This is a genomic window from Paenibacillus xylaniclasticus (assembly GCF_004001065.1).
GTDB lineage: Bacteria > Bacillota > Bacilli > Paenibacillales > Paenibacillaceae > Paenibacillus_T > Paenibacillus_T xylaniclasticus.
The window spans coordinates 1-57,671 of the sequence record NZ_BIML01000011.1 but is presented as its reverse complement, the minus strand read 5'-3'; the positions used below and the strand labels follow the sequence as shown (position 1 = coordinate 57,671).

Genomic DNA, 57,671 nt, shown 5'->3' with positions numbered 1-57,671 from the left:
GTATGGTGCTTGACGACCTGTTCCGGGACGTTCACCTGCCAGAGGAGCTTGCCGGTCTGACTCGGCCCGCGCAGCTTGGCGAATGGCTGAAAAATAAAATCGCCGTCATCTGCACAAGTCGGGAATGGCGCGGCAACAGCAAGCACCGCCAAGCGGTTGATTTTATGATCCAATACATTCACGAGCATTACGCAGAGGATATGACGCTTGCCGATCTCGCGGACAAGGTATTTATATCGCGCAACTACTTATCGATTATATTCAAGAATATGACGGGGGAGACGTTCAATAACTACCTAACGCGCGTTCGGATCGAGAAAGCGAAGGAGCTGCTGATGGAGCGAAAGATGCTTGTATATGAAGTTGCAGAGCAGGTGGGCTACAAGAATGTTCCGTATTTCAGCACCCTGTTCAAGAAGTTTACGGGGATGAATCCTACGGAGCTTGTGAAGTAAACGCGCCTAGCGCGGGTTACTGTAAGATGATGAACAAATAGATACGGGAGGGATAATGATGAAGGATCGGCTGTCGCTTAGCACTTGGAGTGTACATCGGCTGCTTGGACGGAGCATCTGGACGGTATGGGATGAGGCGACCTCTAGACAAGTCATACATGTCGAGGATAAGAAACCGTCACTTACGTTGCTGGAGCTTCCGAGTGCGGCAGCAGATCGAGGATTTCATATCATGGAGTTGTGCCACTTTCATTTACCTGCGGTAGACGAGCCGTACATTACGCAGCTTAGAGAGGCATTCGAGGCAGCCGGTGTCACGCTGCATACTCTGTTGATCGATTACGGGGATCTCTCATCTCCCGATCCGGTCCGTCGTTCGTCCGACGAGGCGTTCATTCAAGGCTGGATTGACGTTGCCGCTCGGCTGGGAGCATCGGCCGTCAGAGTTGTCGCCGGCGAGCAGCCAGCGGGAGATACTGGAGCGATTGCTCGAAGCGCGGCATCTCTTCAGCGACTCTATCGATACGGACAGGACAACGGGGGCGTGAAGCTCGTGACCGAAAATTTTCGCGAGCTGACTTCGACGCTGTCAAGCTGGCAATCCGTAATGGCAGCAGCGGGAGGTAACGTGAAGACGATTGTTGATTTCGGGAACCTGCTGCCTGGGGAGAAGGCGGCGGCTATCGCCTACGGTGCCCCGATTGCTCATACGATTCATGCGAAGCCGGTCTACTTTGAGGACGGCTCGTTCGATGAACAGGAGCTGCGGCGCAGCTTGTCAATCGCAGCGGATAATGGCTGCACTGCACCGATATCCGTTATTTTTGACTCTGAGGGCGATGTGTGGGAAGGGATCGAGCGGATTGCCACCGTTATTCGTTCATAGAGAACGGCGCTGTCACTTCTCTGTTGGACGAATAGGCCGCCTCGGTTGAAGGTGCATCGCCGTCCACTACATTCAACGTACAGGCGTTTCACGCGAGTGATTCCCAACGCGCCCACAGCTCCGGCGGATTCAGCTCATACAGCTCCTTCTCTCGGAACATGAACTGGTGCATAATGAATTCCCGCCGAATCGTCGCATAGTCGTCGTGATACTGCCCGATATATTCGTTGATCTCTTTCTCCGTATACGATCGTCCCTTCTCCAGTCCGGAGACAAGATGCTCCAGCACGATCAGCTTCTTCTTCAACTGCGCTGGAATTTGTTTCAGCCTGCCTTCCTTCGTCATGAAGTTCCGGATAACCGAGTCCCGGAGCTTAGTCTGTTCTGCGTCCATCGCGTTTAATTCTCCTCTCGCATTCGCGCCTCTATAGATGAAGTCGACTGCAGCGACTGCGCTGCTCTTCAAGAAATAATGGTTAAGCGAGAAATATATCGTATTCTTCTCCCGGCGTTCATGAATTAAGCTTGCTTCCCTCAGCTTCGCAGCATGATGCGTGACGGTGGCCGGCGTAACGCCGAGCTTCTCCGAAAGCTCCAGTCCGTTACGTTCCCCGTCCGCCAACAGGACGAGCATCCGAAGTCTCGTTGCATCAGCTAACGCTTTATGATAACGAACGACTTTATCGAGCTGCATTTCAAGCTTCCCTCCTCACCTAATATTTAATTTAATGTATATCTAATTAGATGTTCGTTAAAATTAATATATACGAACCCCCAAGTATTGTCAATACCTGGGGATTAGAGGAGTATCATTCACGATCATCCGCCTACTTCAACTGACTCGATACACTGTCGAGGATCGCAGTAATGCGAGTCTCGTATCCTACTATTTTCTTCTGTCTATCCGCCAGTTCACGCAGCAAATTACCGAGCGTTGTTAACGACTTCTTCGCGCTTGCGGCATCATTGGTTCGCAGGGCATACAGTAGATCGCTCCATTCTGCCGATTTCTGCTTATTAAGCTGGCTGACCGCCGAGCGCTCGGGCGTAATCCGCTGCTCTTCCTTCTTAATTGCATCCAGCTGGCTCCTCAGCCGCTTCATAGCGGCGCTCGCCGACGATTTGGCCGTCTTCAGCTCTGCCTCTGCGCTGGCGATGTCCGCCTTGGCTGCTTTGACGGAAATTTCAAGCAAATCTTTCTGAAGCTGGGCAGCTGCCGTGAGCTCTTTGACGCCAAGCTTCTTGGCCGCCTTCAGCTCGGCTGTTGCAGCGGCATAACGGTTGAATAATGGCTGGTAACGGTCTTTCGTCTGCTGTACCTTGATGGCAAGCTGTTCGATCTTCACCTTGTCGATCGATGAGATGCGCTTGCGCAGCGCCGACTCATACTCATCGTTCTGCTTGCTGGTCGCTTTCAGCTTGGCATCGCGAGCTGCGTTCTCGCTCTGTAACTGAAGGAAATCGTCGTACAGCGACTGCAGCTTCGATGCATTGGTTTGTGTAGAAGCCGCCTTGATGCGGTCGAACTGCTTCATTGATGTCGACGACAGCTGATAAATGGCGGCATGGACGGATGGCATCGGCAGAAGGGCGGATACAATACCGATTGCCGCAAGCGCCGTGCATAGCAACCGAAGCTTGCTTAACATGCGGTGGCTGGACATCATTCTACCTCCTATGCTCGTATTCATAGCAATTTCCGATCGTATAGACGCAAAGAAGCACCCTTCAAACCGGCCGAAATCGACCTGCTTGAAGGGTGCTTCCCTATCGCAACAACGCGTAAATTGCATATGTGCTTTTAACTATAACGCGTTTTTTTGAATTTTGTCAAGATTTTGCACATCTGATCGTTGGTTACTTCAGTTTTAAACTTTAATAGATTTTTATACGGTCGTTTCATCAAAATTTGGTATAATCCCATAATAGGATCGTATTTAACGGTTCATTCCTAGCATTTCGTACCTGTAAATGATAGGATAGACTAGCTAGGTTAATTAGGAGAAATATGGAGGAATAATCAGCGTGAAATTACATGCAGCGAAATGGATTATGACCCCAATGCTGGCAGCGGCGCTGCTGCTTGCTCCTGCAGCTGGCACAGTGTCAACCGTACATGCCGCAGCGCAGACTAAGACGGGTTCTGCTGCTGCGGAGCAGACGCCAATTTCAGTTGTGCTCGACGGTAAGACGCTGAAGCTGAGTCAGCCGCCTTATGTGGTGGGGGGTACGACGCTTGTGCCGATGAAACCGATTTTCGACGCACTTGGCGCCAGTGTGACATGGATTCAAAGCACGAAGACCATCATTGCGCGCAAAGGCTCGACCACGATTTCATTGCAGGTCGGAGCGAAGACGGCGGTCGTGAACGGATCAAGTGTGAAGCTGGACGTTCCGGTTCAAGTGAAGAACGGTACAACCTTCGTGCCGCTTCGAGTCGTGGGCGAGACGTTCTCCGCAGAAGTGAAATGGAATGCTGAGAAGCGGCAAATCGTCATTCGATCCTCAGAAGCGATTCGCAAGGCCGAGCAGGAAAAGCGGGAACAGGATCGCAAGAACAGCATTCTGACGACGAGCCAGAATGTGGAGCTCAACGATCAGAAGGTCGTCATGATTACGACTGACATCGGTCAGGGCAGCGGCGTTGTAATTGGTGAGCGGGAGATACTGACCAACTATCATGTCATGAATGAAGCCCAATCGGCTGATGTAATTACGTTATATGGCAGGACGTTCGAGGTGGAAGGCGTCGTTGTCGCTAACGAGAAGACGGACCTTGCGGTTATTCGGACCAAATCCCCGCTTCGTATCGATCCGGTCGAAATATCTTGGTCGTTCGATCTGAACAAAGGCGATCCGGTCCTTGCAATCGGCAGTCCGCTTGGTATGCAGAACACGGCAACTGAAGGGATTGTCAGCAACATTTTCTTTGAGGGCGGCGTTCAATATATTCAAGTTAGCGCACCGATTGATCACGGCAGCTCCGGCGGAGGCTTGTTCGATCAATATGGCAAGCTGATCGGCATTACGACCTCCGGACTGGATGACACGAATATGGATGCCAACTTTGCTGTAGCGGCATATAACATCTGGGATATCGTCGGGGAACTGGAAGATAATCCTGATGCTGTGCCTGCGTTCATTAAGTCGAAGCTTCCAGATACGCTGGATAACTTGTCTGATGAACAGCTTGCGAAGTTTATGAACGATAACTACAGCAGCATTGCGACATCGTATGAGGTGGCGAATCTTGGCAAGTGGAACGTGACGTCTGGCTTTGACGGCTGGATTACGATGGAGACGTCCATCGATTATTCGTTCTACACGGTCTACGGCGAGAAGTCGAAGTCTCAGCTTGGCGAGTGGGCGCTGCTGACCGGCTATGACATTCGTACGCGGTTGACCGATAAGACGGTTCGGATCATTATTAACTTCGATCGTGTTGTCGATTTCGAGCCTCGCGGCTATAAGCAGGGAGAAGTGACGAGAACGGAAGACGGCAAATGGCGCATTAAGTATCCGATATTGAACTACCAAGGCAATGCGAATTCAGCGTTGCTGGACGTTCGTTAGCAATTATATGGATTTTTCGGGAGGGGCTGCTAGAGCAGCTCCTTTTTTTGCAGGAATTGAGCCTTGTTGCAGATCGAAATGTGCTGCTTATCTGCATAACTGCATGAAGTGCAGTTCAAAGCGCGAAGAAGGCTGGACAGAGAACAAGCCATTGTTTTCTGTCCAACCTGTTGAGACTACAGCCGCTTCATTATAGGTAAGCTATGAGATGCGCGTCCGGAAGCCGAATAGATTCAAAAATTTTTTCTTTCCTTGGTGACGCTGGGAGCGGGGAGTGAAGAAAGGCGAAGATAGATCGGAGCCGAGGGAGCTTGTATTCGCAAACCGCTCGGGTCTTGCATCGGCTGCTGCATTTGCTAATGAACTGGATACATAGCGGTCTGGATTAAACGGATTAACCCCCTCGCCAGGATCTAACCCATCTTCGTCGTCATCTTCGTCATCCATTAGTCCCATCACTTCCATTGCGAGCGTCATCAAGTCGGCGGAGCCTGTCTCATGACTGATCGGCTTTATACTTCCGCTCGGCTGGACTTCAGTACCTGGCGCCGCTTCGATCACAGCGGGGATGATAGGAACAGGTGAAGCGACCTCTTGCCGCTCAACCGGCTCATCGGCGGCGAACGAAGCAGTAGGTTCGACTGACGATGAATCCGGCTGAGGATAAGCGCGTTCAACAGCAACAGCGTCAACAGCGTCAACAGCGTCGACAGACTCAGCCGTCACTTGTGATGAAGAATTACCTTCAGAGGCTGCTGCCAGCTGCTCTTGATCTGATGCAGCGTTAGGGGCAGCAGCTGCTTTCGCGTCCTGGCTCGATTGTACGATCGTTTCGCTCAGCTTCGTCTTGGCGATTGTCGACGCGGCATTTGCCTCCAGCTGTGCGCGGGCAGCCTGTACTTGGATTAAGTAAACCTCGAATTCATCGAGCCTGGCGGACAGTCGTTCGCTATATTGCTTCAGCTCTTGTATCATTCCATACAGCAGCTTCATAGAAAGCTTAGGAGGCTGATCGGCGTTCAACGGTTCCTTCTTCGTCTCGTTCTGATGCGTCCACTCCGACATTACCGGCTCCTTCTCCGTCCATTCACGTTCCAACACGGCAAGGCCTCCTTCAGCGATATTCGAGGCAGCTCTCGAATGAGTGCCTCTTGGGCTTGTCCATATCGTATCGCAATCGACAAGGAAAGGCTGTCGAAGCTTGTTGTCGGCTCTTTAGAACATTTGCGGCACCAATTGGGAATAGACGTCCTCTCTTCTATTTCACGCACGAAAAATGGTACAATAGCGCTTGACACGTATTTTTGAACGATGAGAGAGGATTTTGTACGTTATGAATATCGTATTGGCGACGCTTAATGCCAAGTATATACACACCTCATTGGCGCTTCGCTGCTTGAAGGCGTTCGCGGTGAAAGATTTTCCGAATATCGAGATTGCAGAATACACGATCAAGGACCCGGCGATGAACATCGTATCGGATCTATTCGCCCGGCGTCCGGACGTCGTCGGCTTCTCCTGCTATATTTGGAATATTGAAGAGACGATCATCGTGATCGATATGCTGCGTAAAGTATTGCCTGAGGTGAAGATTGTGCTCGGAGGCCCGGAGGTCAGCTACGATACCGAGTTCTGGATGGAGCGCATCCCGCAGGTCGATTTTATCGTTGTGGGCGAAGGGGAGGAGACGTTCCATCATTTGCTGCAAGAGCTTGCGGGCACGCGCAAATATCATCTTGTCTTCGGCCTAGCTTACCGCAAAGAACGGGACGGGATGAGCGAGATTATCGTGAACCCTGGTCGGCCGAAGCTTGATCTGGCGACGCTGCCGTCGCCGCATCGGTTCGCCGAGGACATCCCGTCACTCGGCAACCGCGTCGTCTATTTTGAGACGAGCCGCGGCTGTCCGTTTAGCTGTCAGTTCTGCTTGTCGAGCATCGAAGTTGGTGTCCGCTATTTCGATATTGAGCGGACGAAGGCGGATATTATTTATTTGATCGATCAAGGTGCGAAGCTGATCAAGTTCGTTGACCGGACGTTCAATATTAAACGCGATTACGCGCTGGAGATGTTCCGGTTTCTGATCGAGAACCATCGCGGCTGCGTGTTCCAATTCGAGATAACGGCCGATATTATGCGTCCCGAGGTGCTTGATTATTTAGCGGAGCATGCGCCTCCAGGCATTTTCCGGTTCGAGATCGGTGTGCAATCGACGAATGACATTACGAACGAGGCGGTCAAGCGCCGTCAGAACTTTACGAAGCTGACGCGCACCGTTATGAAGGTGAAGGAATCGGGCAAGATTGACCAGCATCTTGATCTGATCGCCGGATTGCCGCATGAAGACTATGATACGTTCCGCAAGACGTTTAATGACGTGTTCGCACTTCGTCCGGAGGAGCTGCAGCTCGGTTTTCTGAAGATGCTTCGCGGCACGGGCATGCGCATCGACGCAGAGAAGTACGGCTACACCTATATGGAGCGTGCGCCTTACGAAATTCTCGGCAACGATCTGCTGCCATTCTCGGATATTGTGCGGATTAAGCGGGTCGAGGATGTGCTGGAGAAATATTGGAATGCCCACCGGATGGACCATACGCTGCTGTATCTCGTCGAGCGTGTATTTCCGTCGCCGTTCGACTTCTTCCAATCGTTCGGCGATTATTGGGAGGAGCGCGGCTGGCAGCGGATTGGCCACCAGCTGGAGGATCTGTTCTCCCGGCTGTGGTCGTTCCTGAGCGAATGCGGGGCGGAAGCGTCCGAAGGGCGTCTCGATCTTGAGGTCACGCTTGGGCTCATGAAGCTCGATTATTTCCTTCAACACAAATATAAGCCGCGCAAAATATGGTGGGATTTCGCTATGGACAAGGCGGAGTGGAGCGGCTGGATGAGAAGGCTGTCCGAGCGACCGCAGGACGTCTCGGGTGGATTCGCTGCTCTCGGTCTTGCGGATAAGGAGCTGCACAAGCACGCTGTTATCGACCGCGTTCCGTTCGATCTGGAGCGGTATTGGTCAGTGCGGGAGATCGATAAGACGTCAGATTCGCTCATCGTCATGATTTATCAAGGCGAGACGGCGGCTGGCAAGCCTTATGCGCTTCGCATCGGCCGGGGCGAGTCGTCGCTTGCGCCGCACTCGGTAACGGAGTAAAAAACAGGAGCTGTCCTATTGGAACAGCTCCTAATCTTATTCGGTTATGGGGCGCAAATACAGACCTTCCGTCGTGCATATATTTTGTACTAGAGGTTTACTCTTTGCAGCTTCTCCGAAGTACACCCCGCATACAAGGTCATTACACCAAACTATAATTGATAAGTCATTCATAATGAAGCATACCCAAATTTTACCTCGTAAAGCTAATTTCAAAACACTTGCCAGTTTCTTTGCGTCAGTCACACAAACTAAATCCTCGGTTTTAAATTCATTGAAGTAAGATGGATCTTGAGAATCTTCTAATTGTAATGACGCATCTTCTTCTGAATGGATGGAGCTTTCAACTATCGTTTCACCATAGACCCATAATTTTGATATTACCGCAAGGAATTTATTTTCTTCCGATTTGTAAGAATCGTTATTTCCACTATTGCTGTAATAGAGCTCCATTTGCGAATACTTGTCGAAGTCATGAACTAAATGCGGAAAACGATCAATGAAATAGAAGTTCTCCGGATAATTGTTCTGAAAGTCTTCCATACTTTCGATAAGTGTGTTCTCACTGTTGATGCCTGGATCTTTGTAGAACCAATTATCATTTAGCACAATGTTCTTGTATCTCATATTCGCGCACCCTTCAACATTTACTTACTTAATACTTTACCGTTCTCATCCAAAGATGCAACTCGATCTCCAGATTTATTTTTAAGTTTCCATTTTCGCCCACCATGTCCAGCAGTATCTTTTTCGATTGTCCATCCAGTTTTGGGTTCCTTATAGGCTACTTTGCCATTTACCTTATCCGTAAATTTGTCGAGGATGACATTATCATTCTCGTCCTTGAGTGATTTGGGAATAGCTTTTATTGCTTCAGCTCTTTCTTTTTCTAGTTCCATTACGATAATTAGAACGGTAGCAGAAGCTTTTGGAGTCACAGCAGATACTCCGCTAAATGAGATTCCAGACAACAATACAAAACTAGCACATACCGCAAGAATAAACCTTTTCACTAAATTCCGGGAAATTAGTAATGATTCTGTTCGGTCTTCTCACGGTATTTGGCGACTTTAGGATCAGACCCTAGGTTTTCTTCTCGTATAATTGCCGATGTCGAGCATGACTTCTCGCCGCCAGGAGCCTTTGGCCAGCTCAGCCGCGCCGAAGCATATAACGGCATACAGGCATAGAATCAATATATCGTGAAGCACCGTTTCGACAATCATGCCGCCGATTGTTTCGCGCATCATGCTAATGGCATGCGTGAATGGCATGTACGGACTGATCGCCTGGAAGAACGGGGACGTCGTGCTGACGGGAAACGTTGCGCCGGAGCTTGACATTTGCAACACGAGCAGAATCATCGCGATGCCGTTGCCGACTTGTCCGAACATAGAGCGCAGCGTGAAGATGATGATGACGAACACGAAGCTAATGAATATGCTGCTGAGCACGAAGCTGGCCGGATTGGCAGCTTGAACGTGAAGCAGGAGCAGAATGCCTGCCGCAGCGATTAGCGCTTGAAACTGGCCGATCGTGATAAAAGTCAGCAGCCTGCCGAAGTAGAGCTGATATTTGCGATATTCCTGCCTCGGATTCGTTACCTCAACGGGCAGAGCGGTGGTCAGAATAGTGCCCCCTACCCAGAGAGCCAGCATCAGATAGAGCGGCGTCATGGCTGTGCCGTAGTTCGGAATCGGATAGATTCGTTTCGTCTCCAGCTTGATCGGATCAGCCAAGAATCGGCTGCCCGCCTCCGGGTCGTGCTGCAGGAAGGCGATTAAATCCTCTAAACTTACGTCTCCGCTCTCGAACCTGCGTATCCGGTCAGCTGCCGTTTTGATGCTGCGCTCGAAGGAGGGGAGCTCGTTACGCGCCAAGTTCGCTGTCTTCTGTACGAACGATTCGACGACGGGAAGCTTGTCCTCAATGAGCGTTGAAGCCTGATTAATGTCCGCTTCCAGCACCGGCAGACCGTTCTGGACGAAATCGGCCGCTTGAGCGATTCGCTGCTCCAGCGCGGGCAGCTCATCTTGGACGAAGGATGCGGCGTTATCCATTCCTTGAACGAGGCTTGTTACTTTGTTGTGAAGATCGGTATGAATCGACTGGATTTGGTCCTGTAGAGGCGCGAGCTCATCTTCCAGCGCAGCGAGCTGCTTCACGCTGTCTGGCAGTTCCTCTTGTGCCCCGGCTTCCGCAGTGGCATCGTCGATTGTTTGCTTTATTTGGGTCTTAATGGCGCTTAGCTGTGTTCCGATTCGGGCAATAAGCTCGACGGCTTGCCGAATGTTCGTCATATGATCGCGAAGAGACATTATGCCCTCGCCAGCCTCCTTGACTAGAGCAAAGCTTGCTTGCACCTTCAGCATACTGTCGGCTGCCTGGTGAAGCTCCGATACGCGCTGCTGTAGTGCAATTACTTTGTTCGCCTTCTGCCGCAGCTCCGGGAGCTTCTTCTCCAAGGCAATCGCGGCATGGCCCATCTGCTCGATTTGCGGGAGCGCTTGCTCTAGCGCCAAGATGCCTGCTGCTGCTTTCTGGATGGAGGGCAACTGCTGCCCCAGCTCAATTCCTGCCGCTTGAAAGGTTGAGAGCAGGGCGCCGGCAACCGTCTCTGTGAACGATTCGCTAATCTGGGACGTAACGGCGGTGACACCTGATGTTGCGATTTTGGGCGTTACTGCATTCAGCTTCTCATTCACAGCGAATTCGATTACCGGCTGCTGAGGCTGCTCCTCCAATATGCTGGCCAGCTTCTGGGAGAAATCGGCCGGTATGAGCATATAAGCGTAATAGTCTCCGTGCTCGACTCCTCGTTTGGCCTCCTGGCGGTCGACGAACGTCCAGCCAAGCTTCCGGTTTTCGCTTAAGCTCTGCACCGTTTGTTGGCCGATGTTGACATCCTTGCCTTGTAGGGAGGTACCGGTATCCTCATTCGCGACAGCGACTTGAATGCCGGACGTATTGTTGTACGGGTCCCAGACTGCCTTAATGTTGACCCAAGCGTAAGCGGAAGGCAGCAGCATTAATCCGGCGACAAGAACGGCGAGGGAGCGGGATTTGAACATGCTGCGAACATCAGCCCAATAAATCCGTATGAGATTGTGCATCATCGGCCCCCTTATGATTGGATGGAGTTGTCCGCGGTTCTATTGTTTTCCCGATGATGTCTGCTTAACCGTCTAATTTGAGCGCCTGCAAAAAAAAAACAGCGGATGCCGCGCTTTAGGCGGTATCCGCTGTGTAGTATCGATCGATTCAATAACGATGGATGTGTTAAATTAGGGGGACAGCTTATCGTGCGCCGGGCTGAAACATCTCCATCAGTTCACCGTTAGGACCGAAGAAGAAGAAGTAGCGTCCGCCATCAGGCAGCGTCGTAATTTCCGTATCTTGCAGAGGTATCTGCAGCTCCTTGATTCGAGCGAATTCTGCTTCGACATCGTCGACCGTGAACGCGAGATGATGCACTTTGCCTTCCGCTGGCAGCTCGCTGTTAAAGCCCTCGATCAGTTCGATCTCAGTATCTTCTTGACCTGCGAAGGCCAGGAAGGCGAGGCGGATAACGCCGTTCGAATGCGTCATCGTCTTACGATGCTCCATACCAAGCACCTTCGTATAAAATTCAACGGATTGCTCAATGTTGCTTACCATGACTCCGACATGCTCAAATTTACGAATAGCCATAATAACATCTCCAAATCATATAAAGTTGTAAAAACTCATTAAGCGACCGGCGTTCCGTTCGGAACCGGCTCGTCTGGCAGGAGCAGCGTGACGTCGCCTTCACTAGGAACGCCGCCGAGGATGAGCACCTCGGATACGTAGCCTGCAATACGGCGGGATGGGAAATTAACGATCGCCGCTGCCTGACGTCCGACGAGAGATTCCGGCGAATATCGGCGTGTAATTTGGGCGCTGGAACGTTTGATGCCAAGCTCCCCGAAATCGATCACAAGCTTAATGGCGGGCTTGCGAGCTTCGGGAAATGGGGAAGCCTCTACGATGGTGCCGATTCGAATGTCCAGCTAATGTAGATCATCTATTGCGGCCATTGCCGTTATGATTTAGCAATCCTCCAAGCTTTATTTGCGGCTTCGCTCTATCGAGATCAGATAAGGAGCGGCAGGCTTTTGCAGCATTCGGTATATAACCGCTTGTCCTGCTGACTGCGGCAGCGCCGCCGCCCATCGGACGACGGTGTCGGCTTCTTCTTCTCCTCCGGGATGACCGGGGTAGAGGACGCATGTTATTACGCCGCCCGGCCTCAGCAGGGAGAGCGCCGATTCCAGCGCGGCGATTGAGCTGTCTGGCTGCGTAATGACGGAAGGATCGGCACCGGGCAGATAACCTAAGTTGAACATAACAGCTGCGACTTTGCCCGAATGGGCGGGGAGGACATGCTCGCCCATTCGCTCATGGCTGTCCAGCACAAGCCGAATATCCGGCAGCTGCTCAGTCTCCAATGCAGCCAGGCGGCTGCGGGTGGCATCGAGCGCAGATTGCTGTATGTCGAACGCATAGACCGTTCCGCGCCGGCCAACCAGCTCTGCAAGGAAGCGAGTATCGACGCCGTTACCGGCTGTTGCATCAATTACCGTATCGCCGGACGATACCCGCTCGCGCACCCATTGATGAGCGGTGCTTAATACCGATAGAAACCCCATCTTACGATCTCCCTTCCCAGAGGCGGCCCTGCCACGTATTGCGGCGGGACAGCTCCGCATCGATCCCATTGAGCACAGCCCATTTGTTCATGCTCCACATCGGTCCGATCAGCAGCTCGCGCGGCGCGTCGCCGGTTAGACGGTGAATAATCATCTCCGGCGGGAGCAGCTCCAAGGAGTCGACGATCAGCTTAATATATTCATCCTGTTCCAAGAACTGCAGCAGCCCATCTTCATACTGCTTCACCATAGGCGTCTTGCGCATGAGATGAAGTAGATGGATTTTGATGCCTTGAACGTCCATTCGAGCAACCGCGCGCAAAGTATCCATCATCATCTCATGCGTTTCTTGCGGCAGGCCGTATATGATATGCGTACATACGCGAATGCCGCGCGCACGGAGCCGGCGAACGGCATCCTCATAACAGGCTGTATCATGCGCTCGGTTAATAAGCGTCGATGTTGATTCGTGAATCGTCTGCAGCCCCATCTCCAGCCATAGATAGGTCCGTTCGTTCAGCTCGGCTAAATAGTCGATGACGTCGTCCGGCAGGCAGTCTGGCCGCGTCGCGATCGATAGACCGACGACTCCAGGCTGCTCCAGAATGACCTCATAATATTCCCGCAGCTCGTCGACAGGAGCGTAAGTGTTCGTATAGGCTTGGAAGTAGCCGATATACTTCGCATTCGGCCATTTCAGATGCTGGCGGTCGCGAATGGTGTTGAATTGCGTGACCAGATCGTCCCGTCTCCGGCCGGCGAAGTCGCCTGAGCCTCTTGCGCTGCAGAATGTACAGCCGCCCTTCGCGATCGAGCCGTCACGGTTCGGACAGGTGAAGCCGGCATCGAGCATGACTTTAAATATTTTCTCGCCGAATTGCTCCCGCATCTCGTAATTCCACGTATGAAACCGTTTGTCACCCCATAGTATAGGAGGCCCGGGCACTGCGGCGCTGCTTGCTAACGTCATAAGAGCTCCTTCTCATTGATCTCGATCGTTCCTTAAAGTAAACGCTAATGTTCATTGTAACGAATATCGGGTGGAATTGCCATGCGCGTTCACGGGAAAATAGAGGTCAAGGTTTGGAAAAAATAGTAGCCCGATCGGCGCGAGCCTCTTGCTATACCTTACATGATGTGTTATATTAAAAGTGCGACAAATCAACGAAAAAATCCTACATTAATCTGACACAACGCATGAAATAGATTGTCGATTTTCTGGAAATATTATTGAAAAAATCGATGAGGTGATGCGTAATGAATCAAGAGCTGAAGATTCCGCACGGCGAAGACAAAGTAAAGGTTGAATTGACGCTGAAAGAATTGATGGTGCTGGCAGGCACACGTTTTCCTAATAACCATGTGATTGAAGTAAGCGCTCGCAAGAAGCTGAACGAAGCGCTGGAGCAGGCGTACGAGATCGAAACAGGCGCCCGGGATTCTTCTTCAATCGGATTTATGAACTAAGCGCAATTATGAAGACCATACGAGGACAGTTACGTGCCAATCGGCCGGACTGTCCTTCTTTTTGGTTCCAAACTCTTTACTTTCAGGTTGTTCTTCGTCACAATAGGGACTAGTTTTGATGTGTGGAGGACGAATAGAATATGCGGTTACGCGGAAGAAAAGGAATACTTGAAAGCTTGGAAAGCCAGCCTGAGCTTGTCGTGCTGGACGGTGCGAAATATAAAGGGCGTTGGCGCGAGTTCTTCGGCAATGACAACCCGATTTATGTCGAGCTCGGTATGGGCAAAGGCCAATTTATTAGTACGATGAGCTTCCGGAATCCGGAAATCAATTACATCGGCGTGGACATGTATGACGAGCTTGTTCGACGCGCCAGTGAGAAAGCCCGTCGGATCTGGTCGGAGAGAGGAGTCGACTCCCCTCCGAACCTGGCGCTGCTGCGCGCAAATATTGAGGGTATCGAGGATATTTTTGCTGAGGGAGAATTGGAACGCATCTATTTGAATTTCAGCGATCCATGGCCGAAGGCCAAGCATGCGCGCCGTCGACTGACGCATCCTCGCTTCGTTGGTAAATATATCGAGGCGTTGAATGACCGCGGCGAAATTCATTTTAAGACCGATTCGCAGTCGTTGTTCGAATTCTCGCTCAACAGCTTTGCCGATATGGAGCTCTTGACGCGCAACATTTCGCTTAATCTGCACAAGGACGGATTGCGCGACGATCTGGTGCCGACGGAATACGAGATGAAATTTTATGAGCGCGGTCAGAACATTCACCGAATTGAAGTGCTCGTCGGTGAGCAAGCGATAGCATCGTGGCGCAGCGCGAAACGCGAAGCTGCGGCTGCGGAAGCGGCCAAAGAGGCAAAACGTTTGAAAGACGGGCTAATCGGCGAAGATGGCGAAGACAAGGATGAGGATGACGGCCAGTAGAACAAGCTGCAGGTAGCTGCTTGTTGTATTTCTTCAAATATGATAATCGACGGACCGCTGCGCTTGATGCGAGCGGTCTTTTATTATATCGAATTCCGCGTTCGTTCGGTGCTGGTCGTTTTACATTTCGCGGTGAATGGTAAAGATGTTATGGAGGTACATGGAATCCGTCGCGGGATGTGTTATCCGGGCGGCTGCTGTCGCAATTTCTGGATGTGTAAAGCCTTCCGCACGGGAATGAGGTTTCACCGTTTTGTCACAAGAGGGGGCATAAGGAACGGAACTTAACGGTTCGTTCATTCGTTATTCAGTACGTAAGCATTAAAAACGACGCAAATGGATGAAAATAAGGGGGAAGCAAGCGTAATATGGGGGAATGCTCATATTCCGACGTGGTGAAAGCGTTTTTCCAATCGAGAACGAGCGATTTGACGTTTATTCGGTTTTTGACAAAGCGGTCTATAAAGCGCAAAATTCACTAAGGCCGAATATGAGCTGTCACAGAGTTACCGCATAACCGTGTTGCAGGTCACAATGCCAAATAAATAACAGAGAGAAAAAAGAAAAAGAGAAAAAGAGATTGTATTAAAATTGGGGTCTCAAGGGGGCAAAACAATTCATGATTAATGTGTTGGTGATGGCGTTTCAGGTGTTCCTGGCGTTCGTCGGCGTCTATCAGTTTGTGCTGGCACTGTTCGGGATTTACCACAAAAAAACGAAGCGCCGTCATGAGCCGAAGAAGTCGTTCGCTGTACTCGTCGCCGCTCATAACGAGGAGCAGGTTGTAGGCGCGCTGATCGAGAATTTGCTGAAGCTGGACTATCCCAAGGAGCTATATGACATCTTTGTCATTTGCGACAACTGTACGGATGGAACGGCGGATATCGCCCGCAGCTACGGCGTACATGCCTGCGTAAGGAATAATACGACGCTGCGCGGTAAAGGCTATGCTATTGAGTGGATGCTGAAAGAGCTGTGGAGCATGCCGCGCCAATATGACGCTGTCGTCATGTTCGATGCGGACAATTTGTGCAACAGTGACTTCCTGCATCTGATGAATGACGATCTGTGTGATGGTCATCAAGTTATTCAAGGCTATCTGGATACGAAAAATCCTAACGATTCATGGGTGACAGCCGCATACGGCATTACGTACTGGTATTGCAACCGTCTGTGGCAGCTATCCCGTCGTAATTTGAAGATGGCCAACTTTCTCGGCGGTACGGGCATGTGCTTTGATTCTAAGCTGCTGAGGGAGATGGGCTGGGGCGCGACAAGCCTTGTAGAAGACTTGGAGTTCACTATGCGCTGCATTAAGCGCGGTGTTCATCCGGTATTGAACTATGATGCCAAAGTGTATGACGAGAAGCCGGTTTCGTTCCGAGCATCTGCACGTCAGCGGCTTCGCTGGATGCAGGGCCATTTCAACGTAGCACGCAACTACTTCTTCCCGCTGCTATGGGCAAGCATTAAAGAACGCGACTTCGTCAAGTTCGATGCAGCGCTGTATTCCATCTCGGTATACAACACGTTCATCGGATTCTTGATGACGTTCATGCTGTGGGGAGACAATCTTATTCCGGCGGATAACATATTCGCCTCGATATACGAGTATATGCCTTGGTGGGCGGCAGCAGTTGCGATAACCGCATCGGTCGTGATGTTCCCGCTGGCGCTAATTCTTGAGAACGTCCGTAACTGGCGGATGTATGCTCATCTGCTAACGCTGCCGTTCTTCCTTCTGTCGTGGTGGCCGATTACGTTCTACGCGTTCTTCACGCAGAACAATAAGCAGTGGAGCCACACCCAGCATACGCGCGTTATCCGGCTGGAAGAAGTACAGAGCAAACAGGGCTAGTGCTTCTAGGAAGAAAATTGTTGACGGTCGGCTCGTAGTTATGCTATAGTAATCCGGTAGCAGTAAAACTTATCGCTTTAAGAAGAGGCACCCGCTTCTCACCTGAACGGCAACGAGCCGACTGGTTATGCGACCAATTCAACATGAAGCACGCTCATCGGATGATGGCGTTGCATGAACGAATGGTTATGGCATGCGGGTCCTGATGGACCCGCATTTTTAATTTGTATGGAAACTAACTTTTGGAGGTGGCACGTTATTAGCAGAGAACATCAGATCAATGACGAAATCCGCGCACGCGAAGTTCGTGTAGTTGGACCAGAAGGTGAGCAGATCGGGATTAAGCCGATTCGCGAAGCGCTTCAGATGGCAATCGACGCAAGTATGGATCTCGTCAATGTCGCACCGCAAGCGAAACCGCCAGTATGCCGGATTATGGACTATGGTAAGTTCCGCTACGAGCAGCAGAAGAAAGAGAAGGAAGCACGCAAGAACCAGAAGATCGTCGATCTGAAGGAAGTGTGGTTCCGCTCCAACATCGAGGAGAACGATTATCAGACGAAGCTTCGCAACGTCGTGAAGTTTCTGAAGGATGGCGACAAAGTCAAATGCTCCGTTCGCTTCCGCGGACGCGAGATCGCGCATGCCGCGATCGGACAACGGATTCTTGATCGTCTATCTAAAGAAGTCGCCGAAATATGCAGCGTTGAGCGTGTCCCGAAATTAGAAGGCCGCAGTATGATCATGATTTTGGCGCCAAAAAATAACAGCTAACACATATTTCAAGGAGGAACATTCGAATGCCTAAGATGAAAACGCACAGCAGTCTGAAGGACCGCTTCAAAATTACCGGTACGGGCAAAGTAAAACGTTACAAAGCGTTCAGAAACCACCTGCTCTCCCACAAATCCGGCCGTCAAAAACGCGTTCTGGCAGGTCAACCGCTTATGGCTGCGGGCGACGTTCGCCGTATTCAACAAGGTCTGGCTAACCTCAAATAGTCTATTATCGCGAGAGAGTCGCGATGCACTTTATAAATTAAACCAACCTACAGGAGGTCTTCACTCATGGCAAGAGTTAAAGGCGGATTCGTCCGCGCTCGTCGTCGTAAACGGATTTTGAAGCTGGCGAAAGGTTACTTCGGTTCGAAACATCGCCTGTTTAAAACAGCAAAAGAGCAAGTAATGAAATCGCTGTTGTACGCATACCGCGACCGTCGTCAAGTTAAACGCGACTTCCGCAAACTGTGGATCGTTCGTATTAACGCGGCAGCTCGCCAAAACGGTCTTACGTACAACAAATTCATGTACGGCCTGAAGCTCGCTGGCATCGAAGTGAACCGTAAAATCCTCGCTGACCTCGCAGTCAACGACATCAACGCGTTCAACTCGCTCGCAGGCGTTGCAAAACAAAAAATTAACGCGTAGTTCACGCGTTCCCAGAGCCTTGTCCTTTCGTGGGACAAGGCTTTATTTTATTTTCACCCACCCAAACCCTCTTGGATCACCCACCCAAACCCTCCCTTGCAGGGAGGGTTTGGGAGGGTGGATGAACGTCCAAGCAGAAGCCGATGTGCGTGCATAATCTGCAAGATGACGGGGAGGAGGGAGTATGCATGCGTAATGTTTCCGAGCAAGAGGTGAGGAAACTGATCGGCCAAACGATCTATGCGACCAGACGTGACGGGTCGGTCGTGGTCGGAAGGCTGATGCGTGTTGAAGATAATAAGATTTATGTAGAGACAGTCGGCAATAGCGGCGGGGTGCAGACGCGGGCGATATTGCCGCTTATCTTATTTGATTTGCTTGCGATTGGCTTGTTCACCGGAGGCGGCTGGGGCTGGGGCGGAGGCGGCAAATGCTGCCCGCCGTACGGCGGCGGCTATGGCGGCGGACCAGGCTACGGACCGTACGGGGGCGGTGGATATGGGCCATATGGTGCGGGATACAACAATTATGGTCCGTATGGACCGAAAGCAGGACCGTATTATGGGCCGAAAAGCGGCGGCTTCGATTATTAAGCGCGGCGTCCGAACCGTCGTCTTCTAGGTGCAAGCCTGACGAACGGCTTGCGCATTTCATGGCAGCGCACTTTGTCTGCGAATCCAGTGATGCGGTAGCCAAGCTTCTCGTAGAAGCGGACTGCCGCGTCGTTGCTTTCATCGACATAAAGCATCGCTTCCCGGCACCCGGAAGCGATGCCGTATTGCTCGGCTCGTTCCATGAGGCTTGCACCGACGCCGCGATGACGACAAGACGGATGAACGGCTAATAGATCAACATACAAAGTATCGCCCTGCGCTATAGCATGGACGAACCCGTAAGGGTAGTTGGTAGTAGAATAAGAAGCAACATAAGTTGCTCCCAGATCCAGCCTTGCCTTGAGTTCTTTAGGAGATGGGGCATCAAGGATAGAGTATAGATAAGAGAATGGAATGATCTCGTCCTGAATGAGCTGAAGAATCGGCGCATCGTCCGTATGCGGAGATCTTGTGCGGATCGTCAATCCGATCGCCTCCCTTGCAGTGCTACAGTAGTTTATGCGGCGCTTGCGCTGACGGCGAAAACGTCGCATAAGTTTTCCGACATAGGCACAACCTAGGCTTGACGAACCGAAAACACGGGCATATAATAGGTTCTAAGCTAATACGTTATCGGCAATGATGAGGACGAAGTGTTAAGGGCTCTTTTGCTCAGAGAGCGGATGGAATTTGCTGCAACCATCGCCAAAATCCCTTTTCAACGAGCTCACCTCGGAGCCATTCCCTTGAAAAGCGTAATCGCGTATTAGGGGGAATCGACTGGCACACGTTACTGTGCTGATAGGTAAGAACGTTTGTGCACACCGTTTTTACCTGCCGAGGTTGCGCATTGCGAGATGCGTAACGAATTTGGGTGGTACCACGGAAGATCATGCCTTTCGTCCCGTTGCTCACAGTAGCAGACGGTGACGGGAGGCTTTTTTGTTTGGTTTTTATGAAAGGAGAGATGAAGATGGCGACGCAAGGTGCAACGCTGCGTTCGAAACAAGAACTGATCGAGAAAATGAGCAAACCGGAGGTCATTACCGGTTCCGAAATATTGCTTCGCAGTCTGGTGCTTGAGGGAGTCGAATGCGTATTCGGCTATCCGGGCGGCGCCGTCTTGTACATTTATGACGCGATGCATGGGTTTGATGATTTTCATCATATCCTGACCCGTCACGAGCAAGGCGCGATTCATGCAGCTGACGGCTATGCACGCGCATCTGGCAAGGTCGGCGTATGTATCGCAACGTCCGGACCAGGGGCAACGAACCTTGTAACGGGTATCGCGACGGCGTACATGGATTCCGTACCACTCGTTGTCATTACAGGTAATGTCGTACAGGCCGCAATCGGGACGGATGCCTTCCAAGAGGCTGACATTGTCGGCATTACGATGCCAATTACGAAGCACAGCTACATGGTACGTAACGTTGAAGATCTGCCGCGTATTATTCACGAGGCGTTCCATATCGCTAACACGGGTCGCAAAGGTCCGGTTCTGATCGACATTCCGAAGGACGTGTCGGCTGCGAAGACGCTGTTCAAGCCAGTTACGGAAGAAGTATCGATGCGTGGATATAATCCGACTGTTTCGCCGAAGAAGCTGCAAGTGGACAAAATGCTCAAAGCAATCGAGGAAGCAGAGCGTCCGCTCATTCTCGCAGGCGGCGGTGTTGTATACTCCGGTGCGCACGAGGAGCTTCTCGAGTTCGCGACGAAGACCGGTATCCCGGTCGTTACGACGCTGCTCGGTCTCGGCGGCTTCCCAAGCGGGAACGAGCTGTGGGTCGGCATGCCGGGCATGCATGGCGCATATGCCTCGAACATGGCGATTCAAGAATCGGATCTGCTCATTAATATCGGTGCACGTTTCGACGACCGCGTAACGATGAAGCTGGACGGCTTCGCGCCGAAAGCGAAAATCGTCCACATCGATATCGATCCGGCTGAGATCGGCAAGAACGTTCCGACGGACATTCCGATCGTTGGCGATGTTAAGACCGTACTTCAAACGGCGAATCAAGAAGCTCGTCCGGCTGCGAAAGCCGGAGCATGGCGTGAGAAGCTCGCAGCATTGAAGACGGAGTTCCCGTTGTCATACGTCGATTCCGATGTCGAGCTGAAGCCGCAATGGGTAATCGAGATGCTGCATGAGACGACGAAGGGCGAAGCGGTCGTCACGACGGACGTCGGCCAGCATCAGATGTGGGCGGCTCAATATTACAAATTTAATCAGCCTCGTTCCTTTATTACCTCGGGCGGCCTTGGCACGATGGGCTTCGGATTACCGTCGGCGATCGGCGCTCAGATGGCGAACAAGGACCGTGTCGTTGTATCGATCAACGGCGACGGCGGCATGCAAATGTGCGCGCAAGAGCTTGCAATCTGTGCAATTAACAATATTCCGGTTAAAGTAGCGATTATCAATAACCAAGTGCTCGGCATGGTTCGTCAATGGCAAGAGCTTATCTATGACAACCGTTACAGTCACATTGACCTCGCAGGCAGCCCGGACTTTGTTAAGCTTGCAGAGGCTTACGGTGTCAAAGGGTTCCGCGCGACGAACAAAGAAGAAGCTCGCGAGGCTTGGGAAGCAGCGCTTCGCCATCCAGGTCCAGCAGTTGTAGAATTCGTCGTCCGCAAAGGTGAGAATGTGTATCCGATGGTTACACAAGGTAACACGATCGACGAAATGATCTTGGGGGATGCGGAATGAAAAAACATACCTTAGCAATTCTCGTTAACGATCAGCCGGGCGTTCTGCAGCGGGTATCGGGTCTGTTCGGACGCCGCGGCTTCAATATTGAAAGTATTACGGTCGGTTCCAGCGAAGAGCCGGGCTTGTCCCGGATGGTTATCGTAACGTCGGGCGACGACAATATGCTGGAGCAAATTACGAAACAGCTTTACAAGCTGATCGACGTCATTAAAGTCGTCGACGTCAGCAGCAGCCCGATGGTAGCTCGCGAGCTCGCACTCATCAAGGTGGGTGCGGAGCCTGCGGCTCGACCAGAAGTGCTTGGCGTTGTTGAGACATTCCGTGCAGCGGTCGTCGATATCGGCCCGTCGTCGCTGATCGTACAAGTCGTTGGCGATACGGAGAAAATCGATGCGATGATTGAGCTCCTCAAGCCATATGGCATTCGCGAGCTGTCGCGCACGGGCGTTACGGCCATGGTTCGCGGTTCGGTTAAATAAGCCAGCGGAATCTGTGGAAAGTTGGATCAAGCCGCTTTAAGCGGGGACGGTATTTATAGTATAATGGTAATTCCTGCGGCTATCTTCATGAGCAGCTGCAAGGTATGATTAACGTATCAAGCAAGTAGCAATTATGGCTCTACTAGGAGCGGCTGCGGACAAGCCCGCAGCCGCTCGATATGAACAACAGCCCGTATTGGGCGGGTGTTTAAGCTGGGAATTCGCTCGGGAGACCGCACACGGCCTTTACGATCGCTTCTCTGTTTAAACACCCGCTCAATGAGGGTTCAATTTAAAGGAGGCATTTTCTAATGGCAGTTACGTTGTACTATGAAAAAGATGCAGATCAAAGCGTACTCGCAGGCAAAACGATCGCAGTAATCGGTTACGGCTCCCAAGGTCACGCACAAGCTCAAAACCTTCGCGACAGCGGCCTGAAGGTCATCATCGGCCTGCGCCCTGGTAAATCGGCTGAGAAAGCGAAAAACGACGGCTTCGAGGTTCTGGAAGTTGCAGAAGCAGTTAAAGTAGCTGACGTTGTACAAATCCTCATGCCTGACGAAACGCAAGCGAAAGTATATAAAGAAGAAATCGAGCCTAACCTCAAAAAAGGTGCAGCGCTCATGTTCTCCCACGGCTTCAACGTACACTACGGTCAAATCGTGCCACGCCAAGATTTGGATGTACTGCTCGTTGCTCCTAAATCGCCGGGCCACATGGTTCGCCGTACGTATGTAGAAGGCTTCGGCGTTCCTGGTCTGATCGCAATCGAGCAAGACGCTACAGGCAACGCTAAAGCAATCGGTCTCGCTTATGCGAAAGGCATCGGTTGTACGCGTGCCGGCGTCATCGAAACGTCGTTCCGTGAAGAGACGGAAACGGATCTGTTCGGTGAGCAAGCGGTACTGTGCGGCGGTGCTACGGCACTCGTTAAAGCAGGCTTCGAAACGCTCGTAGAAGCAGGCTACGCTCCAGAGATGGCTTACTTCGAGTGCTTGCATGAGCTGAAGCTGATCGTCGACATGATGTATGAAGGCGGCCTGGCTTCGATGCGTGACTCCATCTCGAACACGGCTGAATACGGCGACTACGTTACGGGCCCACGCGTTGTAACGGAAGAGACGAAGAAAGCAATGAAAGCGGTACTGGACGATATCCAATCCGGCCGTTTCGCACGCGACTTCATCCTCGAGAACCAATCGAACAAAGCAATGCTGACGGCTACTCGCCGCCGCGAAGCAGAGCATCCGATCGAGAAAGTCGGCGGCCAGTTGCGTGAATTGATGCACTGGATTAAGAAGTAATTGATTTTCCCGGCATCATAAGCTTTACTATAAATCCCGGTTCATGGGCGGATGTCCGCCAAGATCTTACTAAGATCTTGGCGGCTCCACTCATGCTCCGGGATTTTTTATTTTAGTCTCCGAGGACTGGCGAGAAATCCGTCTTTTTGCTTATATGCTTCATGGAAGAGAGATGACGGCAGGGTATTTGCACGCATGAACAATAGGCTTTGATCATAACTATAACTATGTCGAATTTCGCTTTGAACTAGGCAGAAAGGAGGCGGTATGAAGCTATGACAGTCAGAGCGCAGTCCTAATAGCGGAGCAGCGCGACGCAATTGCGGAAGAAAATGTAAGCGCTTTATGTTAGGCCTAGAGTCAATTATTGTATTTCCATACTACGTCGTATGAGGTAGGTATTTAGATCAATACCGCAATAATTTTGCGGTATAACGCAATGCATATTGCGATGCAGTGGGACTACTCGAATGCTATACTGGGGACAAGAGTTTAAAATTACATTATATTTCAAAGGTGGTAATGAAAATGCTTAGAGAAGTAATTGCACAACTGAAGCAAAACCACGGAACAATGACTCGGTTTGTACAAGGTAATGTGGCTCTAGCAGGTGTTAATAATAATCAGCAGCAGGCTATACTGGACATCTTTAAAGGTAAGGTGACTGCAGAAGAGCAAGTTCGTGCATTTAACCCTTTCTGGGGATGGTAGTTAATATGTAAGAGCAAACCGGTAACGATAACTCGAGCCGGTTTTTTTTTAAGGGGATTATTAACTAATGATTAAAATAAAATATTCAAACTGGATATTTTTATTTATTTCGGTTATTATTGCAGGTTGGTGTACTGTATTGTATTTTAGTATACCCTATATAGGGATTAATTTAGACGAGTCGGAAGGAGAATGGATTGTATCTGAGTTAGATAAAAAAGCATGGGCCGCACAGGAGGGGATGTTGCAAGGGGATGTAATTACACAAGTTGATTATGAGCCGGTTGAAGGTAAGGAGTTAGAGAAGCATTACGGAATTAATACTGCGACAAGCATTACCATCATGAGAGATGGAAACCTACTCGAGATTGATTTTTCAGATAGGTCCAAGAGACCTATTCAGTGGAATGTATCTATTATCCCAATGGCTTTATTCGTAGTGATGCTAACCTTTTCTTCGTTTTTAGCCTATAAGAAGCCGATGGATCTATCGGCTACACTGCTGATATTATTTTTGATGACAGTAGCGGTTGGATTTTTGTCGGGGTATGGAAATGTAGTTGGTGATATTTTCTCGGCTATAGTCCTCCAAATAGCACTAACCTTTGCACCTCTATTATTTCTTCATTTTATAAAGACTTACTTTAATAAAATGGGGATTGCTCCTGTTCATAAACGTGTTGTCACGATTGGATATGCGACGGTTTCTGCGTGGAATTTTTTTTATATACTCTTTATTCTCATTAATGCCAACGGTAATACAACCGCACATTTATTGAAAATTACGGGTCTTATAATATTTATAGCAGGGACGCTTGTCACGTTGTTTGTTCAAGTCCGGATGTACATTAAGTTCCGTAATTCATCCCAACAGGTCTTAATGATCTATATGATGATTGGCAATATCACTTCATTCTCTCCTATTATCATTTTGAACTTTTTGCCGATGTTATTATTAGGAAAGTATTTTGTAGATGGCGGTATAGCCTTAGTATCTTTTATATTTTTACCATTGACGTATCTGTATCTTATAATCTCGAATCAACTGTTCGACATCGAGTTTATTATCGGTAGACTCCGGTATTATTTGATTGTAGCCTTCTTACCGACGCTGTTATTCATGGGTGGATTCGGACTAATCTTTATGGATACATCGATTCGTCCTGCAGTATGGGGTCGAATGTTTGTTGTCACTTACGGCTTAAGTATACTTTTCTTATATTTAAGAGAAAGATTAGATCGCAAGCTCCGGAACAAGGTCATTAAAGGAGCACATGAATTCGAGCAGAGCTTGGAATCCTTCTCTAACAAAATTTCCGAAGTGATGAAGGTTAGCGAGCTGGAGCAATGCTTATCGAAGGAGCTGCTTCAGTTACTGCCGATTGATGCGGTCGGATTTATAGAATATAGAATGAAGCAAGATCAGACGATCAAATGGAATCGAACGCATGGCAATGTTCCAATCGAAGAATTGTATTCGCATCTGAATCAGGATTGGTCTGGGTTAAAGGTTGGACAAGGCTTGAAGCTACCGAAAGGGATCTGCTTTAAAATCGGTCAAGACAGAGGCATACAGCATTTGGTATGGATTGGCGACAAGGTGAATCATACGGAGTTTAATCTTGATGAGAAGCAGTGGATGCGCACCATGATGACCTATGCTGGATTTGTGTACCAGAACCTTCAGCTCATCGAGGGGCTAGTTCAGGATCTTGATTTGAAGCGAGAAGAGGCTCCGCCGTGGGTGCTTCGGCTGCTGTTCCGGTTATCGGAGCAAGAAAGACGGAAGCTGGCCAACGATCTGCATGATTCAGCTCTTCAGGATCAGCTGGTATGGTATCGGAAGCTGGAGGCTATCGTGAACGATGAAGCAGAGATGACAGCGAATATCCGTTCAAAATTGCATGAGATCAGTGAAGGGCTGCTCGATGTTATTCACCAAATCCGCGAAACCTGTAACGAGCTTCGACCGCCGTTCTTGAAGGAGAAGGGGATCATTGAAGCGATTAACAATCTGTGCGACTATGCCCAGCTGAATGCGAACTTTACGATTGAGTTCAATCACCAAAATTTCCGTGTCGAGCTGGACGATGAATATGTGCTCGCGGTGTACCGAATTACACAAGAGCTGCTGCGCAATGCGATGAAGCATTCGAAAGCAACCCATGTACAATTGCAGCTCTACTACGAAGAGCAGCAGCTACGTTTCCACTACAAAGATAATGGAGTCGGAATCGAAGCGGATCGGCTGCAATCGTCTTTTGACCATATGGGGCTGACGGGTATTCGAGAGAGGGTGTCTGGACTAGAAGGGATGACAGATTTGCGTACGGCACCAGGCGAAGGCATGGAGGTTGATGTTGTGCTGCCGCTGCCGACCGAAGACGAGGAGCGGAATGTTAACGAGGTAAGGAGGACGAATGATAATCGCACGAGGCCGATAGCGGCAATCTCCCATTCCGCTGACCTATAGTTCATTTCAAGGTAACGGAGACATGATGGGATTAACTTTGTCTATAATATTACGTTCATGAAGGCAAGAAGTTCGTTCGAACAAGACGATTCTTCCTGCCTTATTTGTTATGGAATAACTTTCTCCTTCATATATTGTTACGTATTTCAATCTATGAATGGGAGGTTGTCCGTTCTGAGACGGTACAGGATGAGATTCGGCATCCTTGCAGCAGTACTTGTGCTGTTGTGCAATATGTTGGTTGGCTATAGTGCGAATGCGGCGGGAGAGCAGCAGCAGTTAATTATCGTGAATAAGAAAACGAACAAACTAGCATTTTACGTCGACGGTGAACTGATTAAAACCTTTTCTGTTGCAACGGGAAGAACGAGTAAGCTGACTCCTGAAGGCAGCTTCCCGATTGTGAACAAAATTAAAAACCGACCATACTACAAAGAGAATATTCCTGGAGGAGACGCTCGCAATCCGCTTGGCGACCGGTGGTTAGGACTTGATGTGAACGGCACCTACGGAACGACTTATGCGATTCACGGCAATAATAATTCCAAATCAATCGGGAAGTACGTCAGCTCCGGCTGCATTCGGATGTATAATGACGACATTCACTGGCTGTATCCGCAGATCGAGCTCGGAACGATCGCCGTCATTACAACTTCGGATCAGTCGTTCGACGAAATTGCCGAAGAGCAAGGTTACCCGGTGCTGAAATATTACGAAGGAAAATTGCGTTTGAACGGCAAAACGATTAAGCTCGATCGGAAGCTGATTATAATCGATTCGCGCGTCTATATTCCGATGCGTGAACTATTCGACCTCCTTGGCGGGACAATACAATGGAACAACAAGACGAAAACCGTATCGGTCGTCATTAACGGCCGAACGATTACGCATAAACCGCCGTCGGCCACCGTCCATGTGGATGGAACAGCGACAGCTATTACCGCTTCAAGAGTAGTTGACAGCATGATTATGCTGCCTCTTCGCAACGTAACCGAGCTTACCGGCTATAAGGTGACGTGGAACGCCGAAGCGAAAGAAATCCGGATTACGGACAATAAGAAATAACGCTCCAAACATCAGCCAGTGAACAAGCAACGGCCAGAGGAGACAGTAGCCAGTGAAGACTTATCTTCGCTGGCCTTTTTTTTATGCGGAGCCCGGGGGACTCGGGGCGGAGCAGCAGGGTGGGGAGCGTTAGAAGGGGAGCGGGTCCCGGTAGGGACGGCAAGCGGTGGTGAAGCAGAGATGATGGGAGGGGGGGAATAGAGGGGAGATGGTAAGGCGTAGAAAGGGACGGAATAATGTAGAGCGGGTCCCGGAAGGGACGGAAAGCGGTGGGGCGGTTGAAAGGAACTAAGGAGCGATTGGGGAGTCCAGAGGGCGGGAGCCCTTTGGGGCCCTCCCTGGCAGGGAGGGGTTGGGAGGGTGGATAGCACTCCAATAGGCTTAAACTATAAACTCGATAGCTTTTATATCTTTGCGGAGAGTCCGTATTTATGGTACAACTGATATAGTTTAAGAATCTACTGCGTAAGAGAAGAGGAGTGCAATTATTATTATGGCAGACGTGAAGAAAATTGCGGTACTCGCCGGCGATGGCATCGGTCCAGAGGTTGTCGGCGAAGCGATTAAAGTGCTTAAGAAAACAGAAGAGCTGTTCGGCTATCAATTCGAATTCGAGCATGGCCTGTTCGGCGGTATTGCAATCGATGAGAAAGGTACGCCGCTTCCGCAGGAAACGCTTGAAATTTGCCAAAAGGCGGACGCTGTACTGCTCGGCGCAGTAGGCGGACCGAAATGGGATAACAATCCGAAGGAGCTTCGTCCAGAGACGGGTCTGCTCGGCATTCGCAAAGCGCTCGGCCTGTTCTCGAACATTCGTCCGGCTAACGTGTTCGAATGCTTGATGGACGCTTCGACGCTGAAGCCTGAAGTGCTTGAGGGCACTGACCTGATCGTCGTTCGTGAGCTGACGGGCGGCATCTACTTCGGCGAGAAATTCCGCCGCGACGGTGCTAATGGTCAAGAAGCGGTCGATACTTGCGTATATAATGTACAAGAGGTTGAGCGCATCGTGCGCCAAGCATTCGAAATTGCACAAACGCGCCGTAAGAAGCTCGCTTCGGTCGATAAAGCGAACGTTCTTGAGACGTCGCGCCTGTGGCGTGAGGTTGTAAACCGCATTGCTCCTGAATATCCAGACGTTGAGCTGGAGCACGTGCTCGTCGACAACTGCGCGATGCAGTTGCTTCGCCGTCCGGCAAGCTTCGACGTTATCGTAACAGAGAACATGTTCGGCGATATTCTGAGCGACGAAGCGGCAATGCTGACGGGCTCGATCGGCATGCTGTCGTCCGCATCGCTTGGCGAAGGCAGCTTCGGTCTATACGAGCCGGTACACGGCTCGGCACCTGACATCGCAGGTCAAGGCATCTCTAACCCAATCGCGACGATCCTGTCGGTAGCGCTCATGTTCCGTCTAACGTTTGGCTACCATGAAGCGGCTCAAGTCATCGAAAATGCGGTCAAATGGGTGCTTGACGCAGGTCATCGTACGGGCGATATCGCAGTCGATAAGAGCAAAGCAATCGGTACGACGGCGATGGGCGATCTGATCGTCGCTGCAATGAGCAAGTAATCGAGTGCTGGGAGGGAGGTTCACACCGATGGCCGAACGTTTGGTAGGACGCCCCGCTCCGAACTTTATGATGGAGATGGTATCCGGCGACGGAGAACATTTCGGTAAAGTGTCCTTGTCCGACTATAAAGGCAAATGGCTCGTATTCTTTTTCTATCCGCTTGATTTCACGATCGTATGCCCGACGGAAATTACGGCGCTTAGCGAAGTATATGCCAAGTTCAAAGAGCTGAACACGGAAGTGCTCGGCGTCAGCACGGACAGCATCCACAGCCATCGGGCATGGATTCGTACTGACAAGAACGATAACGGTGTGGGCAAGCTGAACTTCCCGCTCGCTTCGGACATTACGAAGAGCGTTGCGCGCGATTATGGTGTACTGATTGAAGAAGAGGGCGTCGCTCTGCGAGGCCTGTTCATCATCAATCCGGACAGTGAGATCGTGTACCAGGTTGTTAATCATAACAACGTAGGACGCAGCGTTGAAGAGACGCTCCGCGTGCTGCAAGCTCTTCAATCTGGCGGACTATGCCCGATTAACTGGAAGCCGGGCGAGCAAACGCTCAAAGCAAATTAACGAACCAATAAGCAGCATCGTTCCGATGGGACGGTGCTGTTTTTTTGTTGTGTCAAGACTGCTTAAAATTGGATGTAGGCGATTGGCAGGAATTTCGCATAGTGGCAGCGAATACTTTATTTAAAGAGATTTAAAATCTGTGCATATCGGGTAAGCGGTTTACAAGCCGCTATTCAGGTAAAGAGGTGTATGTCGATGAGTTTCTGCTGTGGAGCAAGCATGATCGGCGCGAAAGGGACGCTTAAGCATTTTCGAACGCACATTCATAATGTCCCCATCTTATTCTGTCCGGTATGCCAGAAGATCGAGGTTCATCATCTTATTGAGAACGAATACGATATTTTGGCTGAATTCGCGTATGGCGACGGTGCGACCGAAATCGATTTTCAAGATTACGTGGAGAAGGACCCGAAAGTGTTGTTCGAGAACTGCGTGAATCATGAGAACGAGGACCCGCTGGAGATCGTCGTAAGTCAAATCGATATGGCGCTTGATTTACTCGTTCTAGCGAAGCAGCTCGGCGACACGGAGTGGGAGCAAGACTTAAAGAAAAGGCTAAGCGTGTTAAGCACGAGGCGCACGAAGCTGCGTCAACGGCTGACGTCTTAGGGATGAATGCTGATGAGTGAGCCTCCGATAGCGGAGGCTTTTTTATTGCAGGAGGGCTAGAAGCCCCCTTAATTGAGTATGTGGGAACGAATGATATAAATGAGGTGACACGGTTGCTTCTCGTACTATTTAAACGATTCTTAAGCAAGTTTAGCAGCACGAGTCATCCGAATCATACGCCGGAGCAGACCGTATTACGGATCAGAGCAGGTGACGAGCAAGCAAGGAGCGAGTTCATTGCCCGTTATGAGCCGTATCTCCTCAAAGTGACAAGCGGTTTTTGCAAAAGATATATTAATCCGGAGCAGGATGACGAATACAGTATTGCTCTGCTTGCTTTTAATGAGGCGATCGACAGCTTCTCGTCAGATGCTGGGAGATCGTTTCTCGGCTTTGCCGAAACGGTCATTCGCCGACGGCTCATTGATTATGTCCGGTAGGAGCAGCGGCACAGCCAGTCCGTTCCGTACAGCTCGTTCGATCGGGAGGAAGAGGATGAGACGATTACGAACCCGATCGAGACGAGTCAAGCGCTGAAACAGCATGAACGCGAACGGGAGAAGGAAGACCGAAAGCATGAAATTATGGAGTTCTCGGCAAGATTAAGGGAGCTTGGCATCTCATTCTCGGATTTGGCAGATCAAGCGCCTAAGCATTCGGATACGCGCCGGATGCTGTTTCAGATCGGACGAATAGCTGCAGAGCAGGCAAGATTCTATGATTCAATTGTCGACAAAGGGAGGCTGCCCGTTACGGAATTAGCGGAAGAGGCGGGTGTATCGCGCAAGACGATCGAACGAAATCGCAAGTATATTATTGCACTTGCATTATTGTATAGAGGCGATTATCCATACATACTAGCATACATATCGCAGTCGCCGGATAAGGCTTATTATTCGAATGCAGCGAGGGAGGTGAAACTGTGAGCGGCAAAGGAATTGTGATGGAGGTTAATGCAAGGCATTATATCGTGCTTACACCTAGCGGAGAATTCCGTAAAGTGCCGCGCACAGGTCAGCCTAATGCTGATATCGGCGACGAGATTCCATTATTGCCGAGACGGCGTGCAAGTCGGCGTACAGCTTGGACGATAGTGTCAGCCGCACTTGTGATGCTGATTATTTTCCCTCTCGTGCTTGTGCCGAATACGAAAGCAGACCCGATTGTTGCCTATGTTACGTTGGACGTGAATCCTAGCGTGGAGATGGGGATCGGTGCCAAGGAGCAAGTGAAGGAGCTGCGCGGGTTGAACGCCGAAGGCGAGCAGATTGTAAGCGGGCTTGATTATAAAGGAGAGAAGGCAGCGGATGTAGCGGTCGAGATCGTTGCCAGAGCGTCTGCGATTACGGCGTATTCTTCCGGGGAGGAGCAAGACATTCTTATTGCGAGCGTCGTCCTAGAGGGCGGGACGAAGGACCCGGATCAATTCGAAGCAGAGCTAGAAGAAGACATTCGCGGAGCTGTCACGAAGCAGGTGGCGGATGAAGAGCATGTGACGATGCTGTCTGCGCCGCAGGAGGTGCGGGAAGAGGCTGCGCGGCAAGGCGTGTCGACAGGGAAGATGGCGGTTTATTTGCTCGCGAAGAGTAAAAATCCTGAGGTGCAGCTGGACACGCTGAAGACCCAGACGATCCATGAATGGACGGAGCCCGTCGGCGGTTTGAAATCGGTAGTGCCCGCGAAGTCGTCTAAGTCTGAGAAGAGCGGGGAAGCTGCTGCACCTGTCGACCCGGTTAAGCCGAAGGCAGATGTGCCGAATATTAATGCCCAAGCAGACGATAACAACAATAAGAAAAATGCAGATAAGCGGAATAAGCAGGTGAAGGAGCATCTGAAGAAGCTGCTCGAGCTTGAGAAGAATGGCAAAGCAGCGAACAATAATCAAAAAGACGGCAAAAAGCCGAGCGGTGCGGCTAAAGTGCAGAAGCCGAACAATGACGGCAGTTCTACTAATATGGCTCCACAGAATCCGAAGAAGCAAGACCGTTTGAAGGACAGCTTGAGCAATAAGGCTCGCGATGAGCGTAAGGACGACAACGCACAGCCTGTTCTATCTGGTCGCAGCGAAATAGACCGTAACGGCACGAATGGGAACGGCCGGGACGGAAGCATAGGCAATCAAAGACATGGAGACAGCGCAGGCAGCCGGATGAACGACAACAGCGGTAAACCAAACGATAGCAATACGAAAGACAGCAGCACTGGCAATAACAACGATAACGATAGAGCTAATAGCAGTAAATCTGGTCCTGGCAAATCCGGTCCTGGCCCAAGCAAATCCGGTCCTGCCCAATCGAGCGATGGTAAGCATGGCAATTCTAACAGCAGCAAGAGCGGCGACCGCGATAACGTTAAAGGAAATGACAGACCGGGTGCAAAGGACGATGATCTCGACAATAAGCGGAAGGAAGGCAATACCGTCGACAGCAAAGAGCACAACAGAGGCAAAGAGAAAGAGAAAGACTAACACCGTTGTTAATCAATAGGCGGACTATCGTGCAAGGCGGCGATAGCCGCCTGTTGTTGCTGTTCATAAAACGTTTTCGGTTATTGGGTGTAGATGTGATATTTTCCACTATTTTTCGACAGGATCTCCGATTGACAACGGTTACAGTATCATCTATCATATTGATTACGAGTTACTGGAGCTGTCCCTTACGTCTGCCTTGGCGCAGGATGGCGGGGAAGATCGGAGGCGGTGCAGGGATGGACATGTTCCTCATGAACAAGCCGACGGATGCCATACACGCGAGACAAAGAGGACGGGAGCTTGCAAGAAGCGTAGGGTTCTCAGCAGTAGAACAGACGCGGATTGCGTTCACGATTTCGGAAATGGCCGCCCAGTTATTAGAATCGAAGTCGCAAGGCCATATGATCATCAAGACCATTCACCGAAATAATAACGAGATGGGAATAGAAGTTCGACTGTACGATCATTCGTCAGGGAGTAGTCATCTGGATTCGGATTGGATGCTAAGCTTGGTAGATGACATTGACATCTGCCAAGATATGATTAGAGGTACGACCATTTCGTATCGCAAGTGGCTGTCGCCTTCCCGATCCTATGATAGACTACCCGTTCTGTCTGTTCTTGCTGCTGGGGAGGAATAAGTTATGCAAGAAATTCGTAGGCGCTATTTGTCTGCGCTTGCTGAATACATTCGCAGCGAGAGCGAGGCTTCTTTGTATCAGGCCACCATGCTTGGTAAGATGCTCGGAGATGTGCATCCAGAAGAGATTGTCGGTCTTCACGCCGAATGCACGCAGACGCTTGCCTTGAATGTAGAGAACGAAGACTTGCGGGGATTGCACAGCCGGGCCTATAACTTCCTAACCGAGCTAATGGTCGCATACCGGTTCCGAAGCGAGCTCGAGAAAGCGACAGACAAACAAATGACAGAAATGAGGGAAATGCTGTATCATTCCCGCAATTCGTCCAAACGGGTGAAGGAGCATTTCGAGAAAATCCTTCAGCATTTGGACTCGGGAATTGCTTTATTCGACGAGAACGGAATATTAACATTCGTGAACATTATGCTGGCGAGAATGATGGATGTTCAGCGCTCCTCATTGGTCGGCTGCTCTCTTATTGAGCTGCTGCGGCATCCGAAGCTGAAGCGAAGCACACGCAAAATGGTCCTTCGCGTATACAAGGGGACGATTGCAAGACGCAGCATTTATTTTGAATTCGAGGACACGAATGGCAGACATTTTCTGACGACCGTAACGTATGGTGATAAGCTGGAGGGTCATTTTCTCGTCAGTGTGAAGGATGTTTCGGATTTCAAAGCGATCGAGCAGACCGCTTACCAGAATGATAAGCTGGCTATGCTGGGCAAGATCGCGGCAGCTATTGCGCACGAGATCCGTAATCCACTGACATCGATTCGTGGGTTCATTCAGCTGTTGCGTCCTCATCTTGTGCAGCTTGGTAAGGATGAATATGCAAGAATTATCGTTGCAGAGATTGACCGGGCGAACGATATTATTTATGAGTTTTTGAACTCTTCGAAGCCGACGGCGCCCATGAAGCAGCAGATATCGATCACCTCTCTGCTTAAAGAGGTTATTCTGCTGACTGAGAGCGAAGCGCTAATGCGTGGGTCTCTCATTCAATTGGAGTCTTATGAGGAATCGATGCTCGTGTCCATCGATGTGAAGCAGGTTAAGCAGGTGATGCTTAATATTATGAAGAACTCGTTGGATGCTATCGCGGATATAAGCAGCGAGCGCAATGGCCGAATCGATATCATTGTTCGGCGGATCGATAACAATGCAGAAATTACAATTCGGGATAATGGCAAGGGGATGGACCGATCGACGCTCAGTCGGCTGTTCGACCCTTTCTTCACGACCAAGGAGGCCGGTACAGGACTGGGGCTGTCCGTCAGCTACCGAATTATTCGTAATCATGGCGGCTCTATTGCAGTGGACAGCGTTCCGGGTGAAGGAACAGTGTTTAAGATCCATTTGCCATTAATCGGCTAAAGCTTTAGAATCGGGGTAGGCATTCGGCATACCCCGGTTCTTTTTTGTTCGGAACAGGAGAAAGAAAGGATGATGAGACGATGAAATTTCAGTTTACATATGGAGCGGCTGCCAGCGGCGAGCTGTCAGCCTTTGATGCGACAGTGAAGCTCATTACGGGCGAGGAGCTTCAAGCGCAGGGGGGAGCCCCGTGGATTCATCCACAGGTAGACGACGAGTTAAGAAGATTAAGTGCGAAAGGGCTGTTTAAAGGAGAGAAGGGTCAGAAGGTGACGATCGCAACGCTCGGGCTGCATGCCGGGGCGCAAGCGCTGTTCGTCGGCTATGGCGGTGTGACAGCCGACGAGCTGCGGGAAGCAGGGGCAGCTAGCGCCAAGGCGTTAAGAAAGCTGAAGGCGCGGCGGGTACAGGTGCTGGTTCCGTCAAGTGTGCTTAGCGGTAATGCGGATTGCTCCGCTGAGCGGGCAGCGCAATCTTTCACAGAAGGCTTGATACTCGGCTGGTATGAGCGCCCGAAACGGAAGCGCGAGCATGGCAAGGAGCTGGAGCCGGTAGACGTTCAATTCATTCCGGAGGCGCAGGAGGCAGGCGGTGAAACGGCCAAAGCGCGCTGGTCTGCTGGCGTTAAGCGCGGCGAGCTGTTTGCGGAAGGCACGCTGTTCGCGCGCGATCTAACGAATATGCCGGGTAATGAGCTTATTCCGGAAGGCTTGGCGGAATATGCCGAGGAGATCGGACATCGTTACAGCTTCGACGTCGAAATTATCGATGAGTTTACCGCTATCGATATGGGCATGGGCGGACTAATCGGAGTAGGCAAAGGCAGCGCCCATCCGCCGCGGATGATTGTGCTTCATTATGAAGGGGCGCCGGACAGTAAGGATGTATGGGGCATTATCGGCAAAGGGATTACATTCGATACGGGTGGTATTTCGCTTAAGCGCGCCGAAGGCATGGAGGAAATGATCGGCGATATGGGCGGCGCTGCAGCGGTGCTCGGAACGATGCGGATCATCGGGGAGTTGAAGCCGAAGATCAATGTCATTGCAGTCATCGCTGCGGCTGAGAATATGCCGTCCGACCGTGCATTGAAGCCAGGCGATGTCATTGTGACGATGAGCGGCCGTACAGTTGAAGTCGTGAATACGGATGCAGAGGGCCGTCTTGTTCTCGCTGATGCGCTGACGACGGCGATTCGCCGCGGCGCTACTCGGCTGATTGATATCGCGACATTGACTGGCGCTGTCGAGGTCGCGCTCGGCAATGTGGCAACAGGAGCGGTCACGAACGATGAGCTGCTGCTGCAGGACATCATCCGTGCAGGCCGCACGGCAGGCGAACGGATATGGCCGTTCCCTTCGTATCCGGAATATCGGAGACAGCTGGACAGCGATGCAGCCGACTTGAAGAACAGCGGCGGCCGATTCGCCGGTACGATTACAGGCGGTTTATTCATTGGTGCATTCGCCGAAGACCTCCCATGGGTTCATCTCGATATTGCGGGAACGTCTTGGCTGAAGTCATCGCGCGGCTGGGAGTCCAAAGGGGCGACGGGCGTCATGGTACGGACGCTGGCTGAGCTGCTATCTAGCCGCTCTTAATCAGGCAGCAGGCCGCGGAAGCGGCCTGTTTGCATGATGCACATCATGAATGGGGGAAACCGGGGGATGAGAGGCAGATTAAGTGTTCTGGTCAGTATCGTTGTGGCGATGCTTGTCGCTTCCATGGACAGCACGATCGTCAATACGACGATGCCGGTCATTGCGAAGGAGCTGGGCGGAGCAGAGCTGTATGCTTGGACGTTCGCCAGCTATATGATTTTTTCTACTGTGCTTGCTCCGGTAGCAGGGAGGTTGTCCGATTTATTCGGCCGGAAGAAAGTGTTCGCTGCTGGCATTGTACTGTTCTTGCTCGGTTCAATCTTGTGCGGAAGCGCCGATACGATGCTGCAGCTCGTTCTGTACCGCGCCGTTCAAGGCATCGGAGCGGGTGTGATGAACCCGTTCCCAATTATTATTGCAGGAGATTTGTTCTCCGTTGAGAAGCGCGGCAAAATTCAAGCGTTATTCACGGCCATGTGGGGCATATCGGCTATTCTCGCGCCGCTGCTCGGCTCCGTCTTTACGGAAGCTTGGAGCTGGCGGTATGTCTTCTACGTGAACATTCCAATCTGTATATTATCGCTCTTGCTGCTTATACCATATCGGGAGCAGTATGAGCCGAAGCGGGCTAAGGTGGACTATGTTGGGGCGGTCATTTTTACGGCTGCAATCAGTCTGATGCTGCTGCCGACGATCGTCGAGCACGGAGGCTTGCTTTACTTGGCCGGAGGCATCGTGCTGCTGGTAATGTTCTTCTTGTATGAGAAACGGCATTCTTCGCCGATTGTTCCGCTGTCGTTGTTCAGCAATAAGCAGGTGGCATGGATGAACGGTAACTCGCTGCTCGCTTACGGTGCATTGTACGGTGCTTCAAGTTATTTACCGTTATTTCTGCAGAAGCAGGGCTACTCGATTTTTCTAAGCGGGGTCGCTATGCTTAGCATGTCGGCCGGCTGGATGGCTTGCAGCGTACCGGCTGGCCGCTGGATTGGCCGATTCGGATATTGGAAACTGATCGTAACGGGCAATGTGCTGCTCGTTCTATCTGCCGCTTGGTTTCTGCTGTTGTCACAATCGTCAGGCTTCTGGTTCGTGTTCGCCGGCTCGACGATATTCGGACTGGCTTTCGGTCTGCTGTCAACCGTTGCGATCATCGGCTCCCAGCAGCTGGTCGGACCGACGGAGAAAGGGATATCTGCCTCCCTGCAAATGTTCTCCCGCAATATAGGAACTGCTATCGGCGTCACTATTATGGGGTCGTTCTTGAATCATTCGACGAAGCTGCTGACCAGCTTTAGAGAGATGTTTCTGTACGGCATCATTCTAAGTGCAGTCGCCCTGCTGTGCTCTCTGTTGTTCCACGAGCGTACTGGCAGGAAGGTGCAGGTGGAGGCTTAAAGCCTTCGCATAACGGCGGGAATATGATTTGGTACAAGTCTAATGGTTATGCTACCATGTTAATAGATTTCAAAACTGCTAACGGGACGAGTGACGATGCGGGAAAAAGCGACCATTCAGCAGATCGCGGACTTCGCAGGACTGTCTAAATTCGCAGTATCGCGTGCGCTGGCGGGTAAGTCGGGTGTAAGTGAGGCGACGAAGGAGCGGATACTGAAGGCAGCCGGACAATTAGGCTATTTCCGTACGAAGGCAGCAGGTAGACCGGAGCAGTTGAACGATCCGGAAGCGGTCAAAGGGTACGGTCGTTGTGCTGTTCCCAAATATCCGGTATCAGAACCGGGAATCCAGCTACTGGGGACCGGTGTTCGCCGGCATTTGCATGAGGCTGAACTAGAAGAGTATGGATATCGTGACGCTGACGAAGCTTGTCAGTCGGGGATACAGAAGGTTTCAGTTCGTCGGCGATATCGGGTATGCCCACAGCTTCTATGAGCGCTGGATCGCTTACAAGTCTGTACTGGAGCACGTCGATTCCGGAGCAATGCGGCGTTACCGGCTTCGATAATACTTCTCCTGACTTGACGACGGTGAATGTGAACAAGGAACTGCTCGGCATGCGGGCGGTCGACAAGCTGCTGTGGCGGTGTGTACCGATCCTCGAATGCTGAGCGTCTGCTTATTACAGGCGATGTGCTTATGCGTGCAAACGACATTGAACTAATAGAATGATAGAAATATGGAATCATGATGGAGCGAACCGTCGGCTGTGATAAGCCGACGTTTTTTTGTATGCTGGACGGTGATTAGAAAACGATAAATTGCAAATATGCTTTGAATTAGGAGAATTGAATATGCAAGTTTGTTTATAGCTGAGCGACAATATGTGCCGAGAAAACTATATTAGAGCCGTTATGAGTGAAGGGTCATAGAAAAAAATGCTCAAAGTTTATTTATTTTGTTGCAAAGCAACTATACAAAACGCAAAATATGAATGAAATAATGAACGGTAGGCCTCGATGAGCTTGCAGGCGCGGTCCGTTAGTCTGGCCTTATCATTCGCAATTATATCGATAGATTTCGCGGGAGGAAGAGTTAAGATGTACAAGCTTTCGCTTAACGGCAATTGGCAGTTATATAACGAGCGGACGGAAGATCGGTATAATGCCGAGGTTCCTGGCTTCGTCCAGCAAGCTTTGCAGCGTACCGGTGTAATCCCGAATGAATGGCAGACGTTATTGGAATCGGAGATCGAATGGGTAGAGTATGAAGACTGGACGTACACCCGCTCCTTCGAGCTGAGCACAGACCAGCTTGAAGCCGATGAGCTGGAGCTTGTGATGGAAGGCGTCGATACGTATGCAGAGATCGTATTGAACGGTCATATCGTTGGCTGCACGGACAATATGTTTATCGCCCATCGGTTCAGTATTAAGCCGTGGGCGAAGCCAGTTAATGAGCTCGTTGTGCGCTTATCGTCGCCGACTCGCGTGCTGCAGCAGAAGGAGAAGGAATTCGGTGATTCGCTGCAGCTGTGGAACGGCATCCCGGCCCGATTGTTCGGACGTAAGGCACAGTACGGCTACGGTTGGGATTGGGGGCCGCGGCTTGTTACAATCGGCATTCATAAGCCGGTCTATGTGGAAGCGTCCAACGGCTGCCGCGCAGATAAGCTGACGTATCAATTGACGCATCTTAGCGATGATAAGGCGATCTTGAATGCCAGCTTAACAGCTTCAGCTGTTGGAGCGGATGTGCGGGAGGCGGAGGTCGTCTGCCGGCTGTATGAAGGCGGCAAGCTGCTTGCCGAGTCGCGCAGCTTAACGGCGGTTGAAGCTGACGGAACGGCTGTTGTGCTGCCAATCGAGCTGAGCAAACCGCGCCGCTGGTATCCGATCGGTTATGGCGAGCAGCCGCTCTATAAGCTTACCGCAGCCGTGACGGCAGGCGGCCGCACGGTAGAGCTATCGCGCATAATCGGGCTGCGCGAAGTGAAGCTGCTGCAGCCGTATGATAAACAGGGCCGCAAGTTCATCATCGAGGTAAACGGCATTCCGGTGCTGTGCAAAGGCGTGAACTGGATTCCGTTGACACTATATCCGGGCCTTGATACGGCGGAAGCGTACGCTGCTGAAGTGAGCGGCATTGCAGAAGCGAACATGAACATGATTCGGATATGGGGCGGAGGCTATTACGAGAACCGAGAATTTTATGAGGAATGTGATCGGCTCGGCATTATGGTATGGCAGGATTTTATGTTCGCGTGCGGAGACTACCCGGATGACGATGCATTCTGCGAGCTTGTGCGCAAGGAAGCGCAATTTATTATCGATACGTGCGGGCATCATCCAAGCATCGTCTTATGGTGCGGTAACAATGAGAACCAGCATTTTGTGGAGAACAGCCGGCGCCGTCGGAGGAATGGCTATGGCGAGAAGCTGTACTTCGAAGTGCTCGGCGACGTATGTGCGAAGGACAGTAGCCGTCCATATTGGCCGACCAGTCCATTCTCCTATTCGGTCGATCATGGGCATAACGATGAGGATTACGGCGATCAGCATTATTGGCATGTCTGGGGTCAAGTGCATCCGTATGAGAACTACCAGCAGATGAACGGCCGGTTTCTGTCTGAATTCGGCATGCAGTCTTATCCGTCGATGCGCGTCATGGACGGCGTTGACCGCGAAGCGGATCTGCGAGACCCGAAGTTTCAAGCCATGCAGAAGGCGCCGAACGGCATTCAACGGCTGCTCTATTATACGGTGGGAGATTATCGCCTTCCAGCGAATAAGGGTGACTTCGTCTATGTTAATCAGCTGATGCAGGCGAATGCGCTGCGGCTTGGCGTCGAGCATTGGATTGCCCGCATGCCGGACACGTCAGGCGCTTTGATCTGGCAGTGGAGCGATCTGTGGCCGTCGATCAGCTGGGCGATCGTCGATTACAGCAAAGTGCGGAAGCCGTCCTACTACTACATGAAGCGAACGTTTCGAACGCCGAACGCGCTGCTCCGCGTCGTGCAAGGAGAGAAGGACGCCAGTCTGTTCCTCCTGCATGAGACGGGTCATTTCCAAGGCCATATCGAAGTGTCGTTCTATGACATCATCTCGGAGCGGGAGGTGCGGCTGGATACGTTCGAGGCGAACGGCCAAGGGTGCAGTGCGACCCGTGTCGGTACCGTATCGCTTGCCGGTCATGACCCGTCTCGTACCGTGGTCTTCGTCAGGTTGCTCCAGCAGGGCTGCGTTCTTGTCGAGAGCTCGTATTTGATCGGCAAGCCTTATCAGCTGCAGCTGAAGCCGGCGTCCATAAGGGTGGAGCAGCAGGCGGAGCAGGACGGCGCTATCCTTGTGACGCTGACGAGCGACGTCTTCGCGAAGGATGTAGGGCTGCCGAATCTGGCTGCGCGTCTGTCGGACAATTACTTTGATCTTCGGGCTGGCGAGTCGAGGCAGATTCGAATCGAGGGCTTGTCGGAGGGGGAAGCATTAACGCCAATCTGCCTGAACGCCGCAATTCGTACAGCGGAATATATTTAAGCATAGAGCATGAAGGTTGGACAGAAAACAAGCCTATTGTTTTCGCCCAACCTTGTGTTCTAAGGGACTCTGAATCGCGAATGTAGGTGATATATGTTTTGCGTTCCGCCCTCTTTTCAAGTATGATGGAAAAAAAAGAACTTTTGATAAACGATAAGGAGCAGTAATCGTATGAATGCAAAGTCTAGCAACTGCAAAATCGTCGACTGTACGATCCGCGACGGCGGACTCGTCAACAATTGGGATTTCAGCGTCGAATTCGTTCAACATCTGTACAACAGCCTGAACGAAGCAGGCGTAGAGTACATGGAAATTGGATATAAAAATTCGCCGAAGCTGCTGAAGGGCGCAGATACTGCCGGCCCATGGCGTTTCTTGGACGATGACTTTCTCCGTAAGGTCATTCCGAATAAAGGCAATACGAAGCTGTCAGCGCTAGTCGACATCGGCCGCGTTGACGAGAGCGATATTCTCCCGCGCAGCGAGAGCTTGCTTGACCTTATCCGCGTCGCATGCTACATCCAAGATGTGGACAAGGCGCTGGAGCTAGTACAGCTGTTCCACGACCGGGGCTATGAGACGACGTTGAACATTATGGCTCTCTCCAACGTCATGGAGAACCAACTGATCGATGCGTTCCAGCTTATTCGCGAGAGCGTCGTCGATATTGTTTATGTTGTCGATTCGTACGGCAGCCTGAAGCCGAACGATATGGCTTATTTGGTAGACAAGTTCAAAGAGCATCTGCCGAACAAGCGTCTCGGCGTACACACACATAACAATATGCAGCTTGCATTCGCGAACACGCTTGTGGCAGTCGATCACGGCGTAGAGCTGCTTGATGCATCCGTGTACGGCATGGGCCGTGCTGCAGGCAACTGCAATACGGAGCTGCTCGTCGCACACTTGCCGAATCCGAAGTATAACGTTCGTCCAGTGCTCGACATGATCGAGAAGCACATGCTTCCTCTCCGCCAGAAAGAAGAGTGGGGCTACATCATGGAATACATGATTACGGGAATGCTGGACGAGCATCCACGCTCCGCAATGGCACAGCGCAATGATGTCGAGAAGAGAGACCAGGTGGTCGATTTCTACGATCGTCTCACAACACCGGAAGTTGCCCATAGCAAATAAACATGAAGAGAGGCTGTCCCATTCGCCAACAGGCGAAGGGACGGCCTCTTTGTCGTGCAGCCACCGTCGACGCACCAAACCATGCAGGGCGGCATTATGTATAGGCTGTTCAGCCCAGGCTGGGAATTCTCGCGGTTTAGCCTTTCTATCCTTTCAGACCTTTCTCCAGCAGTTCATCGTCTCCGCGAAGGACGCACGCTTGTTTCGGCACATTCGAATGGACGTATGCTATACCTTCGAACTGACGACCATCCGCGGCAGCTGCCGCAAGGCGGACTTTAATTTCATCACTTGTGTAATAATGGTCGAGCAAATCAACTGGGCCAGCCTCGGTCGTATCAATGTACCATTGACGTGAGCCAAATTCGGTCACAATGAACAATTCAGCAGACAAGAAGGAGAGCTCCCTCGTGGTACCATCGCTGCTTGTTATCGAAATTTGTTGAAGAGGTATCGTTTCAATTGCCATATCTATTCGTGCTCCTTTCGTTATGTATATCCCCTCTGCTTGTCATGCTTTGGAGCCGCTTTACCGATTGTATTCGCCTTTCCTTTTATTTGCAACATCGATTAAGATAATTGCGTCTATCGGAGTAGAACAAACATAGGGGGCTGTCTATATGATGGTAAAAGTCCACAAGATTTTTTACTTACTCATGATTCTTGCAGTCGTTATGCTTCAAGCTTGTTCATCATCGGATCGGGATAGCAATGTCAGTAGGGCCAGATCTGAGGGCTCTGAGGCCAAGACGATACACGAGGCGAATGACAGTTCAGCTAGAGATGGCGAAGCAGCAGCAGCCTCAGAGGAGCCTGGGGCATTGCCTGGAGGCTCTTCAGGCCGAACGAGTGGCAGTAGAGGAACTAATGAAAGCTCGCTGCCGGATGCAGGCATTCTGACGGCTGGCGAATGGGATGACAACCAAGAGTGGAGCCGCTGGAACGACCTGATGCAATCTCGTGAGGGCGGCGAATATATGCCGTATTGGAAGTTTTATGATTTTCGCCGGTTGGAGGTACAGGTAACGGGTGCAGGCAAGCCCGTTGCAGATGCGATTGTAACGTTAAGTCGAGACAATGACCAGAGAGGCTGGACGGCTCGGACGAATGCGTCGGGCACGGCATATTTGTTCCCTTATTTATTCGAGGAGCAGGGCGGGAGTGTCAAGTACAGTCTGAGCGTAAAGGCAGGTCAGCAGCTGAAGCGATACGAGAACGTCGAGGTGAAGGATGGCCGAGTTATGGAGATCAAGATGGATGAGGCGGTACAGCCTTCCATGCTGGTCGATCTGATGCTGGTCGTCGATACGACGGGCTCGATGGCAGACGAGCTGCAGTACTTAGAGGCGGAGCTTAAGGACGTAATTAACCAGGTGGAGCAAGACAATCATAACCAGCTGGACCTAAGGATCAGCCCGAACTTCTATCGCGACGTATACGATGAATATACGGTAAAGCCGTATCCATTCACGCGGAATGTTGATGAAGCCGTGAATCAAATCGCGGATCAAAAAGCGCGTGGAGGGGGCGATTATCCGGAGGCAGTGGAGCAGGCGCTGGAGAATGCGATCGAGGAACATGAATGGAGCAAAGAAGCGCTTGCGCGTATGCTGTTTCTTGTAATGGATGCGCCGCCGCATCACGAGAAGTCTGTTATTGAGCGACTGCATCAACTGACGGAGCGCGCGGCTGGGGAAGGCATCCGGATTATTCCGGTCGCCTCCAGCGGCGTCGATATCGCAACTGAGCATTTGATGCGTTACATGTCAGTCGCAACAGGCGGCACCTATATTTTTCTGACCGATCACAGCGGTGTCGGCAACGAGCATTTGAAACCGGCTGTCGGGGAATACGAGGTGAAGCCGCTTAATAAGCTTCTTGTCGATATTATCAACCGGTATTGCCGTGCCGCTTAGATCGCTTGTCTAGAAGCAGCGGCAGACCGGCTGCGGATGAAATAGGCGTCTTCCAATGTCGGAATTTGCTCGATGAAGGCAGGGGACGGACGTTGTTCTGCTATAACCCGTACAGCAAATTGCTGATTCTGCATGGGACGTACGTCGATAACGGCGCTGGCCGGAAGCTCACGGTAGACGTCGGCAGCGACGATACCTTCCCATACACGCTTCGGCAGCCCGCTTGTCCAGTCGGCTGCAGAGCTGTCGAAGGAAGGACGGCCATCGGTGAGCCATACGATCCGCTGCGCCCAACCCTCCCATTCATTAAGCTCATGAGTGGAAATGATGACGATTCGTTGCTGAGCATAAGCAGCCAAGTATCGGATGAATCGCAGCCGTTCAATGGCATCAAGCGCATTGAGCGGCTCGTCTAATAGCAGATAAGAAGGATTTCCGATCCACGCTTGCGCTAGTGCGATCCGCTGCCGGATGCCGTGAGGGAGCGTTTTTATTTTGCGTGTACGATAAGGCTCAAGCTGAAAGGCGTTGATTACCCGATTCGCCTCGACGGAGCCGCTGAACCCTTTAAGCTGCTCCATATATCGGAGCAGCTTAATCGTCGTTAACTGCTCGTACAGCTCGATGCCGGTCGGCACGTAGCCGATTTGGGAGCGGATCTCGGGCAGATGGTTGGCACATGTCCAGCCATCGTAGCTGATCGTACCGGCATCAGGCAGCGAGACGGTGGATAGCAGCTGCAGCAGAGATGTTTTGCCTGCGCCGTTATGGCCGACAAGCAGCGTAATGCCCGTCCGGAGTGTTAGTCTTGGCACGGTGAGCCGAAACGGTGATTTGCCCCCGTATTGCCATTGTACATTGTGCATTTCCAGCAGCAAGAGAAAGCCTCCTTCTCCGGCGCGCCGGATTATTTGATTTCGCGGATGCCGAGACTGCGTCGATAAGCGGCGAACAACAGCGCTAAGCCGACAAATAGTGCTGCAAGCTCAGCTTGGCCGCTGATTGCGACGGCTTGGTCCGAGCGAATGTAAGTGTTGCCGTAGTTCCAGATGAACCAAAGCACGATGCCGCTAATAAATGCGGGCTTTAGTCCTTTGCGCAGCATAATATTAGCGACCAGACCGCTGATTAACAGGTAGAGCGACAGCCAGCCAGTCAAGAAGGACAGCGCATCGAATCGGGCATCGGTCCATTCCATATACAAAGTAGCTGCAACACCTAGAACGACGTTCACGCCGGTGACAATCAATGAACGCGCCAGCAGCAGCAGAGCGGGAGGATAAGGCGAAATACTCTCGACCATTCGCATCTCCCGGTTCCATGTGCGGAAGCTGTACAGCAGTCCACCGAGCAGCGCTGCGGGCATTAGAATCGTGAACGATGAGGATACATCGGAAGATGAAGCTAAACCGAGACGCTCGACCATGAATAGCAGCATAACGAATAGTGCTGCGCTCGCAGCCCAATAGGCGCGGGAATAGGCTCTAATCTGACTGCGAATGAGCCGGCCTAACGAGACTCGAGGCTTTTGGGATGCGGCCTCTTGCTGACTCGCGGCGGGAACGGCAGCAGCTACAAGCTCATTGAAGGCGGGTTGAAGTGATTGCAGCAGTCTGGCCGTATCGCCAGATTGTACGGGTGTAACATGGTATGACTTTAACGAATCGCTAAGTTCGAGCTCCAACTGTTTCAATTCATCATCGTTTGGCATACTCATGCGTGCCTCCCTCCTTTTGTATGGTTACGCTTAGGTTCAGCTGTTTCAGGCTTAAGAATCGTTTGCAGCTTGCGTAATCCTTTGTATAGATGGGTCTTAACGGAGCCGAGTGGCAGCTGCATCGTCTCGGCAATATCCTGCAGCTTCAAATCTTGAAAAAACCGGAGCATGACGATCTGCTTCTGTACGTCGGGCAGTTCGTCTAATGACCGGATCACTTCTTGACGCGTCTCCTGCCGTTCAGCAAGCTCGACAACGGAGGTGCGCATATCCTGCTGCTCAGGCAGCTCCGCCATTAGCCGGTTGTCGGTCTGAAATTGCGAGCTTTTCCAATAGTCCCGGCACAAATTCAGGGCGACCCGATAGAGCCAGGCTTGCGGATTATCTGGTATCGAACGGCTTTGCAGCTGTTTGATCAGCCGGAGAAACGTTTCTTGAACGAAATCCTCCGCTTTCTGCTTATTTCTAAGCTGTCTTTGCAAATAGCCGGATAAAGGCGCGTGGTGCCGTCCTACGAATGCTTCGAAGCACGCCTGTTCCCCACGAGCCATTCCTTGCACGAGCTCGTCGTCTGTCATCGTTCCATCTCCTCGTCCCAAGCATTATTCCAATCCTGCATCGTAATCGTCTGTTTAAGTGGAATTGCTTGCCCTGTCGGCGATTGCAAACCATCATATTGTGCCCATAGACGACCAAGCACCTGTTTGACCTGATCGATGTGCCCGTCCTGTATCGACTGGTTGATCTTTTCTTTGATCGTTTGCCACTGCTTCGAGCTTGCTTGAGTCTCAAGCGGTACAGCTGATGGCCGTTCGAGATGATACATCATCCGAATAGCGTTACGTATCTCGAACAATATCGAAGGCTCGGCCGCCGCATCCGGACTCCAGCTGTCTGCGCTTCGATCCAAGTCGCCGAACAGCATCATGTTAGCTGCAAGCTGAATATCGTCTATATATGAATCAGGGCCGTTCTCGGATAAAATTACAGTATCATTCCAGACCGTACTGTTTCCCCAGCTAGTGCCCGGCGTCACGGTGAATATGGAATTGATCCATATTTGCTGAGGCAGCTCAATCGGTCGAGGCAGCCAGCTATCGTAATAAGCTTTCAACTCGCTCAGCTGCTTCAGCAGAAGAGTGCCGCGCTTTAAGCTTCCTTCGGTTGTGACAATGCCAGATGGCTGGCCTTGATAATTGACGGAGACGAATCGTCCGCCAATCAAGTCGAAGCCATGTGCCCCGCGTCCGGCAAAATGACGAGAGGAGGCTGACGTTTGTTCGGAATCGGAGGAAGGCAAGCTGGCGAACAGCGGCCCGTCAAATCCGCTCAGCGTTACGTCAAAATCGGCTGATGTATGCAAGGTGATATCCATTCGATTGACATAGTCGCCAGGCGCCTCATGAGATGAAAAGCCTTTGAAAAATAAACTGTCTCCTCCGGGAAGCGGGTACCAGCCGACCGACGCCGGCAAAAATACCGAGCTTCCATGAATAAAGGCCCAATAGCCTTCTGCGTTACCGGATCGAGCCCAATCATTGATCTGCCCTTTATAACGGAATTCAATCGCAGCGCTGTCATGTGACAATTGGTCAGGAATGGTGACGTTGACGCGGTCGCCTTCTCGCCACCAGTCGGCCGATGTGCCATCCCATCGTACGGAATCGACTTGCAGGGCAGGATGAAGCAGGAAGGAGAGGCTCCCGTCTTCCGGCTGTATAACCTGCGATATGCTCTCAGCAGCCGGAATGGGCTTGCCGTCCTTCAGCGGGATAACGGCGATCGCTTCTGCCTCCAGCATGTCGTCATCCGTACGCGTTGCCTTGATCGTCATTGTGTCCATCCGGAATATGAAAGAGTCATGCAGTCGCAATTCCTGATAGGATGGTGAAGCACTGCGGATGATGCGCATATGCTCGTACCGGTCAGACCACATGAGTCCATATGGAATTGCTGCTGCCAGAGACAGCAGCAGGGCCGCAGCGACACCTGCCACAGGTCTTCGGTCATGAGCAGCGGGACGAATTCGCGATACAGCAGCCGCAGCGGCCGTGAGCATAAACAAACCGAAGGCAGCTACGAATAGAGAGAGCCGCCCATATTCTTGCCAATAGAGAGATGGCGCCCATGCATCGTTGCCGTAAGACGGGCTATTCGTAAGCAGGTGGACGAGCATGAATGCCTTCAGCAAATACCAGCGGGTCCCTTGTAAAGCGATGACCTGTAGGAAGAAGGCGCCGAATACCCACCCGAGGAACGCAATCGGAAAGGCGAACCGGCCGGGCAGCCATGCGCCGAGCAGCATGCCTAATGCGAGTGTAATGGCATAGCTGATTCCATAATGCAGCGCCAGCCAGCACATCTCCTGCATGATGCTCTCTGGTGCAATGCTGTATCGTATGGCAGCTGCCGCATCCCCAGCAGCGATGCTGATAATATACAAGCACATGTATGCGAGACCTGCGGCGAATTTGGCCAGAACCAGACCAAGGTTCGGAAGTGGCGTATTGAACGACCAATCAAACTGCCCGCTCATAAGATCGCGGCGCATTAGCAGGACGCCGAGCAGTGCGGGGATGAGCGCGGATAACGATTGTACGATCGCATGCTGCTCGGCGGCTTCGGCAAAATAGTTCGCCGGCGGCAAAGCGTCGCCAGGCGCTAAGAGAGCGAGCAGAATCCAAGCGCCTGCGCCAAGAGGCAGCAGTAGAGGCCACCTGAGTCGGATTAGGAGCCGGCATTCGAGCAGGAAGTGCAGGGCGAATGCGCGTGCTTCGGACACGAAAGGGAGTCTAGTCGGATACGTATTCACTGCGCTCATCTGTGACGAGTGCTCGCACCAATGAGTGCAAGATACCCTTCCTCCATAGTAGGCTCCGTCTCTGTCGCATACGGGTAGGGCTGATTCATCGCAATAGCGCGGCATTCAAGTCCTTCTTCTGTCCGTCTTGCGGACACGATCCCATCCGACGGCTGGCGCCGCCATTCCGATTCACTCGTCTCCCAATGCCAGACAAGTCCTCTCGCATGGGCGGCCAGCTGCTCCTTGCCGCCGCTGAACAGCAGCCTCCCCTCGCTCAAGACGTGTATATGCTCGCAGATTCCGACATCGCTTAGCACATGGGTAGAGAGCAGCACGGTCCTCGTCTGTGAAAGCTCAGCCAGCACGCTTCGCAGGCGGAACCGTTCTTCGGGGTCCAACCCTGCCGTAGGCTCATCGATGATTAGTACTTCGGGATCGGAGGCGATCGCCTGAGCGATGCCTAGCCGCTGCTTCATTCCTGATGAGTAGGTGCGGACTGGATGATCCTTCTCTAGCGATAAGCCAACGGTCTCTAGCGCAGCGGCTGCACGCCTGGCAGCAGTCTGCGAAGCTGATCCCCGCATCCGGATAGCATGGCATACGGTTTCGATGCCGCTCAATTGTTCATACATGCGGAACGATTGGGGTACAAAGCCGATCCGTTGACGGCAATGATAAGATCGCAATACCGGCTTATCTCCCAGCAGTGCACTGCCGGTCGTAGGCGCCAGCAGACCGGCCAGCATGCGCATCAGCGTCGATTTGCCGGCTCCGTTCGGTCCAAGCAAGCCATGCATGCCCGGTCCGAAAGAAACTGTTATGGGGTGGATAGCCCAGCCCGATTTATATCGTTTGCCAAGGTGATTGGCGCTTAACATGTAATCCCTCCTGCTTCATCCAACGAGAAGAAGCATAAAAAAGTTTTATCTCCATAGACAATCAGACGCTTATGCGCCACACTTAATTATACCAGAACAGTAAGAGGATACAGAAGGAACGGAGCGGCGTATCGATGAAGTGGAACCTATCACCGCTTGGCGACCGAGCCTTGGTCGCCGAGCTGCAATCGGGACAACAATGCAGCGATGAGTGGATAACGATAGCGCAAGCGGCTGAGCGAATTAGACGGGCTGGTCTATTATGGGTCGTAGATGTTATTCCTGCCTATTCGACGGTAACGGTCGTATATGAGCCAATGCGGTTATGGGGGAGTAGTGAAACGGCATTTATGGCTGCTAAGCGAGAGCTTTCATCGCTGCTTTCTGCCCCGGCAGCAGATTGGAAGAACGAAGCTAGAGAGCTTCGAATTCCGGTCTGTTACGGTGGCGAGAGAGGGCCGGATTTGGCTGCCTGTGCCGCGCGAAGCGGAGTAAGTGAGGCTGATTTTGTGCGCATGCATGCAGAAGTTTCTTATCAGGTTGCGCTTGTTGGCTTTGTACCCGGTTTTCCTTATTTGGCCGGCTTGCCGCAGCGGCTGGCCCAGCCGCGACACGATAGTCCCAGGGCGCGGGTGCCGGCGGGCTCTGTCGGTATAGCGGGCGGGCAGACGGGCATCTATCCGCTGACAGTGCCCGGAGGCTGGCAGTTAATCGGCCGAACGCCGCTGAGATTGTTCGACGCCGTCCGTCGGGAGCCGGCAATGCTGCGGGCGGGTGACCGTGTGGTGTTTATCCCGATCGACGAGGAGCAGTATCGTCATATCGAAGAGGAGCTGGCTGCAGCAGCTAACAAAGCGGCAGCTGACGGCAGCGGCAATAAGCGGGGAGGAGAATGCGAATGAGCCTGCTTGTTATGAGGCCCGGTTTATACTCAACCGTGCAGGACTGTGGGCGGCCCGGCCATCGGGGGGCGGGCTTGTCCGGTGGCGGTGCGATGGATGAATACGCGCTGCGCGTTGCGAATTGGCTCGTTGGCAATGATGAATCCGCCGCGGGCTTGGAACTGACGCTGGCGGGCCCGACGTTAAGGACGGAGACGAGCCTGCTCATCGCCATTACCGGCGCAGATATGGCGCCGCAGGTGGGCGGCCACGAGCTTCCGATGTGGCGGCCGGTCTATGTGCCGGCGGGAGCGGTGCTGACGTTCGGCGCCGCCCGCGCCGGCTGCCGCGCATACATCGCGGTCGCCGGTGGCATCGGCACGACACCGGCGCTCGGCAGCCGCAGCACCGACGTGCGTGCCGGCATCGGCGGCATCGCCGGCCGGCCGCTGCGCGCCGGCGATGCTGTGCCCTGCGGCGAAGCCGCAGGGGCGGTCGCCCCTTCCGCGTGGGCGACCGCTTGGCTTACGGCGCTCGCGAAGCGAAGCGCCGCTGAAGGCGAAGGCCGCCCGGCTGCCGCATGGGCGGCCTGGTACTCGCCGCCGCTTGCGTATGCGGGCGGCGATGATGACGGCATCGTGCTGCGCGCGATGCCGGGGAGAGAGCACGGGCAGTTCACACCGGCTGCCCGTGCCAGCTTCTACGGCGGCCGCTACCGCGTCGCGGCCGCCTCAGACCGCATGGGCGTGCGGCTGGAAGGTCCGCCGCTTGCCCGTACGACCCGGGACGAGCTGCTATCGCACGGCATCGTCCCGGGAGTTGTGCAGGTGCCCGCCAGCGGGCAGCCGATTATACTGGGCGCCGACTGTCAGACGACCGGCGGCTACCCAAAGCTTGCCCATGTTGCTGCAGTAGATTTGCCGCTGCTTGCTCAAGCGAAGCCTGGTGATTATATACGATTTAAAGCAATAGATCACGAAGAGGCACAACAGCTTGATTATGAGAGGGCTAAGGCTCTTCAAGCATTAGCAGCCGCAATTCGCTATAGACTTCCATAAGATCAGGCTGTAACTCTATATTAATGACGACGGAGGGGCTTGGATTGAACAGATTGAAGGTTGATTTAAACGCTGATTTCGGCGAAGGTTACGGCGTCTACACATTCGGACAAGACGATGCGCTGCTTCCCTACGTAACGAGTGTCAACATTGCGTGCGGCTTTCATGCGGGAGATCCGCATACGATGAAAGCGGCCGTCGATCAAAGCATCGCAGCTGGCGTCGCGGTCGGAGCACATCCAGGCCTTCCAGATCGGCTTGGCTTCGGCCGTCGTGAGCTGGCTGTCTCACCGCAAGAAGTATATGATTTGGTCTTGTATCAAATCGGAGCGCTGCGAGCTTTTGTCAACGCTGCTGGCGGAAGGCTGGCGCATGTGAAGCCGCATGGCGCGCTTTATCATATGGCAGGAAAAGACAGAGGGATCGCCGATGCGATTGCTCGTGCTGTTACCCATATAGATTCACGATTGCTGCTGTATGGCCAATCTGGCAGTCTGCTGTTAGAATCGGGCCGGGCGCATGGCTTAGCTATCGTATCCGAGGTGTTCGCTGACCGGACTTATAAGCCGGACGGCACCTTAACGCCTCGTTCGGAACGGAACGCATTGCTGACAACGGATGACGAGGCAATCGGGCAAGCGCTCAGCATGGTCACAAGAGGGAAAGCGGCAACATACGACGGGGGAGAGACGGAAGTGATTGCTGATACGATCTGTTTGCATGGCGATGGGCCGCATGCTGCTCAGTGGGCAAGAGCGATCCGGACGGCCCTTGAACGCAGTGGCGTTCAAGTCCAAGCTCCGTAAGAAAGGAAGAAGCGGTCGATGAGTCGAATCTTTCGAGTTTTTGTATATGGATCGCTGCTGCCGAATCAGCATAATCATTACATTGTGAAGCAGCATATCATTCGCTCTGAATCAGGCAAGGTTGCGGGACGGCTAGTCGATTGCGGGTCGTATCCTGCCCTTGTTCGCGATCAGATAGCAGTTGAGCAAGCTTCCTTAGTTAAAGGTCAATGGATAACCGTCGATGAGGCTGGACTAGCGGCGATGGATGAGCTGGAGGAGTTTTACGGATACGAGGAAAGCAACGATTATGACCGGGTGTGGGTGAAAGATGTGGAGCAAAGACAGCTTGAAGGCTGGGTATATGTATGGGAGACGGATCGCGGTTGCCCTGCAATCCATGAATCTTACTGGCCTGATTATTATGCTAACCAACGAAATCGGTAAAAAATTACGACAGCATATTAGTCTTGACTGCTTTGATTCTATACTCCTTGCCAAAGTAACTGTTCTAGCCTCGGTGATCGAGTTGACCTATTTGTGAACGTTTTGATAATGTTCAGATGATGAATGAACCGATGTACTCATTATTTTGTAAGCTGGTCTTTAATGGCAGTCATACTAGAATTTATTGTTGTGATGTGGAAGGGAGGAGAGAATTTGCAGCTTGGAGCGAATTGGTTTCACGAAAGCCGAATGAGAGTTCACTTAAGAGTCATCATCAGCCTGCTGCTCATTGCAGCCGGGCTATTATACGGCTCGTCACGGGCTGACGCCCATGCTCAGCTGCTTGAGACTGTGCCAGAAGCGGGAGCCCGTCTAACGCACAGTCCGGAAGAAATAAAGCTGGTATTTAACGAAGCGGTAGAAACGAATGTCGGATCGATCGATATATTGGATTCGCTGTCACGGGAAGTTGAGGTTAAGTCGGTGAAGACTAACAGCGACCGAACGGTCGTTACGATTGATCTTCCGGGCATGGATGATGGAATTTATACCGTCGCTTATCGGATCGTTTCCGAGGATGGACATCCGATTAGCGGCTCCTATGTATTTGTCGTTGGCAATCCGCCAGCGGCCAAGGACGCGTCGACATTCGATCTGCAAAGCCATCTCGGCCATTCCGATCATGGGGCAGCGTCCACGCAGCTAACGTCTGCCGAGCTCGTTCTGTACGCGATACGAGTGCTTTATTACGGAACACTGCTTCTCGCAGCGGGGATTATGCTGTGGACAGGTCTAGTCCGATTCAACCGTCCAGAAGCGTTGCCAATTGTGCGCGGCTGGTCGCTTGCAACCGTCCGGGCGTTCTTATTTGGCTCTATCCTGTATGTATTTTTCCACGCTAGGGAAGTGATGGAGGGACAGCCGCTGTCGGAATGGGGAAGGCTGTTGACGCGTACAGCGGTCGGCACCACCTGGCTATCGATCGTTGTATTATCACTGCTCGGCTTCGTCGTTCTTCGCGGCGGCGGAGTGGTTCGAATCGGCTGGGCCATACTGCTTCTAGCAGCTGAGAGCTGGAGCGGTCACGCGAGCGCGAACGACCCGAAAGCATTGACGGTGGCGCTCGATGCTGTACATTTATTAGCGGCTTCAATCTGGGCCGGCGGACTGGCGCTGCTGCTTGTGTTCTGGTTCAAGGACCGGAAGGAAGCTGGGAGGTTCGCGGTACAGTTTAGCGGCGGCGCGGCAGCGTCGTTAGCCGTTCTTGTCCTTTCTGGCATCGGGATGACGATGCTCTTTATCACGCGAAAGTCTTATTTGTGGCTTACCTCATGGGGCGTTATGCTGACGGTTAAGGCGGGTCTAGCGCTGCTTGTTATAGCGGCAGGAGCTATGCTGAGAGCGCGAGTGCGCCGCGGCGACCTGCCTAGAGCCTCACTTTTGAAGCTCGATGGTCTCTTGATGGCGGCTCTTATTGTGGTGACGGCATTGTTTACGTACATCAGTCCTTTGCCGGCTAATGAACCCGTTTCTTATCATCAGATGGGTGCTGATATGCACCTGTCGCTTCGTGTGACGCCGAATGTGCCCGGAGACAATAAAGTAACGCTCAAATTATGGCTGCCCGAGCAGACGGGAGCTCCGAAATCTGTCGTTCTGCGGTTCCGCTCGGACCTGCATCCGGATGCTCCGATCGATATCCCGCTTGAGCCGTATGTCGATGATGAGATTGATGCATTTGAAGGCTACGGTAAGTACACCTATAGAGCGACAGGACCATATATTCCTCATCCGGGACAATGGACAGCGGAAATCCGTGTAATGGATAAGGATGATAATGAATTAGTTAGAACGACGGAATTTAAGAACTATTGAGAGGCGCCCCAATCTATGTCCTATAACAAAATAAAATGGTCGATCCTGCTCATTCCTACCGTTACGCTTGGCGTATGGGAATATGCCCGTCATCAATTTCTGCTTCCGTACCTCTCTATGGAGCTTGGTAACATGCTGACGCCTGTTCTGGTGCTGCTAGTAACGCTGACAGTGCTTACGAAGTTGTTTCGGAAACTTGAGGACACGCTCAACCAGCTGCAGAGAGAGAAAGCGATGAAGGCTGCTCTCGAGGAGCGGGAGCAGCTGGCCCGCGAGCTGCATGATGGTATTTCGCAATCGTTATTTCTGCTGTCTGTTAAGCTGGATAAGCTGGAGCAAATGGAGAATGGCGGTGATCGCGCGGCCGTTACTGAGCAGCTGCGCGGCACCGTTCGCCATGTATATGAAGACGTACGGCAGTCGATTGCCAATCTGCGTCACGCTCCTGTTACGACCGATATGCCTTGGATGAATGCAATTCGTGAGCTGGCTGATGAAGCGAGAGCTGGAGGAGCATTGAAGGTGCAGCTCGATTGGCGTTTGTCCGATGGGCTGTTGACCGGCAAGGAACAGGTGGAACTACTTGCAATATTACGAGAAGCGGTAATGAATGTGCGTAAGCATGCGAATGCCTCGAAATTATTGATAACTGGCGAGCCGCTGCAAGGTGGCTTTCGTGCTTCAGTTCAAGATAATGGAGTGGGGGCGGCGGAGGACAAACTGTGGGCGAAAGGGAAGTTCGGCATCCGCATGATTCGTGATCGGGCGGAAGCGATGGGATGGACCTTTACCGTGACTTGCGAAGCAGACGCCCTTCATCGGAGCGGCGGAACCGTCGTGCAAATTGTAAAAAAATCAAGGAGACCGACATGAACGATAGCCAGTCTGCCATCCAAGTGATGCTGGTCGATGATCATCCTCATGGTAGAGAGGGAATGCGCGAAATCATTAGTGCCGATCCATCCTTTACCATCGTGGCTGAGGCAACGAGTGGGGAAGAAGCTATAGAGTGGATCGAGCAGCAGCAACAGCAGCCGAATCTTATCCTTATGGATATCCGAATGCCAGGGATGGGGGGGCTAGAAGCAACACAGCGGATCAAAAGTAGATGGCCCTCCATCAGAATCGTCATGGTTACCGTATCGGATGAGATTACAGATTTGTTCGAGGCAATAAAGCGGGGGGCACAAGGCTACTTGCTCAAAAATTTAACGCCATCTGCATGGCTGGAATATTTGCGCGCTGTTGCGCATGATGAAGCTCCGATGTCTAAGGAGCTTGCAGCAAGAATGCTGCAGGAATTTACCGGATCAGCTGCTACCGCTTCTCGGCCGCCAGCTGTTAGACAGCAGGATGCAGCTACACCGCTAACTGATCGTGAGAAAGATATTTTGGAACGTGTAGCATTCGGTGATTCAAACAAAGAGATTGCCACTAAGCTTGGAATTTCCGAACATACGGTCAAAAATCATCTCAAAAATATTCTCCAAAAGCTCCATCTCGACAACCGGGTGCAGCTTGCCCGTTATGCGATAGAGCAAGGGATTCACGATCGGTCATCATACGATTCATAGAACCGTCTTCGTTATGCAACAATCTGTCACATGTAATAGCTCTTTCGAGTCATGCAGACGGGTGAGAAGGAGCTTATACTAGTGGAGTGTAAAGATTGGAAATTAACGGATAGAGAGGCGGGTTTGATGATGTTTCGATTCAAGCAAAGAACGTTTAGGAATGCTTCCGCACTAATTATGGTTCTGTTAAGTCTTCTTGTGTTTGCAGGAATGGCAAGCGCACACGTAACGGTGCAGCCTCCTCAGGTTGCTGCAGGAACTTATCAAGTCATGGCGGTAAGAGTCCCAAGTGAAGAGAAAGGTGTCAACACCGTAAAGGTACAAGTGAAAGTACCAGCGGAGATCAATGTAAGCCGGGTTGAACCGAAGGAAGGCTGGAAGCATGAGCTCGAGAAAGATGCAGACAACAAAATCATTTCCATCACGTGGTCCTCTGACGTTGGACTGAGCGAGACGGAATTTACGGAGTTCCGTGTAAGCGGCAAAGTTGCCGAGGATGCTGCGCAGCTTGTATGGAAGGCATACCAAACTTACAGCGACGGAACAGTTGTAGAGTGGGTTGGAGGAGAAGGCGCCGACAAGCCGGCTTCCGTCACGACGGTCACTCCTGCATCTGCTGAAGGCAGTGACGACGGTCACGGCCAAACGACACCGGTAACCGACCAAGCAAGCGACGACGAGTCGGATAGTAATTTGCCGCTCATACTGTCCATTGCAGCTGCAGCCATCAGCGTGCTTTCGTTGATTTTATCAATTATTCGTAATAAACGCTAATTCATAAGCTCCCAATAAGAGACCGCAGAGCCGTCTATCTTGTCTACAAGATACGCCGCCTGCGGTCTTTTGAATACGCGATTGTCGCCCCCTTCACTCGACTTGCATTCATTCAGCAGAGCAGCCTCGGCCCCTCGAGAAGTCTAATTATCAACGGATAAGTTTCAACTCCACTGAGAAGCTCATGTCCTGAAAATCCTCATTTCTCGAAAAGCATCATTACCTCCGAGTGTGCCTTCGACCTATCGTCAGTACGCGTGAATGCTCTA

55 protein-coding genes and 1 pseudogene (1 of these 56 running past the window's edge) are annotated in these 57,671 nt (G+C 51.7%); 39 read left to right on the top strand and 17 right to left on the bottom strand.

Annotated elements, in window-relative coordinates; genetic code table 11:
* Nucleotides 1–455, top strand: partial view of a response regulator transcription factor gene (locus PXY01_RS13510; RefSeq protein WP_127570545.1) — the end only. Its footprint begins 1,168 nt before the window's first position; only the last 455 of its 1,623 coding nucleotides appear in the window; the start codon falls outside the window, past its left edge; its stop codon occupies nucleotides 453–455.
* Nucleotides 456–510: 55 nt separating this feature from the next.
* Nucleotides 511–1,341 carry a sugar phosphate isomerase/epimerase family protein gene (locus PXY01_RS13505; protein ID WP_127570544.1) on the top strand — a complete coding sequence of 277 codons (831 nt, stop codon included), beginning with the start codon at nucleotides 511–513 and terminating at the stop codon, nucleotides 1,339–1,341.
* An 88-nt stretch (nucleotides 1,342–1,429) separates the two neighbouring features.
* Here PXY01_RS13505 and PXY01_RS13500 read toward each other — a convergent pair whose 3' ends face one another.
* The gene (locus PXY01_RS13500) at nucleotides 1,430–2,035 is read right to left on the bottom strand and encodes a DUF2087 domain-containing protein (RefSeq protein ID WP_127570543.1); all 606 of its coding nucleotides are present in this window, start codon (nucleotides 2,033–2,035) and stop codon (nucleotides 1,430–1,432) included.
* A 133-nt stretch (nucleotides 2,036–2,168) separates the two neighbouring features.
* Nucleotides 2,169–3,005 carry a hypothetical protein gene (locus PXY01_RS13495; protein ID WP_246027925.1) on the bottom strand — a complete coding sequence of 279 codons (837 nt, stop codon included), beginning with the start codon at nucleotides 3,003–3,005 and terminating at the stop codon, nucleotides 2,169–2,171.
* A 361-nt stretch (nucleotides 3,006–3,366) separates the two neighbouring features.
* On the opposite strand from PXY01_RS13495, the gene PXY01_RS13490 reads away from it, so the two are divergent.
* Nucleotides 3,367–4,914, top strand: a complete 1,548-nt coding sequence (locus tag PXY01_RS13490) for a stalk domain-containing protein (RefSeq protein ID WP_127570542.1) — start codon at nucleotides 3,367–3,369, stop codon at nucleotides 4,912–4,914.
* Nucleotides 4,915–5,115: 201 nt separating this feature from the next.
* Here the strand turns inward: PXY01_RS13490 and PXY01_RS13485 are convergent, their stop codons facing one another.
* Nucleotides 5,116–6,015 (bottom strand): hypothetical protein, encoded by a 900-nt coding sequence (locus tag PXY01_RS13485; protein WP_127570541.1) that lies wholly within the window; start codon nucleotides 6,013–6,015, stop codon nucleotides 5,116–5,118.
* Between the two features lie 232 nt (nucleotides 6,016–6,247).
* Between PXY01_RS13485 and PXY01_RS13480 the strand changes: the two genes are divergently transcribed.
* Nucleotides 6,248–8,065 (top strand): B12-binding domain-containing radical SAM protein, encoded by a 1,818-nt coding sequence (locus PXY01_RS13480; protein ID WP_127570540.1) that lies wholly within the window; start codon nucleotides 6,248–6,250, stop codon nucleotides 8,063–8,065.
* A 36-nt stretch (nucleotides 8,066–8,101) separates the two neighbouring features.
* Here PXY01_RS13480 and PXY01_RS13475 read toward each other — a convergent pair whose 3' ends face one another.
* The 7 genes from PXY01_RS13475 to mnmL all read right to left on the bottom strand — a co-directional run bounded on the left by PXY01_RS13475 (nucleotide 8,102) and on the right by mnmL (nucleotide 13,705).
* On the bottom strand, nucleotides 8,102–8,692 hold the full coding sequence (locus PXY01_RS13475; RefSeq protein WP_127570539.1) for a hypothetical protein: 591 nt from the start codon (nucleotides 8,690–8,692) through the stop codon (nucleotides 8,102–8,104).
* Between the two features lie 20 nt (nucleotides 8,693–8,712).
* Complete coding sequence (locus PXY01_RS13470) at nucleotides 8,713–9,003, bottom strand: hypothetical protein (protein ID WP_127570538.1); 291 nt, start codon at nucleotides 9,001–9,003, stop codon at nucleotides 8,713–8,715.
* A gap of 138 nt (nucleotides 9,004–9,141) precedes the next feature.
* Entirely contained in the window at nucleotides 9,142–11,178 is a 2,037-nt protein-coding gene (locus PXY01_RS13465) for a YhgE/Pip domain-containing protein (RefSeq protein WP_164744416.1), read from the bottom strand.
* Between the two features lie 184 nt (nucleotides 11,179–11,362).
* Nucleotides 11,363–11,755: a VOC family protein gene (locus tag PXY01_RS13460; RefSeq protein ID WP_127570536.1), complete on the bottom strand. Its 393-nt coding sequence runs from the start codon at nucleotides 11,753–11,755 to the stop codon at nucleotides 11,363–11,365.
* A 38-nt stretch (nucleotides 11,756–11,793) separates the two neighbouring features.
* Complete coding sequence (locus PXY01_RS13455) at nucleotides 11,794–12,096, bottom strand: tRNA-binding protein (protein ID WP_246027927.1); 303 nt, start codon at nucleotides 12,094–12,096, stop codon at nucleotides 11,794–11,796.
* A 57-nt stretch (nucleotides 12,097–12,153) separates the two neighbouring features.
* Nucleotides 12,154–12,735, bottom strand: coding sequence for a tRNA 5-(aminomethyl)-2-thiouridylate-methyltransferase MnmM (gene mnmM, locus PXY01_RS13450; RefSeq protein WP_127570535.1), 582 nt, complete (start codon nucleotides 12,733–12,735; stop codon nucleotides 12,154–12,156).
* Nucleotide 12,736: 1 nt separating this feature from the next.
* A complete protein-coding gene (gene mnmL, locus PXY01_RS13445) occupies nucleotides 12,737–13,705 on the bottom strand; it encodes a tRNA modification radical SAM protein MnmL/YtqA (protein ID WP_127570534.1) in 969 nt (322 codons plus the stop codon).
* A gap of 287 nt (nucleotides 13,706–13,992) precedes the next feature.
* Between mnmL and PXY01_RS13440 the strand changes: the two genes are divergently transcribed.
* The 7 genes from PXY01_RS13440 (at nucleotide 13,993) to PXY01_RS13410 (ending at nucleotide 19,015) form a co-directional block, all read left to right on the top strand.
* Complete coding sequence (locus PXY01_RS13440; RefSeq protein WP_127570533.1) at nucleotides 13,993–14,202, top strand: hypothetical protein; 210 nt, start codon at nucleotides 13,993–13,995, stop codon at nucleotides 14,200–14,202.
* Between the two features lie 140 nt (nucleotides 14,203–14,342).
* Nucleotides 14,343–15,137 carry a tRNA (guanosine(46)-N7)-methyltransferase TrmB gene (gene trmB, locus PXY01_RS13435; protein WP_127570532.1) on the top strand — a complete coding sequence of 265 codons (795 nt, stop codon included), beginning with the start codon at nucleotides 14,343–14,345 and terminating at the stop codon, nucleotides 15,135–15,137.
* 619 nt (nucleotides 15,138–15,756) lie between these two features.
* Complete coding sequence (locus PXY01_RS13430; protein ID WP_127570531.1) at nucleotides 15,757–16,995, top strand: glycosyltransferase family 2 protein; 1,239 nt, start codon at nucleotides 15,757–15,759, stop codon at nucleotides 16,993–16,995.
* A 228-nt stretch (nucleotides 16,996–17,223) separates the two neighbouring features.
* A complete protein-coding gene (gene infC / locus PXY01_RS13425; protein ID WP_127570569.1) occupies nucleotides 17,224–17,769 on the top strand; it encodes a translation initiation factor IF-3 in 546 nt (181 codons plus the stop codon).
* A gap of 26 nt (nucleotides 17,770–17,795) precedes the next feature.
* Nucleotides 17,796–17,996, top strand: a complete 201-nt coding sequence (gene rpmI / locus PXY01_RS13420; RefSeq protein ID WP_091186665.1) for a 50S ribosomal protein L35 — start codon at nucleotides 17,796–17,798, stop codon at nucleotides 17,994–17,996.
* A gap of 66 nt (nucleotides 17,997–18,062) precedes the next feature.
* A complete protein-coding gene (rplT, locus tag PXY01_RS13415; protein WP_127570530.1) occupies nucleotides 18,063–18,422 on the top strand; it encodes a 50S ribosomal protein L20 in 360 nt (119 codons plus the stop codon).
* Nucleotides 18,423–18,610: 188 nt separating this feature from the next.
* On the top strand, nucleotides 18,611–19,015 hold the full coding sequence (locus tag PXY01_RS13410; protein ID WP_127570529.1) for a hypothetical protein: 405 nt from the start codon (nucleotides 18,611–18,613) through the stop codon (nucleotides 19,013–19,015).
* Here the strand turns inward: PXY01_RS13410 and PXY01_RS13405 are convergent.
* A complete protein-coding gene (locus PXY01_RS13405) occupies nucleotides 19,012–19,500 on the bottom strand; it encodes a GNAT family N-acetyltransferase (protein WP_164744415.1) in 489 nt (162 codons plus the stop codon). The genes PXY01_RS13410 and PXY01_RS13405 overlap by 4 nt on opposite strands.
* Before the next feature lie 488 nt (nucleotides 19,501–19,988).
* Between PXY01_RS13405 and ilvB the strand changes: the two genes are divergently transcribed.
* The 19 genes and pseudogenes from ilvB to PXY01_RS13315 all read left to right on the top strand — a co-directional run bounded on the left by ilvB (nucleotide 19,989) and on the right by PXY01_RS13315 (nucleotide 42,694).
* Nucleotides 19,989–21,737, top strand: a complete 1,749-nt coding sequence (gene ilvB / locus PXY01_RS13400; protein ID WP_127570568.1) for a biosynthetic-type acetolactate synthase large subunit — start codon at nucleotides 19,989–19,991, stop codon at nucleotides 21,735–21,737.
* The gene (ilvN, locus tag PXY01_RS13395) at nucleotides 21,734–22,219 is read left to right on the top strand and encodes an acetolactate synthase small subunit (RefSeq protein WP_127570527.1); all 486 of its coding nucleotides are present in this window, start codon (nucleotides 21,734–21,736) and stop codon (nucleotides 22,217–22,219) included. Before ilvB ends, ilvN begins: the two co-directional genes overlap by 4 nt.
* A gap of 311 nt (nucleotides 22,220–22,530) precedes the next feature.
* Nucleotides 22,531–23,523: a ketol-acid reductoisomerase gene (ilvC, locus tag PXY01_RS13390; protein ID WP_127570526.1), complete on the top strand. Its 993-nt coding sequence runs from the start codon at nucleotides 22,531–22,533 to the stop codon at nucleotides 23,521–23,523.
* Between the two features lie 528 nt (nucleotides 23,524–24,051).
* Nucleotides 24,052–24,234, top strand: coding sequence for a competence pheromone ComX (comX, locus tag PXY01_RS13385; protein ID WP_127570525.1), 183 nt, complete (start codon nucleotides 24,052–24,054; stop codon nucleotides 24,232–24,234).
* 1,144 nt (nucleotides 24,235–25,378) lie between these two features.
* Nucleotides 25,379–26,707: a sensor histidine kinase gene (locus PXY01_RS22845; RefSeq protein ID WP_246027924.1), complete on the top strand. Its 1,329-nt coding sequence runs from the start codon at nucleotides 25,379–25,381 to the stop codon at nucleotides 26,705–26,707.
* Between the two features lie 189 nt (nucleotides 26,708–26,896).
* On the top strand, nucleotides 26,897–27,772 hold the full coding sequence (locus tag PXY01_RS13375; RefSeq protein WP_246027923.1) for a L,D-transpeptidase family protein: 876 nt from the start codon (nucleotides 26,897–26,899) through the stop codon (nucleotides 27,770–27,772).
* Between the two features lie 493 nt (nucleotides 27,773–28,265).
* Nucleotides 28,266–29,345 carry a 3-isopropylmalate dehydrogenase gene (leuB, locus tag PXY01_RS13370; protein WP_127570522.1) on the top strand — a complete coding sequence of 360 codons (1,080 nt, stop codon included), beginning with the start codon at nucleotides 28,266–28,268 and terminating at the stop codon, nucleotides 29,343–29,345.
* A 28-nt stretch (nucleotides 29,346–29,373) separates the two neighbouring features.
* On the top strand, nucleotides 29,374–29,922 hold the full coding sequence (locus PXY01_RS13365; protein ID WP_127570521.1) for a peroxiredoxin: 549 nt from the start codon (nucleotides 29,374–29,376) through the stop codon (nucleotides 29,920–29,922).
* A gap of 195 nt (nucleotides 29,923–30,117) precedes the next feature.
* Nucleotides 30,118–30,531, top strand: a complete 414-nt coding sequence (locus PXY01_RS13360; protein ID WP_127570520.1) for a hypothetical protein — start codon at nucleotides 30,118–30,120, stop codon at nucleotides 30,529–30,531.
* Nucleotides 30,532–30,644: 113 nt separating this feature from the next.
* Nucleotides 30,645–30,971 (top strand): sigma factor, encoded by a 327-nt coding sequence (locus tag PXY01_RS22840; RefSeq protein ID WP_246027922.1) that lies wholly within the window; start codon nucleotides 30,645–30,647, stop codon nucleotides 30,969–30,971.
* 144 nt (nucleotides 30,972–31,115) lie between these two features.
* Nucleotides 31,116–31,457 (top strand): hypothetical protein, encoded by a 342-nt coding sequence (locus tag PXY01_RS22835; RefSeq protein WP_246027921.1) that lies wholly within the window; start codon nucleotides 31,116–31,118, stop codon nucleotides 31,455–31,457.
* Nucleotides 31,454–32,998: an anti-sigma factor domain-containing protein gene (locus PXY01_RS13350; protein WP_127570519.1), complete on the top strand. Its 1,545-nt coding sequence runs from the start codon at nucleotides 31,454–31,456 to the stop codon at nucleotides 32,996–32,998. The genes PXY01_RS22835 and PXY01_RS13350 overlap by 4 nt, the downstream gene beginning before the upstream one ends.
* Nucleotides 32,999–33,237: 239 nt before the next feature.
* The gene (locus tag PXY01_RS13345) at nucleotides 33,238–33,642 is read left to right on the top strand and encodes an ATP-binding protein (RefSeq protein WP_127570518.1); all 405 of its coding nucleotides are present in this window, start codon (nucleotides 33,238–33,240) and stop codon (nucleotides 33,640–33,642) included.
* Between the two features lie 3 nt (nucleotides 33,643–33,645).
* Nucleotides 33,646–35,019 (top strand): ATP-binding protein, encoded by a 1,374-nt coding sequence (locus PXY01_RS13340; protein ID WP_127570517.1) that lies wholly within the window; start codon nucleotides 33,646–33,648, stop codon nucleotides 35,017–35,019.
* Between the two features lie 80 nt (nucleotides 35,020–35,099).
* Nucleotides 35,100–36,620, top strand: coding sequence for a leucyl aminopeptidase (locus tag PXY01_RS13335; protein ID WP_127570516.1), 1,521 nt, complete (start codon nucleotides 35,100–35,102; stop codon nucleotides 36,618–36,620).
* Nucleotides 36,621–36,686: 66 nt separating this feature from the next.
* A complete protein-coding gene (locus PXY01_RS13330) occupies nucleotides 36,687–38,018 on the top strand; it encodes an MFS transporter (RefSeq protein ID WP_127570515.1) in 1,332 nt (443 codons plus the stop codon).
* A gap of 96 nt (nucleotides 38,019–38,114) precedes the next feature.
* A pseudogene (locus PXY01_RS23315) lies at nucleotides 38,115–38,750 on the top strand (LacI family DNA-binding transcriptional regulator).
* A gap of 368 nt (nucleotides 38,751–39,118) precedes the next feature.
* A complete protein-coding gene (locus PXY01_RS13320) occupies nucleotides 39,119–41,557 on the top strand; it encodes a beta-mannosidase (RefSeq protein ID WP_164744414.1) in 2,439 nt (812 codons plus the stop codon).
* A 171-nt stretch (nucleotides 41,558–41,728) separates the two neighbouring features.
* Nucleotides 41,729–42,694 carry an aldolase catalytic domain-containing protein gene (locus PXY01_RS13315; RefSeq protein ID WP_127570513.1) on the top strand — a complete coding sequence of 322 codons (966 nt, stop codon included), beginning with the start codon at nucleotides 41,729–41,731 and terminating at the stop codon, nucleotides 42,692–42,694.
* Nucleotides 42,695–42,839: 145 nt separating this feature from the next.
* Here PXY01_RS13315 and PXY01_RS13310 read toward each other — a convergent pair whose 3' ends face one another.
* On the bottom strand, nucleotides 42,840–43,163 hold the full coding sequence (locus PXY01_RS13310) for a hypothetical protein (RefSeq protein ID WP_127570512.1): 324 nt from the start codon (nucleotides 43,161–43,163) through the stop codon (nucleotides 42,840–42,842).
* A gap of 151 nt (nucleotides 43,164–43,314) precedes the next feature.
* On the opposite strand from PXY01_RS13310, the gene PXY01_RS13305 reads away from it, so the two are divergent.
* The gene (locus PXY01_RS13305) at nucleotides 43,315–44,610 is read left to right on the top strand and encodes a VWA domain-containing protein (protein ID WP_127570511.1); all 1,296 of its coding nucleotides are present in this window, start codon (nucleotides 43,315–43,317) and stop codon (nucleotides 44,608–44,610) included.
* On the opposite strand, the gene PXY01_RS13300 is transcribed toward PXY01_RS13305, so the two are convergent.
* From PXY01_RS13300 to PXY01_RS13280, 5 genes are read right to left on the bottom strand one after another with little or no spacing between them, the layout of a single operon-like run.
* The gene (locus PXY01_RS13300; protein WP_127570510.1) at nucleotides 44,607–45,488 is read right to left on the bottom strand and encodes an ATP-binding cassette domain-containing protein; all 882 of its coding nucleotides are present in this window, start codon (nucleotides 45,486–45,488) and stop codon (nucleotides 44,607–44,609) included. The genes PXY01_RS13305 and PXY01_RS13300 overlap by 4 nt on opposite strands.
* 29 nt (nucleotides 45,489–45,517) lie before the next feature.
* Nucleotides 45,518–46,327 (bottom strand): hypothetical protein, encoded by an 810-nt coding sequence (locus tag PXY01_RS13295; RefSeq protein ID WP_127570509.1) that lies wholly within the window; start codon nucleotides 46,325–46,327, stop codon nucleotides 45,518–45,520.
* On the bottom strand, nucleotides 46,324–46,905 hold the full coding sequence (locus PXY01_RS13290) for an RNA polymerase sigma factor (RefSeq protein ID WP_127570508.1): 582 nt from the start codon (nucleotides 46,903–46,905) through the stop codon (nucleotides 46,324–46,326). Before PXY01_RS13290 ends, PXY01_RS13295 begins: the two co-directional genes overlap by 4 nt.
* Nucleotides 46,902–49,148, bottom strand: a complete 2,247-nt coding sequence (locus PXY01_RS13285) for a hypothetical protein (protein ID WP_127570507.1) — start codon at nucleotides 49,146–49,148, stop codon at nucleotides 46,902–46,904. The genes PXY01_RS13290 and PXY01_RS13285 overlap by 4 nt, the downstream gene beginning before the upstream one ends.
* Nucleotides 49,145–50,008 (bottom strand): ATP-binding cassette domain-containing protein, encoded by an 864-nt coding sequence (locus PXY01_RS13280; protein ID WP_127570506.1) that lies wholly within the window; start codon nucleotides 50,006–50,008, stop codon nucleotides 49,145–49,147. The genes PXY01_RS13285 and PXY01_RS13280 overlap by 4 nt, the downstream gene beginning before the upstream one ends.
* Before the next feature lie 134 nt (nucleotides 50,009–50,142).
* Between PXY01_RS13280 and pxpB the strand changes: the two genes are divergently transcribed.
* From pxpB to PXY01_RS13240, 8 genes are all read left to right on the top strand, one after another.
* On the top strand, nucleotides 50,143–50,910 hold the full coding sequence (pxpB, locus tag PXY01_RS13275; protein ID WP_127570505.1) for a 5-oxoprolinase subunit PxpB: 768 nt from the start codon (nucleotides 50,143–50,145) through the stop codon (nucleotides 50,908–50,910).
* On the top strand, nucleotides 50,901–51,947 hold the full coding sequence (locus PXY01_RS13270; RefSeq protein ID WP_307719380.1) for a 5-oxoprolinase subunit C family protein: 1,047 nt from the start codon (nucleotides 50,901–50,903) through the stop codon (nucleotides 51,945–51,947). Before pxpB ends, PXY01_RS13270 begins: the two co-directional genes overlap by 10 nt.
* 23 nt (nucleotides 51,948–51,970) lie before the next feature.
* Nucleotides 51,971–52,753 carry a 5-oxoprolinase subunit PxpA gene (locus PXY01_RS13265; protein WP_127570503.1) on the top strand — a complete coding sequence of 261 codons (783 nt, stop codon included), beginning with the start codon at nucleotides 51,971–51,973 and terminating at the stop codon, nucleotides 52,751–52,753.
* Between the two features lie 18 nt (nucleotides 52,754–52,771).
* The gene (locus PXY01_RS13260; RefSeq protein WP_174721827.1) at nucleotides 52,772–53,179 is read left to right on the top strand and encodes a gamma-glutamylcyclotransferase family protein; all 408 of its coding nucleotides are present in this window, start codon (nucleotides 52,772–52,774) and stop codon (nucleotides 53,177–53,179) included.
* Between the two features lie 162 nt (nucleotides 53,180–53,341).
* Nucleotides 53,342–55,054: a copper resistance CopC/CopD family protein gene (locus tag PXY01_RS13255; RefSeq protein WP_246027920.1), complete on the top strand. Its 1,713-nt coding sequence runs from the start codon at nucleotides 53,342–53,344 to the stop codon at nucleotides 55,052–55,054.
* Between the two features lie 15 nt (nucleotides 55,055–55,069).
* A complete protein-coding gene (locus PXY01_RS13250) occupies nucleotides 55,070–55,927 on the top strand; it encodes a sensor histidine kinase (protein WP_127570502.1) in 858 nt (285 codons plus the stop codon).
* Nucleotides 55,924–56,628, top strand: a complete 705-nt coding sequence (locus PXY01_RS13245; RefSeq protein ID WP_127570501.1) for a response regulator — start codon at nucleotides 55,924–55,926, stop codon at nucleotides 56,626–56,628. Before PXY01_RS13250 ends, PXY01_RS13245 begins: the two co-directional genes overlap by 4 nt.
* A gap of 81 nt (nucleotides 56,629–56,709) precedes the next feature.
* Nucleotides 56,710–57,402 carry a YcnI family copper-binding membrane protein gene (locus PXY01_RS13240; RefSeq protein ID WP_246027919.1) on the top strand — a complete coding sequence of 231 codons (693 nt, stop codon included), beginning with the start codon at nucleotides 56,710–56,712 and terminating at the stop codon, nucleotides 57,400–57,402.
* Nucleotides 57,403–57,671 lie beyond the last annotated feature (269 nt).

Bases quoted from the DNA above. Each gene is read 5' to 3' on its own strand.
- PXY01_RS13505 (WP_127570544.1), top strand. From the start codon at position 511: ATGATGAAGGATCGGCTGTCGCTTAGCACTTGGAGTGTACATCGGCTG.
- PXY01_RS13500 (WP_127570543.1), bottom strand. From the start codon at position 2,035: ATGCAGCTCGATAAAGTCGTTCGTTATCATAAAGCGTTAGCTGATGCA.
- PXY01_RS13495 (WP_246027925.1), bottom strand. From the start codon at position 3,005: ATGTCCAGCCACCGCATGTTAAGCAAGCTTCGGTTGCTATGCACGGCG.
- PXY01_RS13480 (WP_127570540.1), top strand. From the start codon at position 6,248: ATGAATATCGTATTGGCGACGCTTAATGCCAAGTATATACACACCTCA.
- PXY01_RS13475 (WP_127570539.1), bottom strand. From the start codon at position 8,692: ATGAGATACAAGAACATTGTGCTAAATGATAATTGGTTCTACAAAGAT.
- PXY01_RS13465 (WP_164744416.1), bottom strand. From the start codon at position 11,178: ATGCACAATCTCATACGGATTTATTGGGCTGATGTTCGCAGCATGTTC.
- PXY01_RS13460 (WP_127570536.1), bottom strand. From the start codon at position 11,755: ATGGCTATTCGTAAATTTGAGCATGTCGGAGTCATGGTAAGCAACATT.
- mnmM (WP_127570535.1), bottom strand. From the start codon at position 12,735: ATGGGGTTTCTATCGGTATTAAGCACCGCTCATCAATGGGTGCGCGAG.
- mnmL (WP_127570534.1), bottom strand. From the start codon at position 13,705: ATGACGTTAGCAAGCAGCGCCGCAGTGCCCGGGCCTCCTATACTATGG.
- PXY01_RS13440 (WP_127570533.1), top strand. From the start codon at position 13,993: ATGAATCAAGAGCTGAAGATTCCGCACGGCGAAGACAAAGTAAAGGTT.
- trmB (WP_127570532.1), top strand. From the start codon at position 14,343: ATGCGGTTACGCGGAAGAAAAGGAATACTTGAAAGCTTGGAAAGCCAG.
- PXY01_RS13430 (WP_127570531.1), top strand. From the start codon at position 15,757: ATGATTAATGTGTTGGTGATGGCGTTTCAGGTGTTCCTGGCGTTCGTC.
- infC (WP_127570569.1), top strand. From the start codon at position 17,224: ATGGAAACTAACTTTTGGAGGTGGCACGTTATTAGCAGAGAACATCAG.
- rpmI (WP_091186665.1), top strand. From the start codon at position 17,796: ATGCCTAAGATGAAAACGCACAGCAGTCTGAAGGACCGCTTCAAAATT.
- rplT (WP_127570530.1), top strand. From the start codon at position 18,063: ATGGCAAGAGTTAAAGGCGGATTCGTCCGCGCTCGTCGTCGTAAACGG.
- PXY01_RS13410 (WP_127570529.1), top strand. From the start codon at position 18,611: ATGCGTAATGTTTCCGAGCAAGAGGTGAGGAAACTGATCGGCCAAACG.
- ilvB (WP_127570568.1), top strand. From the start codon at position 19,989: ATGGCGACGCAAGGTGCAACGCTGCGTTCGAAACAAGAACTGATCGAG.
- ilvN (WP_127570527.1), top strand. From the start codon at position 21,734: ATGAAAAAACATACCTTAGCAATTCTCGTTAACGATCAGCCGGGCGTT.
- ilvC (WP_127570526.1), top strand. From the start codon at position 22,531: ATGGCAGTTACGTTGTACTATGAAAAAGATGCAGATCAAAGCGTACTC.
- comX (WP_127570525.1), top strand. From the start codon at position 24,052: ATGCTTAGAGAAGTAATTGCACAACTGAAGCAAAACCACGGAACAATG.
- PXY01_RS22845 (WP_246027924.1), top strand. From the start codon at position 25,379: ATGGATACATCGATTCGTCCTGCAGTATGGGGTCGAATGTTTGTTGTC.
- PXY01_RS13375 (WP_246027923.1), top strand. From the start codon at position 26,897: ATGAGATTCGGCATCCTTGCAGCAGTACTTGTGCTGTTGTGCAATATG.
- leuB (WP_127570522.1), top strand. From the start codon at position 28,266: ATGGCAGACGTGAAGAAAATTGCGGTACTCGCCGGCGATGGCATCGGT.
- PXY01_RS13365 (WP_127570521.1), top strand. From the start codon at position 29,374: ATGGCCGAACGTTTGGTAGGACGCCCCGCTCCGAACTTTATGATGGAG.
- PXY01_RS13360 (WP_127570520.1), top strand. From the start codon at position 30,118: ATGAGTTTCTGCTGTGGAGCAAGCATGATCGGCGCGAAAGGGACGCTT.
- PXY01_RS22835 (WP_246027921.1), top strand. From the start codon at position 31,116: ATGGAGTTCTCGGCAAGATTAAGGGAGCTTGGCATCTCATTCTCGGAT.
- PXY01_RS13345 (WP_127570518.1), top strand. From the start codon at position 33,238: ATGGACATGTTCCTCATGAACAAGCCGACGGATGCCATACACGCGAGA.
- PXY01_RS13340 (WP_127570517.1), top strand. From the start codon at position 33,646: ATGCAAGAAATTCGTAGGCGCTATTTGTCTGCGCTTGCTGAATACATT.
- PXY01_RS13335 (WP_127570516.1), top strand. From the start codon at position 35,100: ATGAAATTTCAGTTTACATATGGAGCGGCTGCCAGCGGCGAGCTGTCA.
- PXY01_RS13330 (WP_127570515.1), top strand. From the start codon at position 36,687: ATGAGAGGCAGATTAAGTGTTCTGGTCAGTATCGTTGTGGCGATGCTT.
- PXY01_RS13320 (WP_164744414.1), top strand. From the start codon at position 39,119: ATGTACAAGCTTTCGCTTAACGGCAATTGGCAGTTATATAACGAGCGG.
- PXY01_RS13315 (WP_127570513.1), top strand. From the start codon at position 41,729: ATGAATGCAAAGTCTAGCAACTGCAAAATCGTCGACTGTACGATCCGC.
- PXY01_RS13310 (WP_127570512.1), bottom strand. From the start codon at position 43,163: ATGGCAATTGAAACGATACCTCTTCAACAAATTTCGATAACAAGCAGC.
- PXY01_RS13305 (WP_127570511.1), top strand. From the start codon at position 43,315: ATGATGGTAAAAGTCCACAAGATTTTTTACTTACTCATGATTCTTGCA.
- PXY01_RS13295 (WP_127570509.1), bottom strand. From the start codon at position 46,327: ATGAGTATGCCAAACGATGATGAATTGAAACAGTTGGAGCTCGAACTT.
- PXY01_RS13290 (WP_127570508.1), bottom strand. From the start codon at position 46,905: ATGACAGACGACGAGCTCGTGCAAGGAATGGCTCGTGGGGAACAGGCG.
- PXY01_RS13285 (WP_127570507.1), bottom strand. From the start codon at position 49,148: ATGAGCGCAGTGAATACGTATCCGACTAGACTCCCTTTCGTGTCCGAA.
- PXY01_RS13280 (WP_127570506.1), bottom strand. From the start codon at position 50,008: ATGTTAAGCGCCAATCACCTTGGCAAACGATATAAATCGGGCTGGGCT.
- pxpB (WP_127570505.1), top strand. From the start codon at position 50,143: ATGAAGTGGAACCTATCACCGCTTGGCGACCGAGCCTTGGTCGCCGAG.
- PXY01_RS13270 (WP_307719380.1), top strand. From the start codon at position 50,901: ATGCGAATGAGCCTGCTTGTTATGAGGCCCGGTTTATACTCAACCGTG.
- PXY01_RS13265 (WP_127570503.1), top strand. From the start codon at position 51,971: ATGACGACGGAGGGGCTTGGATTGAACAGATTGAAGGTTGATTTAAAC.
- PXY01_RS13260 (WP_174721827.1), top strand. From the start codon at position 52,772: ATGAGTCGAATCTTTCGAGTTTTTGTATATGGATCGCTGCTGCCGAAT.
- PXY01_RS13255 (WP_246027920.1), top strand. From the start codon at position 53,342: ATGGCAGTCATACTAGAATTTATTGTTGTGATGTGGAAGGGAGGAGAG.
- PXY01_RS13250 (WP_127570502.1), top strand. From the start codon at position 55,070: ATGTCCTATAACAAAATAAAATGGTCGATCCTGCTCATTCCTACCGTT.
- PXY01_RS13245 (WP_127570501.1), top strand. From the start codon at position 55,924: ATGAACGATAGCCAGTCTGCCATCCAAGTGATGCTGGTCGATGATCAT.